Below are 57671 nucleotides of genomic sequence, written 5' to 3' on the forward strand. Positions count from 1 at the left end.
CACAAACGACTGTACGGCTGCCGCAATCTCCGGCACCGCGTGAAAATCCGCGACCTCGCGCTCAAGCCTCGCGAAGGCTGCGCTATACTCATCCAAGGCCGCCCTCAGCGTGCCGGGAATCTTGGCGTCCTTGACCCAAAGCCACGCAACGCCGAGCACTTCCTCAAACGTCGCGAGTGCATCTGAGTCGTAATGCTCCACTGGAACGCCGACATTTGCGGACCAGATGGGCGTCCGGTTTTTGAGCCTGTCCGACTCATTCAGGCCCATCCATCGTTGGCTGCACGCAATGACGGACGCAAGGAACCATGCGGCCAGCGCCTTCACCGTCGCGGGCCCGTTGAGCTTGATGCCGGCAAGCTCGGTCAGGTCATCTGTGATCGGCGTGCCTGCCAGCCTCATTTTGAGGTAGGTGACCTCAACCGAATTCGGCGGTCTTACAGAGCCGTCGCGCAAGGAAAGGCGCCCATCCTGAGAGATGACGACAACTGACGGCAGCAAAGCGCTTTTTAGACCTTGGCCGATAGCGATGACACCGGATTCTTCCGTTCCAAGGTCGCGATAGCACACCTTGGTGAAGCTCGTTCCGAAATCGATGCCAAGATTGAGCGTCACGACGCGGGGCGCGGCGCCGCGGGCGATTCCCGGCTCGACGCGATCTGCGGGCCGGACATTCGCTACGGGCGCAATCGGAGCACCGGGCGCATGCCGATTCCCAAAAAGGCGGTCCCTTAGTTCTTGTATTTTATCGCGCCAACTCATCAGCGTTCCGACACCCTAACAACGCCTGCGGCGAGCTGTATCATTGTGGGATCGACCTGCTGCCGTTTGACTATGCGCTCCAGCTTGGTCCTGAGCTGCTCCTCTTCTTTCCTTATGAGGCCCTCGGTCATCGCCACCGGCCGAAGATTGCCCTCCCTGCGGAACTTCTCGATACGGGCGCGGAAACCTTCCAAGCGGCGCCTAGCGAGTTTTTCGGCGCTTACTTTTTGCTGATCGCAGCGCACCTTGTTTTCAGCTTCAAAATCGGCAAGCCGCTCGCCGAACGCGTTGCCCAAGGATTCTTCGCAACGAAACGCGGCTTCGCAGATTTTGCCGATGCCTGGCAGCACATTGACCGCGTTGGGCAGCGCTTCGCCGAACGCTGAAGCGGCCGTCACCAACGCTTCGGAGTCGGCAGCGTTCAGCAATTCGCCTGTCGCAAGATTTGAGGCCCGGAAGGACAGCAGCTGGTCTGATTTGAGACCAACAAACGACCATCGGTGCGCGCTGAACACATAATCGCCAACCGGCACCTTGGCGTCTGCCTGGCTCATCGCAATCGCAGCGACAGGGTGCAACTGGTGATGTTCATCACGGTAGCGCGCGCGAATCCACTGTACGAGCGGATGGCTCGGTTCGATGAATTCCGCGTCGGGAGAGACATCCTCGGTCTTGCGCGGATCGAAGACGCAGAAGACCGGCCTGCTGCTCCGGTGCAGCGTCGTCGGCGTCGAGGGGCGCGTTTCGGCTATAAAGTATCCGAGCGATGTTCGGGCCTCGTCTGACAGAACGATTCGCGCGGCAAAATCAACCTCGCCCGTTTGCTCGATCTTGGTTCCGGGATAGTTTCGGGCGAAGAAATCGTCCACGAGTGCGCGTAGCTCGAAAGCGCTGAGCCAGCGGCCCTTTTGGCGGCTGTCCCTCACATGGTCGAGGATATAATCCGAGAACCCGACAAGGTTGACGGCTTCCTCCTCAAGTCTCTGACGTTCCTTTTGAGTATTCCGGATCGCAAGCTCGGCCTGGACCGATTTGCGCTCGCGCTCTTCTTCGGTCAGGTTCGGATTGAGCAGACCGACGAGCAGCTGCTCGGTGACTTCGCCCAGAATGTCTTCAAGGTCGCCGATGCTTTCCCTGAAGACATTGATGCGCTCATAAAGGCGCATCAAAATTCTGTCCTCGATCGTGTTCTCGACCGCAAGGTTGATGATCGAGATGCGCTCCGCCTTTTGGCCCAGGCGGTCAAGCCTGCCGATCCGCTGCTCGACCCGCATGGGGTTCCAGGGAAGATCGTAATTGACAAGGAAGCGGCAGAACTGAAGGTCGATACCCTCGCTGCCGACTTCCGACGACAAGAGAACAGAAGGTCCGTCGGCGCGCGCGAATGACGCGATGATATTGTCCTTCTCCGCTCCCATGTCGCCCATGATGAGCGCGGCATTGACGCCGTCCGCCTTGAGCCGGCGCGCAAGGTATTTGAGCGTGCCGCGATAGAACGCGAACACGACAAATTTTTCCCTCGGGTTCTTCCGCAGCTCGGCGGCCAAAAACTCCTTGAGCGCGCGGTACTTGTTGTCGCCCTCCTCAAGGCTCTTGAGGTCATATGTGCAATCAAGCGCGGCATTACCCGCACCCTCATCGGCCGCATCGCCGTCGCGTTCCTCCGTCTCAGAACCGGCTTCCGGCAGAAGCTCGCGGGAAACGCCGAAATCTTCCCAGAGCAGATCTTCGATCAAGCCCTTCTCGCGCCAGCTTTCGAGCGCGCCGACAATCGAGCTCGCCATTTGACGCTGGCGGGCGATCAGAGAGAAGAGAGAAACGCCGCTTCTGCCGACGGCTTCCTGCCAAATGCGATTGGTGACATGCTGATAGAGCGACGATTCCTCGGGGCTGAACCGGATGTGAAGCGTCTGAGGCCGGCGCTCGACGCGTTTTTCGAGGACCTCGCGCTTCCTGCTTCGCGTCATGTACTGAGACAGGAGCGAGCGGCTCTCAAGCAGACGCAGAACTTCGATTCGCTTTTCGGAATCAGGAAAGCCTTCCGAGAGATGCTCCTTGATTCGCGCGAGAATAGCGTCGCTTTTGAAGTAGTCGGACCTCTCCGCGTCCGCGAGAGCCGCGAGCGCGCCCTGAACATTGACGGGCTCCTGCCACAGCGCCCTTTGCGCCCGGACGATGCTGGAATTGGCCGCCAGCATGTCCTGGAAGAGCGACGAATCGTAGAACTGGTCGGGATCAACGAGCCGCAGAAGCTGGTAGAGGTTGTCGCTGTTGAGCTGAATTGGGGTTGCGGTCAGCATCACCAGATGATGCGCAGCCTCGCTGAGGAGCCTGCCCAACCGGTTGTTTCCGGTGGACGGATTGCGAAGGTAGTGGGCTTCATCGATGATGACATGATCGAAGAGAGCGAAATCTTCGGTTGCCGTATTCTCGTCCAGAAGACGCGCAAAGCGCGCCCTGACGCCGGTGGCGCTCTCGTTCTCGTAATTGGCCGGGGGCCGAAGACCTTCGAGGCTCGTTATATAGACGAAGGAATCGGTCGTCCGATGCGCGGCGACATCCTTCATGCGCTCATAGAGATCGCGCGCCGAGACAATATCGCCGGAGATGTTGAATCGTTTGCGGAGGTCGCCTCGCCATTTTTCCCGCAACATGGCTGGGCAAACGATCAAAAGCCGGCGCGCCGACTGACGCGCCTGGATTTCTTTCCAGATATAGGTTGCCTCGATTGTCTTGCCGAGACCAACTTCATCGGCGATCAGCATGCGGCCGACAGGCGATTCGATGAAGCGCATGACGGGCTTGAATTGGTGGGGATGAAAGTCCGTATTGCTGGCTTCCATCGAGTAGAAGATGTTGGTCAGCTCGCCCTTGATCTTCTCGAACGTCAGGACGCGGCGCAGATCGCTTGGGCCACCGAACACGGCATTCTCAAGCAGCTCGAAGATCTCTTTCTGCTCGCCGACGGGCTCCAGCAGGTCATATCGCTTGAACTGCTTCTCATTGGGACCGAAATCGATCTCCACCATGAGAAAGCTGCCGGCCCGCTTCGTGCGTCCGGTGGTGGCGCCCTGCCGTCCTGGATTGTCGCGCAGACGAACTTTGGTCCCGGCAATCTCAGGATTCCAGCCGGGATCGCTTGCTGCCGCGATGGCTTCCGTCATGCCCCCCGCCAAGAATTTCTCAGTATCAAATAATGGACATTTACGATGATAAGCGGGTGTTTTCAAGGAATTGCGGTTTAAGGCCGGCGCGGCAGCCGAATCCCATGGTTACGGAAATATGCATTCGCGACCGCAACATGAGGCGAGCTATCGCAATACGACGGATTGATACTAGCTTCTCCTTCACGCCTGCCCGACAATGCTCAAGGGAGTCTAAGGGGGCTGCGGAAGCGAATGAGCTCGGGCGCTATTCAACATCTCAATCTGCGGGTTGCCTGGCACGACAACCGGTGGAACGGTCGGGTCTGCCTGGCTCCGTCAAAGAATGCCTACTGTATTGATCTTGACCGCATCCGCGCGGCAAGGGACGACGCGGCGGAAGACGCGCTCGCGGGCAAGGAGTTTTCGGAGCTGGAGGAGGGCCAGTTTCCGCCCTGCCAGGCCGAGTCAGGCGGGTTCATGAACGACAAGCCATGGTGGCGGGCCTTCAATCATCCCTACCAGAACATCAAGGAGGCACAGAAAACGCACGGCAAGCTTGTCCGGACCGTCGTCAAGGTGCCGCCTTACTCGACCTTCGCCGTTCCGTTTTTCTGGATGCTTCAGAAACATCAGCAGGAGATCGAGGAGCGATTGCCTGCCTCATTGCCGCCGGGCGACCAGGCCCCGTTCCCGACCTCATGGGTTTTTTCGCGCGAGCGGCAGGAAGCCTTGTGCGAGCTGTTCTTCAACCGGATCGCGGCCAAGAAGTCGCTCGTGTTTTTTTACACGAAAAGCGGACATCCGCTCGAAGAGACCGTTAATCGCCTGGTTGTTGGCGTCGGCATGGTGGACCAGATTGGTGCACTGCAACACTACGACGCCGCCGAGGGGCCCCGCTATCCGCTTTGGGACCGTCTCCTCACACATTCGATCCGGCCGAACGGCGCGGACGGAATGCTTCTGCCGTATCACGATTACCTGGAGGACACAGGCGACTCCGACGAAAACCTGCGCCGGCGCGAACTTCTCGAAGAGATCGCGGTCGTACCCGACCGCGGGCAAGTCAAATCCTTCTCCTATGTCGGAGAGCACGCCGCCAACGACGTGGCGCTTTCCACCTTGGTGCGGAGCCTCGAAGCGGTCCGGAAGGTGCGAGTTCACGGTGTGGCGCCTGGCCCCTGGGAGCGGCGCGAGGAATGGCTCAACCAGCAAATCCATGCCGTCTGGCAGGACCGAGGCGCGTTTCCAGGCGCAGGCGCAGCGCTCGAAGCGCTCGGAATGCGGCTCGGCACGAGCTTGATGCTGGAGCTGAGCGCCAGCGGCGACATTAAGCCGAAGGACAACCCCTGGCCGGTCATCGATGCGATCCTGCGCGGAAAGCGTCCGCCTCCGAAAAAAGCTTATAAAGGCGATGTTGAAGCGGTTGCGGCGACATGGAATGCGCTCACCGGTGAACGGCGCGCGCTGCTCCAGCTGCTGTCGCGATTTGAGCTCAGTCCCGCGCAGGCGCTGCGCTGGTTTACTCCGGGCGAGCGCAGGAAGGCGACCCGCGGCCAGGTCGATGACGCAGCGATTCTCGCTAATCCCTACCGGATCGTGGAAGCCGATCTGGGCGATCTCAACGAGCATCCTGTCGCGCTCGGCGCGATTGACCGCGGAATGTTGCCGGACGCGACAATTGCGGCGGAACACCCTGTTCCAAAGCCTTCCTTAGTCGAGTCACCGCTCGACTGGCGGCGCGTGCGCGCCGCGTTCGTGACCGTTCTCCGCATCGCGGGCCAGCAGGGTGACGCGCTGCTCGCCGAAGACGAAGCGATCGAGGCGCTCGCTTCGCTCGACCTCAGCCATCCCCTGCAGGCATCGGCGGACTGGATCAAGGGCAATCTGAACAACATCGAGGGGGAGATCGCGCGTTTCGAACTCGCGCGTGATGCCCATTCTTCCCCGGTACAGTGTCTTCAGCTGACCGACGCCATGAAGAACGAGCAGCGCCTTTCCCGAATTTTGCAAAAGCGCGCGCAAGCCGCGATCGAAAGCCTGAAGGAGGACTGGTCCGCTCTTCTGCGCGAGAGCATCAGCGAGCAAGGGGTGAGCGTTAATTTCAAAGAGCCGCGCTATGCGGACGCGCTCGCTGAGCAAAGCCGCATGCTCGAAACCATCACCACAAGAAAACTGAGCGTGCTAGTGGGCGGCGCGGGGACAGGAAAGACAACGGTTCTCGGCGCTTTAAAGAAATCAAAGGCCCTTTCCAAGCAAGGGATCCTGTTTCTCGCGCCGACCGGCAAGGCGCGCGTGCGCCTCGGGCAAAAAACCGGTGACGCTTCGATGACGGTCGCGCAGTTCTTGTACCAGCGCGACAGATATGACGCGCTGAGGCAACGCCCGTTGTTCGAGGGCGACCCGCCCTACGCGAAGGAAAAGACCGTCGTCATCGACGAATGCTCGATGCTCACGATGGACGACCTGCTGGCCGTGCTGCTCGCGCTCGATCTCGCGCACGTGCAGCGCGTCATCCTTGTGGGCGATCCAAACCAGCTCCCGCCCATCGGCATGGGCCGCCCGTTCGCGGATTTGGTTGCATTCCTCGAGGAGGCTTCCGAAAAGCAACGCGAGGATGGCAAGGCGCTCGCGCGGCTGTCGGTCGAAGTGAGGACGAGTGCGGGCGCTCCCTCCGACAGCCTGCGGCTTGCATCCTGGTTCACGAGGGAGTCTCAACCGGTGGATGCCGACAGGGTGCTGAGCGACCTTGAGGCCGGGGAAACGTTCAACGATCTGGAAGTCCATTACTGGAAAACCCCAAAAGATCTGCATCAGCAGTTATCCGGTCTGTTCCAGAAGCATTTGAATCTCGCCAGCGACAGCGATGTCGAAGGGTTTAACGTTGCGCTCGGGCTCACGGAACAAGGCTGGGTCCCTTTCGACGATCACGACGGCGCGGAGAACTTCCAGCTCCTGTGCCCCGGCAAGAAGAATATTCACGGCGTGGCGGAGCTGAACCGATGGATTCAGCGCCGCTTTAGAGCTTCGCAACTGAAGACCGCGCGGCAGCCGTGGGGACTGAGTCTCGGCGATGAGGAGATCGTATGGGGCGACAAGGTCATTCTGACGCGCAACGGCAGGCGCAACGGATGGAACGGCAAAGATAAGCAGAAGGTCGAGGAATATCTCGCCAACGGCGAAATCGGCGTCGCGGCCAGTGGGAGTGGAGCCGCCAAGAATAAGGCTCTCAACGTCGCGTTCGTCGCGCGCCCGGATGTGCGGTTCGGATTTTATCCGAGCAATTTCGGTCCGGAGAGCGCGCCTCTCGAACTCGCCTATGCGCTGACAGTGCATAAGGCCCAGGGAAGCGATTTCAGGAAGGTATTCGTTATCCTGCCGCAGCGCTCGCGCCTTCTCACGCGCGAGCTGGTCTACACGGCGCTGACCCGCTCGAAAGACCGGCTGATCCTGCTCATGGAGGGCGATGATCCAAGTGGTCTGTATGACCTCATTCGAACCTCGGAGACGGCCAGGAGGAGCACGAACCTCTTCGCGGTCGGCATCCGAGCGGAAGATCCTCGCGCCGAGAAGAGCGGCAAGCCGTCGAAGGACCGCTATGCCGCGCATTTGATTTACCGCACGACGCGGGGCGAGCTTGTCCGCAGCAAATCCGAGCTCCTGATCGCCGAAAAGCTGCACGCCCTCGGCATCAATTATCAATACGAGCGCCCGCTAGACGGAACGGCAAGGCCGGGCCGTTTGCGTCCCGACTTTTCGTTCATCGATGATTCCGGCGAGATCATCCTTTGGGAGCATCTCGGCCGCCTCGATCAGGCGAAATACCGCGAAGGCTGGGAATGGAAGCAGCAATGGTATCTGCAGAACGGCTTCAAGGAAGGAAACAACCTTTTCACCAGCACTGAAGAGCAGATCCGCGACATCGACTTTATCGACAAAACAGCCAAAGGCATTCGCGCGCACCTTGAATGATCGGCTGCAAAGCTGCCTTCGATCATGGCGCTCAACAGCAGGCAAACTGGGCCGCAGGACTAGCGGCCCGATTTGCGTTGGTGCTACCACCAGGACGAGTAGAACACAGTCAGCCCGGCCGCGAGCGCTTCGCGCGCCTTGGCGACGAACTGCAGATCGTCGTCGATCTCGCTGCCGTCGGATGCGCCGAAGAAAAAGCCGTTTGTTGGCGGCAGACTGAGCGAGCGGATCGCATCTGCAAGAGCGTCGAGGTCGGCGCTCGTCAGCTGCACGTTCACGCAGTTGAAGTCGAGCTCGGCCCCGCCTTTTTCGCGGTAGCGGCGCTCCATCCAGCCGTGCAGGTTCGGATGCTTGCGCCAGTAGTGGATTTCCACGGCGTCGTCGGCCTTGAAGTCCACCGGCTTTTCCGGCGTGCGATTGAGCGCGTAGGCGTACATATCCAGTCCCATTTTTTTCTCCTTTCGTTCGTTGATCGTCCCGAAGGACGCGGACGAAAGGCCGGGCGGCATGAGCTGCGGCCGTCATGGTCAACACGGCCCGCCGTTACGGCGGGGTGGTGCGGGCAGACCATTGACGGCAAAGCGCCGTCCGGCAGACCGCGGCCCTGACTGAGGGCGGCAATGAACGTAAAGGTGGACTGGCTACGTGACGCGCTCTGTCGGCGAACGGCCGGAGAAACGGTAGCTTGGCCACGCGGCGCAACTGGCAGGGCGCCAAGCATCTTAGCCCGGCAACGCTCCGGCCTCGCTGCACGAAGCCAGAGGGAACGAGGCGAAGGTTAGCTCAGCTTGAACTCGCCCTGATCCCAGGCCGCATCTGTGTAAGCGTTCAGCATCAGGCCAAGCCGGCTGGGGTCGGTAACGAGCAGGTAGCGCCAGGTTCCGTATTGACCAAGCCGCGTAACGGCCGCCGCCCAACGCTCGGCGGCTTTGGCCTTCGCGTCAGCGCTATCGGACACCTGCCCCTTGATTTCGACAATGACATTCTGGCCTTTGTCGGTCACGACAATGAAATCCGGCACGTATTTCGCCGGCAGCCCGCGGCTCCGGTACGGGATGAAAAAGCCAAGCCGGTCGTTCTTCACCCACTTCTTTACACCGCGATGCGTATCGAGAAGGAACGCCGCACTCTGTTCCCATTTTTGGGTGTCCGCGACCATTGCGTTCAGGTGGCAATGGCTGACGGGATAGATCGGCTTCGTCGTGTGGAAATCGACATAAAGCGTGCTGCCGCGTCCCGACGCGCCTTGCGGGATGACCGCCACTTCTTCGTCCGAGGTTGACGAGCCCCTCTTAATGGCGTCGAACAACGCGCCGATGGAAGCCTGCATATATTCACCGACAAGCAACACGTCGCACGGCTGGCTGTCGCCCTTTCGCTCCAGCTTCTCGGCGAGGAAGCGCTTCGCTGCGAAGGCAATGCGCGGAAAGAGCTGCTGCACCGGAACGGCGGCAGCGCCGTTGTCGTTCTGCCAGCGCATGCAGATTTCGCGCGCGAGCCGGAAGGCGACCTGCTGATCGCGAAAGAGAGCACGCCAGTCTTTCAACGAAAGGACCGGTCTTTCGCCGGGACCGTAGGCGGCGAGGGTGCCGTCAGGCGTGGTCAGGGGCGTCAATTCGACAAGCTGCGGGATACGCATCGGATCGATCGTGACCTTCGCGACCTGATCCCAATCGACGGAAACATCAAAGCTCCCCGACTGATGATAACCCGTCACGATTGGGAAGGTGATCTCAAATTCCGCTTTCTCTGGCACTGAATAGATATGGTTCGGGTCCGGCTGCGGCGGCTGCGGTCCGGCTGGCGCAACCTTGAACGGGATCAATTCGAACGGAACGCCGAAAACCTTAGCGGTTTCCTCGGCGAACATCTGCGTGTTCTCGTTCAGCGCATAGCTCTTACGGCGCAAGGCGCGGCCGACGACCTGCTCGCACAGAAGCTGCGATCCGAACGGCCGCAGGCCCACGATGTGCGTGACCGTATTTGCATCCCATCCTTCGGCGAGCATGGCGACGGAAACGATGCAGCGCACGTCTCGCCCTGGCGGAATTCGCTCGTCGATCCATTTGAGGGAGCCGTCATTATCGTCGCTCGCGGCTTTATCGTTGTGCTTGCGAACAAGCTCCGACCATTCTTCCGGCACCTTGCCGCCGGGCCATTCGGGCTTGCCGACCGTGTCGAGGATGAAGCGCAAGCGACGCGTCTCGTCCTTGGTGCCGCCGGCTTCGATGTCCTCGATCACCTTGGAGTCGATGCGGACGGTGACTTCCTGGCCGGGCGAGTTGCGAAACCATGGCGGCGAAACGCCGTAGCTGTCATTGCCGTTGGCAAGCCACGAATGAACCTCGCGCGCGACGGCGGTATCGCGACACACCACGATGAACACCGGTGGGACCGGATGTCTTTGCTGCTGCTTCGAGAATCTCTCCCACTCTAGGAAGCGCTGGTGCCATTCTACCGCCAGGAGATTAATGGGCGCGCTGGCGTAATTCATGACGATTTCCGGAGTGACGTTGGTGCCGTACCCGTCCTCCTTCGCCTTCGCCTGCACCCAACGCCAGATATTGAAATAAGCGGCTTCCTCCGCACCAGTAACGTCGCGGGCGGGAAGCTGCGGAACCTTCACAAGGCCGGATTCGATGGCGTCGAGAAGGCCGAAGTCGGAGACGATCCACGGGAACGGCTTGCCGACCTCGTTGCCGGACCCCTGAATATAAAACGGCGTCGCCGACAGATCGATGCAGAGATGAATGCCGCGCCGCCTGCTGCCGCCGGCCAGCTTGTTGATGCGGTCGAGCCCTTCGATCCAGATCGTTGCCTCGCGGTCATTCTTGCTGGCGAGATCCTTATCCTCGTCGAGCGCGTCTTCGGTCGGGGCATCGCCGCGCCGATAAGCGTGGTGCGCTTCGTCGTTGAAGATCAGCCAATGCGGGCTGCGGCCCTTGCCGCTGCCAAGTTCGCGCCGGATGCGCTTGAACCATGCGGCATCTGACTCGAAGTATTTTGTCTCGACGGATTCGTTCGCCTTGCCCGCGTTCTTCACCACATCGACGGCCTCGCCGGTCTTTACGACCTTGGCCGAGTCACCGTTGACTGTGTTGGTTTCCTTTTTTGCGAGGCGGTGCCAATTGGCGATCATGACCTCACCGCGGCGCAAATCCTCCATGCGGTGAACCGGCACCAACTGCCGGGTTCTGTAAAGGGATAGGTCTCCGAGCGCAGGGTCCAGCTCTTGCAGGCGTTCGCGAATCGTGACGTTTGGGCAGACGATCAGGAGCGTATCCGAGAACCGATCATCGCGCGGGGAAGCCACGCTGTTGAGGATGGACCAGCTCGCGAGCATCCCCATCACAGTCGTCTTGCCTGAGCCTGTCGCCATCTTGCAGGCGTAGCGGAGAAAGGCGCGTACGCCCGCCGCCTTGGATTCAAGGCCGGGATCGTCCCTCGGGATTTCCGGGATACCCTTCTGATAGATGTCGGCAGCCTCGACCAAAAAGATGATGGTCTCCACCGCTTCAACCTGCGCGAAGAAGAGCCGCTGCATCCGGTCGCTGCTGCGCCAGAGCTCCAGCAGTTCCTTCGTGACCGGCGATGCGCCGTCATAAGCGCTGCCGCCGGACCGGCTGCCGGCCCGCCATTCCTTCACCCGCTCGCGAATGAGGTTGACGATTTCAAGCTCGACCTCCTCGCCCTTTGCGTCCGCGAAAAGCTCAGCCTGCTTCTTGTTCTTCTTACCGCGCCCGGCGTGTTCCGGCACGCGGTAGAAGTAGCTCGCGCGCCGCCGGCCTTCGGCCTTGACTGGCGGTTTCCCACGCTCGATCTGCCAATAATATTCGGGCTCCCGGAATGGCGAATTGATGATCGGTGACTCGACCTCGGCGACGGTCACCGGCGGCTCTTGCGGCTTCGCGGCGGCGGTCATCAGCGGCCTCCGTCGGCGCTCTTGACGACCATCAGCTCATTGCCGCGCTCGTCGATCGCTTTCACGGCAATGCGCTTCTTGTCACCCAGGACAAAAGGCTCGCTCGTTGTCCCGGCAAGGTGTTCCCACACGCTGTCGCTGAATTGCCCTTTCAGGGATTTTTGTAGGTTCTCCCAGGCGCCGGTTCTGGGGAAGAACACCTGCGTGGCCATGAACACCATGCCGTTGTAGTTGCTGTCGAGCATCCAGCACGGCAGGTTCTCGGCCTTGACCTCTTCCGTCTCCATCGTGTCGGGTCGGAAAATGTCGAGGCCCTTGATCACGACGCGCCAGAGCGGCGTTCCATCCTTCTCCTTCCCGGCCGGCTCAAGCGATACATCGGGCAAGCCGGTAATCGAGAAGATCTCGCTGGACTTGGTGGTCTTGAGCAGGTCAGACATGACTACGTCGGGAGTTACTGAAACGTAGATGGTCGGAAGCTTCAGCTTGTCCAGCATCTCGCGGGCTTTCGCTTGGATTGCAAAGCCAAACAGGAACAGCTGCTGGAATCCTTGCTGCAACGCCTCGGTGTGGGCGTTGAAGACATATTCGGAGCCGATCGCCCCGTCCTCGGGACCGAACGCAAATGCAATGCGCTTCTCGCTGCCGTTCTTCGCCACGCCTTCTGCGTGAAGATACTCGCGGTCCGCAAGTGGACTGATGACGTCCAGTTGCAGTGTCACGTTGCCTGGCAACTGTAGTGTCTTGCTCTGGCGTAACAGTTCGACCATGCGGTCAAGATAGGCGCGCGGATTTCCTGATAGGATCTGCGGTGCTGGTTGCGCGGCATCGTCTTCAAGACTCATTGCGGCTTGAATAGTCGCCTCAACAGTGAACGATCCGCAAACGCGCGTGATCTTGTCGTTCGTCTCGGCCCGATCAACAAGGACCTCCATCTTGGGGTCTTCGTCATTGGCAATGGATTTGAGGGTAATGCGAGGCACGAGGCCGCCGACTTCCTCACCCTTCTTGTTTCGTTTGCGCTCGTAGACGAAACCGCCGGCTGGTCCTTTCGCGGGTTCCTTCAAGCGATACCAAGGGAAGGTGCTTGTCAGCAGGCGCTGCCGAGCCAACGCAATGGGCACGCGAGATGTATCCACTGTGATCCAGCGCCGCCCCCACATCTCTGCGGCATAGGCGGTCGTGCCCGAACCGCAGGTTATGTCCAGCACCAGGTCGCCGGGATCTGTGGTCATGTGGATGCATCGCTCCACGACCTTCACGCCCGTCTGAACGACATAGACCTTATCATCGGTGAAATTGCCGGTGATCGTATCGGTCCAGATATTACCGGTCTGCTGGAAAGGAAAATCGTCCGCGAAACGACGATAGCGGATGCTGTTCTTGGCGACATGAATACGGCCAGCTGCGGCCAGGTTGTTCATGCCGTCAGGGTAATTGGCCTTCCAATGCGAATTGCCGCCGGGCAAGTAGGTCTTGCCCTCAAACGTGAACGGTTGCGGTTCAGATGCCGCGCCCTGCGATTGTAGGTCACCCGGATTGTAAAGGCGGGCACCTTTCGGAAGTTCCTCCTCTCCTCGGGCTTCGCTTGCTTTGACGCCGCGATAGGTGCCGTCTGATAAAATTACCCAGGTGGCGTTGCCTTTGCCGAGTTCGACGGGTTGAGGCTGGAAGACTTTGTTGTAGCGAACGTGATCCGGGTTTTTCGCGTACCAAAGCAGGAAGTCGCCGACCGTTGGCAAGGTCGCTGAGTCAAAACCAGACGTTGTCTGGAAGCTGATCTGCGAGACAAAGCCCTCGGGAAAAACCTCGTCCAGAACTTCACGAACGTGATGAATGTTGTCATCGGAAATCTGAACAAAGATCGAACCAGATTCCGTGAGCAGTTCCCTAGCGAGGGTGATACGGTCCCGAAGATACGTTAGGTAGGAGTGAAGGCCCAATTCCCATGTGTCGCGATACGCCTTCACCATCTCGGGTTCACGGATCATCTCGTCGTCTGACCCGTGAGTGACCCGGTTCTTACGCACAAAGGGCTGGAAGTTCGACCCGTACTTCACTCCATAAGGCGGATCGAAGTAGATCATTTGCACTTGACTGCCCATACCCTCGTATTCGAGCAGGGAGTTCATGACCTGCAATGAGTCGCCGAGAATGAGGCGGTTGGTCCATGGTCCCTTATGCTGATACGCGTCCAGCTTGTCGGCAATGTCGAGGTTTGTATCACCGAACAAGTCGAGGTTGGTGCCGAGCGCCTTGTGCGATTTCAATGTGTCCAGGATCGCCTGCGTCGAATGTCGCTCGTGAACGAACAGCGGCAGCGTCGGAACTGTCACCTGCTGCCGTTCTGCCTTGCCGGTCCAGTTGAGAAATGGCTTGGTCACGCTCCGTAGCCGGGCGATGCATTGCGAGAGCGACAAAAAGCTCTCTCCGTTGCCCTGCCAGACCTGCGGCGCGGCAAAGATCTTGCCCTCGCCCTGTTCTGCTGCGTCCGCGACGAGCGCCAACAGCCATTCGGCGAAAGCGCGGTCGGCGCTCTCATCCCATGTCAGCTCCGGCGCAAGGCTGGAATCGTAGCGATAGGTCTTCGGCTGCTTCTTGTTCGAAAATTGTGCTTCGACGCCAACGTCGGGGCGTTGCACGGATTCTTGACCGTGCTTGTAGACCGAAGTGCTTTCCGCGCGGTCGTTTTGCGCCATTATGTCCCCCTGCCGAGTCCAACTTTCTTATAGCGATCGCCCGTGCCCGCAGCTCGTCGCGGATAAGGAGCTTGCAGGCCCGACGGTCAACCCCCGGAAATTCCCGGACGAACGTGCCAGGGCAAAATCGCTCAGAATCATAGTTTGAGGATGCAGTTGTAGACGCCTGCGTCAATCGCAAACTTAGTCTGGCGATCAGAAAACTATTATGAAAATCAATATGATGCGCCTCACTGGCCCCAGCCACACTGGCCGGAAAACTGTCGAGGCTCGCCAAACGGATCTTTTTGCGGGACCCCGGCTTCGCTCGACGGCCTTGTATTTGCCCATACAGCTGCATTCCTGGCGGCCAAGATCTTTGAACGTGCAGAGACGCGCCTCCACGGTGGCGCCAGCGCTCTGTTCGCACTTCTTACAGATACTTTTTCTTGAGAAACTGCAAATCGCCAAGGGCTTGAACAAGCGTGCCCATCGAAGGGATCGCATCGTCGTGTTTTGCCGGATTGAGCGCAGACCCGAGCGCGCGCAGCTTGCCCGGATGAGACGGGTCTTGCGTGAGTAGCGGCTCTACCTGCGGTCCAAGATGCCCAAGGGTCTTTTTGTCGTAGTCGAGCAACGACGCGGCCCCATCGCCCTTCGCGCGACGATCCTTGACCAGCATCTCCTTGCAGAAGCGCTCGGCAGCATCCCGCATGACCTCGCCCCCCTGCTTCCGAAGTGTCGGATGACCGCCACGGGCAAGCTTTTCCGCGCGGGTAAGCTGAGTTGCGAGGTCATCCGCCGTGTTTGTGACGCTCGATCCGTCCGCCGGACTCAGCAGCGCGATCTGGAACATGGAGATGTTCTGATGCAGATACCGCTCGCCAAGGTCCTTCCATGTGCGCTGATCCTGCGTAAGCACGATCACCTGCGTGCCAAGCCTCAGCAACTCTTCAAGCACCATCGCGTTGAAGAATGCCCGGTAGTCCTCATCGCTTGAGATAATGGGATCGTCCAGAACGATGAACCCGGCCTTCTCCTTCGCAGCCCGCGCGAGGAATAGCGCAAGGCCAAGGCAATGAAGCTGCGACTGGCTGAAAACCGCGATCACATCGCGAAGCTTCGGGTCGCTCCGGTCAGCCTTGGCCGAAAGGCCCGCCTTGAAATCGATGGTGCGGCGCGCGCCGGGGCGCGGCGCGACGCCGCTGAAGAAGCTGAGCTCGTCCGGCCGCAGAAGGTCCCACCATTTCTGAACGCCACCGCTTAGTTCGGTGAACTTTTCATCAAGAACCGCCTCGTTGCCCTTGTCGATCTGGCGCAGCGCCTGCGTCAGGTCCTTGCCGGCCTGCTCGCGGGCGGCATGGTCGATCAGCGCCGTGCGGAGACCTTCCTTGTCCGCTGCGAGATCGATAAGCTCCTGCCAGCCGACCGTTTCGCTCTGGGAATCGACAACTGCTGTGAGTGAATCGACGATCGCTGCTGCCAGCGCGTCGTATGCCGACAACGCGGCGGCGAACGCGTCGTACGCCGCGCGGAGCGTCGAAAATTCCGCTTTCAGGGCGCTCGAGTCAGCGAGCGAGTCCGGGTTTTCAGCGTGGGCTGCTGAGAGCTTTGATAACCGCCCGGCGCCGGCAAGCGCTCTCGCGCCCGCCCGGGCAAGGACGCGCAATGACGAAAGCCATGCCGCGACTTCAGCGTCAGCTTCTTCGCCCAGGAGGAAACGAATGCGCTCGACGCGAAACCCTCTTGCCCTGCGAAAGCGGGATGGATTGGCAATAAACAACGGGAGCGCCTGCATAATGCCGTCACGCGCGGATTTGGCAAGAGCCTGCATCCGGCCAAGCGTGCCGCCCGCTTCCTTGAGCGCGTTCTGAAACGCTTCGGTGTCGGCGACACGGCTCCGAATGAACGCCATGCGCGCAGGCGTCAGCGCGGCTTCGGAGCCGCATAGCGGACAATCGGCATCGCCTTCGGCTGCCGCGATTTCCGGCAAAGCGAGGGCTTCACGAAACAGGCTCGTGAGCCGGCGCGCCTCCGCATCCACCTTTTTCCGCTCGGCGATATACGTGTCCAGCTTTTCAAGCTCCGCCTCTCCCGGTCCCGGCCAATCGGGGAGCGGTTTGCGGTCGAACCCCTTGAGCGCGAACGTCTTCGAGCGCTTCTCGGCGAGCAGCGCCTCAAGCCGGGTAAAGCGCTCCTTGTGGTCCTCGGGCGCGGTATCGCCGTGCGCCTCGATCAGCTCTTTGCAGCACGCGGCAAGCGCGTCTGCGAGCTCCGCGGGCGTCGGCACTCTCGCAAGCAGGCGGGCGAGATGCTTTCCGGCTCCGGCAATCGTGCCCGCGGTCTCAAGCTTTCCAATCAGCGGATCGGCCGGCGCGGCAATCTCCTTCTCAAGGCCGGCAACCTGGGTGCGGAATTCTTCAAGGTCCGTAACCTCAAGCAACGCCTTGAAGTAACTCGCCCTGTCCTGCGGCCTTGCGGAGAACACATAGCCAAGCGTGTGCTGCGCGAGCACGGGCGCCCGGAGCGGCGGCTGGGAGAGCACAATGCCGAGAGCGGCAAGGTCGGCTTCTATCGCCGCCTTGCCGTCGATCTGAAGAATTGTCTCGCAATCCTGCTTCTTGCTGTAATCGGCTTTGAGAATCCGCGTGACGGTACGCACGGAGCGGTCCGCGCAGGCAATCGTGGCCCGCACGAATGCCTGAGCGTCCGCCGGCAGGTGGGCATTGCGCAGCGCGTCGGCGAACTCGTCCTGGCTGCTCGCCATGAGCGCGCGCCGGACGATCTGGCCTGTGAGCAGGAATTCGACCGCCTCCGCCAGGCTGGTCTTTCCTTGGCTGTTCGGTCCCCAGACGGCGGCGAGCAGCGATGGAAGCTCCAGGGTCTGCCCGGCGTTGCCGAATGCCCGGAAACCCTGGATTTCAAGCTTTACGATCCGGCAGCTCATATCCGCGCCTCAGCTCCTCGATACGATTCATGACGACTTCACGCAGCGCAGGGCGTGGGTCGGAGCCTTCTGCTCCGATCCGCGCGGACACGAGCTTCTCTGCGAGGCTGTCTTTCTTGAGGTGGCTCTTGAGTCGTTCGAGATTGTTCTGCGGCGTTTCTTTATCGCGTTCCTCAGGCTGCACTCTTCATCTTCCCCCTGGCCGGCTTTCCGGTCCCCTAGCCGATTTCGAGACAGTATACCAGCGGTAGCTGGTTCCGCGAGCCGCAACTGATATTCAATCTTGCGAAACTAACGAGAGCATAACAGTCCTCACGGAGGTCAGGCGTTTCGCTGCGATCGTTTTTTCGGCTCATACAGTCGGTCTACACGAGTCCGAGATGAGTTGCGGCGTTTGCTCTCGGTCCGCGATTACAATCGAGCCATCGCCCCCTGCCCGAACTCGGCGCGCGTAATCGAAATTGAGTAGCGATCCTCAAATAGAAGCGGTGGGATGCGCTCACAAGCGTGCCGAACATGGTGATCGATCCACCCAAAAACAAAAAGCTAACGGAGAGGCTCTCGGTAGAGATTCATCATTCCGAATACGCGCCAACGTTGCCGTTTCAACTACTACCTTCAAATTTCCTTTTATCTGATTATTCGGCTCGGCATTCTCGGCCTGTCATAGCGCACGATAGCTGCAGAAGCTGCCGAAAGCCCTCTTATGCATTTCGATATCTCCCAATCAAGTCGCAAGCTTGCCGCGGCAGCGGGTGCCGTCGATAGGGATCGATCTTGCCCTGATGCGGCTTGCCAGGCGACGTCGAATACATCGCGCACTTCTAGTGCTGACGCGAAATGAGCAGCCGTCGAAATCTCTTGCAGGCCCCTCCGGACCCGGCCATCATCGCTTTTGCCGAGGAGCTCGGCCGCGTGCTGGCGCGGCGGGAGTTCGTGAAGATGGAACAGGCGGCAACGCGCCGCGAGAATACCGAAGAGAGCGACGATGGCGAGAGCTGCGATATACGCCCGCTACTCATCCGACCTGCAGAACCCTCGCTCGATTGAAGATCAGGAGGCGCTGTGCCGCCGCTGGTGCGAGCGTGAAGGCCATGGTGTCGTCGAAACCTTTTCTGATGCTGCGCTTTCTGGTGCCTCGGTCCATGGCCGGGCCGGTCTTAAGAATCTGATCGCCGGCGCTGTTGACCGTCGCTTCGACGTCGTGGTCGTGGAGAGCTTCGATCGCGTTGCACGCTCGCAATCGGAGCTGCCCCAAGTCTGGGAAATGTTGCGCTTCTGCGGCTGTGAGCTTGTAGCCGTCGACGACGGGCGCGCGAGCGAGATCTCGATCGGCGTCCGTGGCTTGGTCGGCGCGCTCTACCTCACGGACCTCGCATCCAAGACACGCCGCGGGCTTGCCGGAAAGCTCGCGCAGGGGCAACGAGCCGGCGGCTTGCCGTACGGCTATCGTCCGATCGCGGGGCGGCCCGGCGAGCACGAGATCGACCACGACCAGGCGGCGGTCGTGCTGCGTATCTTCCGCGACTATGCCGGAGGTAGTACTTGCCGCGACATCGCTGCCGCTCTTAATCGCGAAGGTATTAAACCGTTTCGCGGCCGTGCCTGGAATGCGTCGACCATTCACGGATCTGCAAAGCGAGCCTCCGGCATGATCTGCAACGAGATCTATCGGGGCGTCATTGTTTGGAACCGCGTCGGCAAGATTCGCAATCCGCAGACGGGGCGCAAGGTGCCCCGAGTCAACCCGCGCAGTGAGTGGCGGCGGATCGAGGCACCGCATCTGCGCATCATCCCGGAAGATCTTTGGCAGGAGACGGCAGCTCGGCTTGCCAAGGCGCGAACCACGAATTGCGGCTGGAAGGGCGTGCCGCCTCGTCGCATCCTGTCGGGCCTCCTGCGGTGTGGCGAATGCGGCTCAAGCCTCGTCTCGGCTGGCTCGCAGCGCGGCCGGCCCGTGGCACGGTGCTCCCGGTCGATCGAGTCGGGAGATTGCACCAACAGGCGCCAATGCCGGCTTGACCTGATCGAAGAGGCTGTGCTCGGGGGCCTACGCGAGGAGCTCAAAAATCCTGCCGTAATCGAGGGTGCCCGCCGGGGCTTTGCCGAGGAGTGGGCGCGACTTTCGAAGGAGCGGTCGCGCGAGAGCGCCGCGGCTGAGCGCAAGCTACAGGATGCGCGCCGCGAGGCAGCTAGGCTGGTCGACGCAGTTGCAAAGGGAGAATTGACCGGACGTATGGTCGGCGCCAGGGTCGCCGAACTCGAGGCCGAGATTGATCGCCAGGAGGCGCGCCTCGCTCGGGCGACCGAGGGGAACGTCGTCACCCTGCATCCGGCTACTCTCGCCGTCTATCTCGATGCGGTGGAGCAGCTCGCGAAAGCGCTTTCGGCCGCCGATGCCAAGGCTGCGTGCCTCAAGCTGCGCGAGCTCATTGACTGCATTGTCGTAGCACCGCGGCTCAGGCCCGGCGATCCGATCCATTTCGAGGTTCGCGGGCGCCTAGCCGCCCTGATGCAGCCCGACCCCGGCAAAATGTCGGTGAGAGCGTTGGTGCCCAGGGGCGGGATCGAACCACCGACACTGCGATTTTCAGTCGCATGCTCTACCAACTGAGCTACCTGGGCATACCCGCGGGGCCGAAAAGGCCGGAGCGAGCGGGCGGTTTATAGAGAGGTCGGGGCGCCGTGTCCACCCGCCTTCGCCAAAGGCTTCGGCGCGGCGAGCCCGGCCCGAGCTCTTTCCCCAACTTGTTGGGAAATCTTGGCTATTCCGGGTCCTCCGCGTCGTCCTCGCGGCCGGGAACGACATAGCGGCCGGTCAGCCAGCGGTTGAGGTCGACGTCGCGGCAGCGCGGCGAGCAGAACGGGCGGAAGGCGTGCTCGACGGGCTTGCCGCAGATCGGGCAGGCGCGCGGGGTGGCAGAGGGTGTGGCCTTGGGCGTTCGGGCTTGGTCGGTCATGGCTGGGCCGGAGCTTACATCATCTGCCGCAAGTTCCGCTGCGCTCCCTCTCCCGCTTGCTGGTAGGGCAATCGCATATGCGTGTTCGAACGCCGGCAGTTGACGGCTACTGTGCATGGGGTTGTTTTCGATATTTTGGCAGCGCGCCCCTGGGACGGGCTATCGCATCCGGCTATCGGCTCGCTGCGCGAAAGTGGATACCTCACACCGCGACGGCGTTGAGCCAGCCGTGGCGGATCGGAAAGCCCTCACCGCCGAGCAAGGTCACGGTCTCGTAGAGCGGCAGGCCGACCACATTGGTGTAGGAGCCGACCATCTTGACCACGAAGGATCCGGCGATGCCCTGCACCGCGTAGCCGCCTGCCTTGCCGCGCCATTCGCCGGAGCCGATATAGGCCTGGATGTCGTCCTCGCTGAGCCGCTTGAAGCGCACGCGGGTCTCGACCAGGCGCTGGCGGAACGCCTCGCGCGGCGTCACCACGCAGATCGCGGTGTAGACGCGATGATTGCGGCCCGACAGCAGCCGCAGGCATTGCGCGGCCTCGTCGACCAGATTGGCCTTGGGCAGGATGCGGCGGCCGACCGCGACCACGGTGTCGGCGGAAATGATGAAGGAGCCGCGCAGATCGTCGTCGAGCTGCACCGACTTCAGCGCCGCATCCGCCTTCGCGCGCGCCAGGCGATTGGCGCAGGCGCGCGGCAACTCGCCCCGCCGCGGGGTCTCGTCGACATCGGCCGGGCGCAGCGCGTCGGGCTCGATGCCGGCCTGGTTGAGCAGGGCCAGCCGCCGCGGCGAACCGGAAGCAAGAACGAATTTGGGACGGCCTAGCATGCGGGCTTTTGGGCTGAATCGGGGGGACGAACGCGGGCGGAACCTATCGGATGGGGCATGGATGCACAACCTTGGAACTGCCTGCGAATCGCGCGCCCCCTTGGAGACAAGGCCCCATAAGCACAGCTGTTTGTCAGTCTGGCGACAGGGGACGGACCTTGCAATTCGGAACACGCCGGCCGCGGCCCGAGCCTCACAAATTCGCCGCACCGGCTTTGGTGAAGCGGCGGCGGATGCGCAGCAACAGGCCGTCGCAGACCTCGCGATAGGCGGCAAGCTTCTGCTCGCGATTACCGCTGGTGCCGGTCGGATCTTGGGTCGGCCAGTATTCGACATCGGTGGCGAGCGTCCGGGTCAGATCCAGCGCCTTGTGGTGCGCCTCGGGCGACAGCGTGATGATGAGGTCGAAGTTCAGCCCCTCCCAATCCTCGAGTTCCTCGAAGGTCTGCGGCTTGTGGCCGGAAATGTCCTGGCCGAACTCGGCCATCACGGCGACCGCGAACGGATCGAGCTCGCCCTTCTTCACGCCGGCGGAACGGACATAAACGCCCTGCGGGAACATCTGCTGCAGCAGGCTTTCGGCCATCGGCGAGCGCACGGCGTTGTGGCCGCATGCGAACAGCACGGCCTGAGGAGTGCGCGCGCGCGGCGCTTCCATGCGATCAGGCTTTTTTCGACCGGGGTACGCCCCCGTGGTCTGCCGAGGCGGCGATCATCATGCGCCTCTTATTCTGGCGCATGATCTCATCCGAAAACCGGTGCCCACTTTTCGGGATCATGCGCCCTCACCCTTCCAGTGCAGCACCGTGATCAGCGTGAACAGCCGCCGCGCGGTCTCGAAATCGACGCGCACCTTGCCCTTGAGCCGCTCTTGCAGCGTGCGCGAGCCCTCGTCATGGATGCCGCGGCGGCCCATGTCGATGGCCTCGATCTTGTCCGGTGTCGCGGTCCGGATCGCCTGATAGTAACTGTCGCAGATCATGAAGTAGTCCTTCACGACACGGCGGAACGGCGTCAGCGACAACAGATGCGCCACGACAGGCGCGCCGTCCTCCTTCCGGATATCGAACATCAGCCGGTTGCCGGTGATCGCGATATGCAGGGTGTAGGGTCCCGGCCCGGCGGCGCCTTCGGGCGCGAACAGGTTCTGCTCGACCAGATCGTAGATGGCGATCGCCCGCTCATGCTCGATGTCGGGCCCGGAACGGCCGATCGATTCCTCGTCGAGCGTCACCGCGACGATGCGATTGTTGGAATCCTCGTCGTCCGGTGGCTTGTTCATGAGAGGTTGAGGCGCAATCCGACGGAACGTGAATGGGCATCGAGACCTTCGGCCTGGCCGAGCGTCATCGCGGCGGGCCCGAGCGCACGAAGCTGATCCGGCCCGCACCGCAGGATCGAGGTTCGCTTCATGAAGTCAAGCACCCCGAGACCGGACGAGAACCGCGCCGAGCGCGCGGTCGGCAGCACGTGGTTGGAGCCGCCGACATAGTCGCCGATCGCCTCCGGGGTATGGGGCCCGAGGAAGATCGCCCCGGCGTTGCGGACCTTCTTCGACAGGCCCTCGGCGTCGGCGGTCATGATCTCCAGATGCTCGGCCGCGATCGCATTGGCGAGCTCGACCGCGTCGTCGAGCTTTGCCACCATGATCACCGCACCGAAATCATCCCACGAGGCGCGCGCAATCGCCGCACGCGGCAGCGTCGCGAGCTGCGCCCCGACCGCGCGCTCGACATCGGCGGCGAGCCGCGGGCTGTCGGTGATCAGGATCGACTGCGCGCTGACGTCATGCTCGGCCTGCGCCAGCAGATCGGCCGCGATCCAGTCGGCATTGCCGGTGTCGTCGGCGATGACCAGCACCTCGGAGGGGCCGGCGATCATGTCGATGCCGACCTTGCCGAACACCAGCCGCTTGGCCGCCGCGACATAGGCGTTGCCGGGGCCGACGATCTTTGCCACTGGCGCGATCGTTGCCGTGCCGTAAGCCAAAGCGGCCACGGCCTGGGCGCCGCCGACGCGGTAGATTTCCGAGACGCCGCCGAGATGGGCTGCCGCGAGCACCAGCGGATTGAGCTTGCCATCCGGCGCCGGCACCACCATGACGACCCGCGGCACGCCGGCGACCCTGGCCGGCACCGCGTTCATCAGCACCGAGGACGGATAGGCCGCGGTTCCGCCGGGCACATAAAGCCCGACCGCATCGACCGCGCTCCAGCGCCAGCCGAGCTCGACGCCGGCGGCATCGGTGAAGCGCTCGTCCTTCGGCAGCTGGCGGCGATGAAAGGTCTCGATCCGGTCGCGCGCGAATTTCAGCGCCTCGACCGTCTTGGGGTCGCAGGCCGCAACCGCGGCGTCGATCTCGGCGGCGGTGACGCGCAGGCCGGCGGCGTCGAGATCGAGCCGGTCGAACTTCTTGGTGGCCTCGAGCAGCGCAGCATCGCCGCGGGCTGCCACGTCATCGACGATGGCGCGGGTGGCGCGCTCGACGTCGGCCGAGACCTCGCGCTTGGCCGCCAGGAATTCGCGGAAACGCTGCTCGAAATCGGCGTTCTGTCGGTCCAGGCGAACGGGCATGGCGGCTTTCTGAAGAGGACTATCGGTCCCTGCTCAATGGCGCGGCGGATAATGGCCGTCAACCCTTGGGGAGCGCTGAAAATTGCCTTCGCCGGGAAGACGGTATGTTTACCCCGGAGCCACCCCGAGGTCGTCTTCTCCGAGATCGGTCAATTCGCACTCCAGGCACTCGACATCCAGCCGCAGCGCCGCCCCCTCGCCGAACATCAGGAGCGCGCTGCCGCTCGGCGGGTCGGAGGCGTGGAATTCGATCCCGAGCAGTTCCAGGGTGGCTTCCGGGGCCTCCAGGTCGATATTGCGCGACTTGCATGCCAGCACCCGGTCGAACCGGAGCGCGGCGATCAGCCGGCGTGAGCAGGTGCCGCCCGACAGGGTCTGCTCCCAGTCCAGCCGGTTCAGGCCGACCACGAGGCGCTTCTCGTCCTGCCGCCAGACGATGTCGGCGGGCTGGACGCGGGCGTCCTGGACATGGGCGGAGATCACCGCGAGGTCATCGGCATCGAGGGCGATCAGTTTCAGCGGTGCGGGTGGGGACATGACGGTGGTTATAACGCCTTCGACCGCCGGAGGTACCAAGCTCCGTCAGGAAATCCGGCTCCAGGGAACCGGCCTTGCCGCCACCCGTCAGAGGCTGTTGATGTCCTCGCTCTCCAGCACCGGCCTCGGGTAACCGTCGCGGGCCACCTTGAGCATGGCGCGGCCGAGCTGTTCCGATGTCGTCATGTAGCTCGGGGCAACGCGAACCAGGAACGACAGCAGCGGCGCGGTCGCGACATAGATCGCCTGCACCCAACCGGTCTTGGAGCGGACCCCGTGCAGCGGCTGGATCCCGGCCGGCCGGAACATATAGGCGGCCTTGAACGGCAACTTGAGCAGGTCGTTCTCGGTCTTGCCCTTCACCCGTGCCCACATCAGCGGGCCCTGCTCGGTGGAATCGGTGCTGCGTCCGCTGACATAGCTGAACACCATGCCCGGATTGAGCCGCGCCAGCACCGTCGCCGCAGCCAGCGTGATGTCGTAGGTGAGACGCCGGTAGCGCGCCTCGTCCATGCCGATCGAGGACACGCCGAGGCAGAAGAAGCAGGCGTCGTAGCCAGTGAGCTGCGGCTCGATCGCGCTGTAATCGGTGAAATTGTCGCAGGTCAGCTCGACCAGCCTGGCGTCGCGCTGCCCAGTCGGGCTGCGCCCAACCGCGAGCACACGCTCGACGCCGGGATCGAGCAGGCATTCGCGCAGCACGCCCTGCCCGACCATGCCGGTCGCGCCAAACAGAATGACCTTCATGCGCTGTGCTCCTTTGCCGCGCTGTGCGTTTCACTAGTGGTGCACAAAAATATCTTTGTGCGCGAATCTCGTGAGGAGGGCACGTCAGTCAGGCTCCCTCCCCCCTTGCGGGGGAGGGCTGGGGAGAGGGGTAAGCCCCGGGCGAGATGGGCGACGAAGCAGTTGGTATCGCAATCTTGTTAGCGGCAAGAATTCGAGGGAGCGCGTCGTGTGGCTACCCCTCTCCCTAACCCTCCCCCGCAAGGGGGGAGGGAACCCTTTCGTCGGTGGCTCCCTTACGTACGTGCGCCTAGGCTGCGTTGGTCGAGGCGGCACTGACGCAGAGCGCAGGCTCTCTCACCTCACCCCTTGATGAACGCCAACAGATCCCTGTTGATGGTCTCGGCCTCCGTCGTCGGCATGCCGTGCGGAAAGCCCTTGTAGGTCTTCAGCGTGCCGTTCTTCAGAAGCTTGGCCGACAGCGGAGCGGAATCGGCATAGGGCACGATCTGGTCGTCGTCGCCATGCATCACCAGCACCGGCACGTTGATCTTCTTCAGGTCCTCGGTGAAGTCGGTCTGCGAGAACGCGACGATGCCGTCGTAATGCGCTTTCGCGCCGCCCATCATGCCCTGCCGCCACCAGTTCTGGATCACGGCTTCCGACGGCTTTGCGCCGGGCCGGTTGTAGCCATAGAACGGCCCGGCCGGCAGATCGCGGTAGAATTGCGAGCGGTTGGCTGCGAGCTGCGCCTGCAGCCCGTCGAACACCGACTTCGGCAGGCCGCCGGGATTGGCCGCCGTCTGCACCATCAGGGGCGGCACCGCGCTGAGGATCGCGGCCTTCGCGACCCGGCTCTCGCCGTGACGGGCGATGTAATGCACGACTTCGCCGCCGCCGGTGGAATGGCCGACATGGACGGCGTTCTTCAGATCGAGATGCGCGGTGACGGCAGCGAGGTCGTCGGCGTAGTGGTCCATGTCGTGGCCGTCGGCGACCTGGGCGGAGCGGCCGTGGCCGCGGCGGTCATGGGCGACGACGCGGAAGCCGTGACCCACGAAGAACAGCATCTGCGCGTCCCAGTCGTCCGACGACAGCGGCCAGCCATGGCTGAACACGATCGGCTGACCCGAACCCCAATCCTTGTAGAAGATGTCGACGCCGTCTTTGGTGGTGATGGTGGGCATTTGATTGCTCCTTTTGTTGCCAATGCGTCATTCCGGGGCACGCGAAGCGTGAACCCGGAATCCAGAGATTAGATTGCGAGATTCCGGGTTCGACGCTGCGCGTCGTCCCGGAATGACGAGGTGTTGTCAGATCAGGCGAACGTGACCGGCCTGAACCGGCGCCAGGCGCCGATGATCATCACGGCGAAGAACACCAGCACGATGCCCTGCACCGCCGCGAACACCGGCCCGGACGGCGGGTTCGGCGGCACCGCCGGCGCCAGCGCCTGCAGCGCCGGCACCTTGAGGAAGCTCTGGATGACGAGCACGAAGACGTTGAGATAGAGCGAGACCATCGCGGTCACGATATAGATCGGGCGCCAGGCGCCCTTGAGCTGCATCGCATACAGCGCGATGCAGGCGATCGCGAGCAGCACCAGCGAGAGTGCGCCGATGATATGTGACGGTAGCAGCTTCTCGGTCACCAAGGGCGGGATCACGAAGCCGGTGGCGCTGGTCAGGATCGTGAACAGGAGGAAGATCGAAGTCAGCCCGGGCATCGCGCGCGAGCCGAGCAGGCCGAACATCACGATGACGCCAGCGACAATTCCGATCAGGCTGATAATGACGTGCACAAGCACCAGCGTCGTCATGTGGAGCACTCCCCGTTGAGAACCCGCACCACGTTACGATGCGTCCTTGAAAATTGCTACATGGTTCGATGGCAGGATGGCCGACAGCTCATGAGAAATTTTGCCAAGGCCAGATTTTGATTGACCGTCATCCTGAGGAGCGCGTCTTCGCGTGTCTCGAAGGATGCACGGCCCGGCTGGTGGCCGATTCATCCTTCGAGACGCCGCTACGCGGCTCCTCAGGATGACGGGGATAGTCCGTGCATACGTCAGATGGCGCGGCATGTGCGCCTCGTGAGACATTGAATCAATAATAGCGCGGGATCGGCCCGTTATGCGGCGTCTTGCGCTTCGACAGGTCGAACAGCACCTCGTCGACATAGCACCAGCCCCAGCCTTCCGGCGGATCGTAGCCCTCGATCACGGGATGGCCGGTGGCGTGGAAATGCGCCGTCGCATGCCGGTTCGGCGAGTCGTCGCAGCAGCCGACATGGCCGCAGGTCCGGCAGATCCGCAGATGCAGCCAGCGGCTGCCGCTCTTCAGGCATTCCTCGCAGCCGAGCGCACTCGGCGTGACATCCTGGATGCCCGCGATATGGGTGCAGCCCTTTGTCATTTGCGACCTCGTATCTGAAGTGAGCTCTTTTGAACCGTCATCCTGAGGCGCGAGCGGAGCGAGCCTCGAAGGATGCACGGCCCGCATTGTGGCCGATTCATCCTTCGAGACGCCGCTTCGCGGCTCCTCAGGATGACGGAGGAAAAGCTACACCGACGGACTCCCGGCATCGGCGAGATAGCCGTGCAGGGCAGCAACCACCTGCGCGCCCTCGCCGATCGCGCCGCCGACGCGCTTGACCGATCCGGAGCGGACGTCGCCGACCGCGAACACGCCGGGCACCGTGGTCTCGAGCAGCGGCACGGCGCGCGCGCCCTCGCCGTTCTGCACGCCGGTCATCACGAAGCCGCCGCGGTCGACCTGCACGCCGCAGCCCTCGAGCCAGCCGGTCGCCGGATCGGCGCCGACGAACAAAAAGAGATTGCGGATATCCATGGTGAACTCGTCGGGTGCGAGCCGGCTGCGCCAGCGCACCCGCTCCAGCGTCTCGGCGCCGTCGAGCCCGACCACCTCGGTGTTGAACATCAATTCGATGTTCGGCGTCGCCTCGATGCGCTCGATCAGATAGCGCGACATGCTGGCCCCGAGCCCGCCGCCGCGGATCATCATGTTGACCCGGCGGGCATGCGCCGACAGGTACACCGCCGCTTGCCCGGCGGAATTGCCGCCGCCGACCAGCACGACATCCTGCTGGGCGCACAGCCGTGCCTCGATCGGCGAGGCCCAGTACCAGACGCCGCGGCCCTCATAGCTCTCGAGCTTGTCGATCGCCGGCCGCCGATAGCGCGCGCCGCTTGCGACCACCACCGACCTGGCGCGCAGCGTATGCCCGCATCCGGTGGCGAGCGCGAACGCACCCGAAGCCTTCGAGCAGTCGAGCGACTTGATCGAGACCGGGATCAGCATCTCGGCGCCGAATTTCTGCGCCTGGTTGAAGGCGCGCCCCGCCAGCGCCTGGCCGGTGATGCCGGTCGGGAAGCCCAGATAGTTCTCGATCCGCATGCTGGCGCCGGCCTGGCCGCCGAACGCGCGGGAATCGAACACCGCGACCGACAGGCCCTCGGAGGCCGCATAGACCGCGGTGGAGAGCCCGGCCGGGCCGCTACCGACCACGGCGACGTCGTAGAGCTTCTCATGCGCGCTGTTGCCGATCATGCCGAGCGCCATCGCAAGCGCGGTCTCGGACGGATTGCGCAGCACCGTGCCGTTCGGGGTGACCACCAGCGGCAACTCGGCGCGGGTCGGCGAATAGCGCGCGACGAGGTCGGCGGCATCCTTGTCGGTCTCGGGATCGAGCACGTGATGCGGCTGGCCGTTGCGCGCCAGGAAATTCTGCAGCGGCGCCATGTTGCCGACCGACGCCGAGCCGATCAGCACCGGCCCGCCGGCGCCGCCCTGGATCAGGCTGACGCGGCGCAGGATCAGCGCGCGCATGATGCGCTCGCCGAGGTCAGCCTCGGCGACCAAAAGCGCACGCAGCCGCTCGGGCGGCAGCAGCAGCGTCTCGACGGGACCCTCGGCATGGCCGTCGACCAGCGCGGCGCGGCCGGAGAGCTGACCGATCTCGGCAAGGAATTGTCCAGGGCCCTGGTCGATGACCGGCGTGACCCGGCCGAGGCCATCGCGCTGGGAGATCGCCACGCAGCCCGACAGCACCACGAACATGCCAGGACCCGGCTTGCCGGTCTCGAACAGCGCCTCACCGTCCTGGTACGTGCGCGGCTCGCCGAAGCGGCGCATCCGCTCGATCTCATGCACCGTCAGCGTCGGAAAGGTCTGCTCATGGCGCGGAAAGGCGTAGGCGGTGGCGTTCAGCCGGTCGATCGTCGTCTCATCTACAGCCATCTCAGCGACCCACTTCTCGTTGCAACACACGCCACCCGGCTGGAGTTTCGATTCTCATTAGAGCCAGAACCCAGGCCCGGCTTGTCGTTTTGCCAGATTTTCTGCACGAACTGATGTCCACCACGCGGGAAAAGGCTCTAGCGGCCCGGCCCGTTTCCGCCGGCGTCATCTCGCGAGCCGTCCTCTAGTGAACCGTCCTCTAGTGAACCTTGCGCCGGTTCGGAAGCCACATCCTCGCGACCGCGCGCCTGCGATTTCCGCCGCTTCAGGTTTTCGCGCAGCGCCAGCTTGAGACGATCCTGTCGTGAATCCTTCATGCGGGCTCCGGCCTGCCCGCCGCCTCTGTCCTGCTCGCCTGTCATTGCAAAACTCTCGAACCGCCGACGCCCTGCGCAACGCGACCATAGCCAATGGCGCATGCCGGCGCACCCTGCCCGGTCGGCCAGTTGCGCACTCGGTGGCATGATTCGGCGACTTGGCGGATCAGAAGGTTTCCGGAGGAATCGGGAACCCAATCAAGCCGAAATCGGCCGGATTGGACAGAATCACTGCGCGGAACGTCAATTTCTGCCGATTTCGTCAGCAAGCGGGGTGCTGTTTCGCTTGCGCGAAGGGGAGGCCTGTGGCAAGAACCGCCCGCTTGGACGGGCCCTTAGGGCCGATTCAATTTTTCCCGGGCATGCTGCCGTAGCTCAGTGGTAGAGCACTCCATTGGTAATGGAGAGGTCGACAGTTCAATCCTGTCTGGCAGCACCAGGATCTTCCTCAGCGAATCGCAGTTGTCGGCGCGGACGGCGCAGTGCCCGAACGCATCAACGCGCGAGCAGCAGCCCTGCCCCGCCGATCGTCAACACCATATAGAACGCGAGCACACTGCCGACCCATATCCAATCGATCTGTCCGTGTTCGGGGCTGAGGCTTTCGATGATGCCGTGCATGATGGTTTCCTCTAGAAGTCGCATGCGCGGCGTATAGACCCTGCCTCGACCACCTCATGTGACTCACTTCACACTTTGCGGACCCAAGAGTGACCGGCCCAGAACTGAAGAAATTGCGCGAACATCTCGGCGAGGCGCTCGGCCGCAAGCTCACGGTCGCCGACATGGCGAAGCTGTGCGGGCTGCCGGCCGCCGACGGCGCGGAGAAATTCCGCAGGTGGGAGGTGACCGGCCCGACGGCGAAGGTCGCCGCCCTGCTGCGGGTGCTAGCGATGGCGAGCGAGCAGTATCCGATCCTGGAGAAGTTCGACGTGTTCGATCGTCACGACGTTCCGGTCGGGGATCGCGCCGCGCGCCGCGAAGCGTTCCGCGAGCAGATCCGCGACGACGTGCGCAAGCGTCTCGACTAGGGCGGTTTGGTTAACGGAAGAGATGCGTTGCGCACGGCGCGTTAAGCCTTCCGTCATTCCCGCTTAAGCGTTCGTTAGGCACAACAAAACGTTTCGCGGCAGAGGGTGCGACTTAGCGCGCCAGGTCGCCTTTCGGTCACAGCATTTTATTCAAATGCGGTCTAACGCATCGCCATGGATGGCGCCATTCACGCTGCGCCTCATGACTTGTCCGGAGACTGCCCCCATGAAGAAGTTCCTGCTCGCAACCGCAGCCACAGCTGTTGCCGTCGCTGCCCTTGGCGCGACCGCCCAGGCTGCCGACCTCGGCTCCCGCGGCTATTACCAGAAGGCGCCTGCGCCTGTTTACGCCGCGCCGCTCTACAACTGGACCGGCTTCTATCTCGGCGGCCATCTCGGCGGCGTGTTCTCCCAGAACAACAACTTCAACGGCCTCGCGCTGACCGACTCCGACGCGCGCTTCATGGGCGGCGTCCAGGCCGGCTACGACTGGCAGCTGTCGCCGATGTGGGTGATCGGCGTCGAAGGCCAGTATTCCTGGGTCGGCGGCCACCAGCTCAACGCGATCTTCCCCGGCGGTTACGTCTACAACAACAACCAGCGCGGCATCGGCTCGATCACCGGCCGCGTCGGCTACACCTGGGGCCCGGGCCTGATCTATGTGAAGGGCGGCTACGCCTATTCCGACAACAACGAAACGGTGACGCTGGGCGGCGCGCAGGTACCCTTCGCGCTCAGCGACAACCACAGCAACGGCTGGACCATCGGCGGCGGCGCCGAATACATGTTCGCGCCGAACTGGTCGGCCAAGGTCGAGTACCAGTACTACGACTTCGGCGACAGCCGCTTCACCGCGCCGGGCGCGCTGGTGCCGGTCGGCAGCTTCCACAATGACGAGCACACGGTGAAGGCCGGCCTCAACTACCGCTTCAACCTCGGCAACCTCGGCGGCCCCGCTTACGGCCGCTACTGAGGTTACGGACCATCACAACCAAGAGTGGAAAGGCCGGCTCACGCCGGCCTTTTTGCATCCGATCGCGTGCATCAATTTCGCAGAGCGAACCGAAACCGCGCACCGCGCCACCGCCCCGAAAAATCCGGCAGATCGCCGCAATTTTCCCGATTTTGTTAACCCGCCGCACCGATACTCCCGCGCCGGGGAAACATCCAAGAGTAGTGGCCAAGGATAGTGGCCAAGCGTAGTGGGCCAGGGGGCACAGGGGCAATGGCGTTTCGGTTCAAGCTCGGCAAATTCAATCTCAAGCGTATCCACCTGCCGCAGATGGGCGTCAGGGGCAGCCTGTTCGCAGCATTCGCCGTGATCGCGGGCATGGCGCTGGTGATCAGCGCCGGCGCCGGCATCGTGCTGCATCGGCTCGGCGGCACCATGGGCGATCTCTCCGGCCGCGACATTCCGCGGCTCGCCGCGAGCCTGCAACTCGCCGCGCAGAGCGCCTCGCTCGCCGCCCAGGGTCCAGGCCTGCTCGCCGTGCAGAGCGAGGACGCGCTGAACGATCGCACCAAGAAGGTGCAAGAGGTCGCGCAGCAGACCAATGCCAAGCTTGGCGAGATCATCGAGCTCGGCGCCGATAAATCCGTCGTCAGCGCGCTGCAGGAGAACGTCAAGAACACCGACGAGGCGACCAAGAGCCTGATCTCGGCGGCGCACGAGCGGCTCGACGTCGGCGCGCTGCGCGACAAGCAGTACAACGCGCTGCGCAAGGCGCAGGGCGCCTTCGTCTCCGCCACCGGCCCCGCGATGCTCGACGCCCAGACCCGGCTCAACGCCATCCTCGCCGCGGCCGAAGTCTCCGCCGACGATGCCACCGAGGCCGCCCGCACCGTCGGCCAGATCAGCAACGTGCTCGCCGCCGGCAATTTGATGGCCGCCGACATGACCGCGGCGCTGTCGGCCAATTCCAGCGAGACGCTCGATGCGATCGAGGCGGAGTTCAAGAAGGGCCGCGAGCGCGTCAAGTCCAACCTCGAGGACCTGCCGAACAATCCGGCGATCGTTGCCGTGCGCGACACCGCGCAAAAGCTGCTGGTGCTCGGCGAAGGCAAGACCGGCGTGTTCAAGGTCCGCCAGAAGGAGCTCGACTCGATCGATTACGGCCAGACCATCCTGGAAGAGACCCGCAAGCTCAATGTCGGGCTCGGCATCAGCGTCCAGCAGCTGGTCGACGCCGTGCAAAAGGAGACCGACTCCGCAACCTTCCAGGCGCGGCAGCAGATCTCGCTCGCGACCACTGTCATGATCGGCCTCGGCGCGCTGACGCTGGTCGGCTCGTTCCTGTTCGTCTGGCTCTATGTCGGGCGCAATATCCTGCGCCGCATCCGCGGCCTGCAGCGCTCGATGCAGCTGCTGTCCGACGGCGATCTCGACACCGAGATCCCGCAGAGCCGCCAGCGCGACGAGATCGCAGTCATGGCCGACGCGCTGCAGGTGTTCCGCGAAAGCATGATCGAGGGCCGCGAGCTCACCGAGAACCAGAACAAGGACCGCACCGCCAAGGCGGAACGCGCCTCGCGCATGGAGACGCAGATCGTCGCGTTCGAGTCCAATGTCCGCAGCGCGCTCGGCAGCCTGCAGACCGCGGCGAACTCGATGCAGTCGACCGCGCAGAGCATGTCGGCGACCGCCGACCAGTCGAGCGCATTGGTCAACGCGGTGGCCTCGGCGGCCGAGGAAACCTCGGTCAACGTGCAGACGGTGTCGGCCGGCACCGAGGAGCTGTCGTCGTCGATCTCCGAGATCGGCCGCCAGGTCGTCACCTCGGCGGAGATCGCCCGCAAGGCGGTCGAGGAAGCCAGCGCCACCGACACCACCATGCAGGGGCTTGCCGACAACGCCGCGCGGATCAGCGTGGTGGTCGACCTGATCCAGACCATCGCCTCGCAGACCAATCTGCTGGCGCTCAACGCCACCATCGAGGCGGCGCGCGCCGGCGAGGCCGGCCGCGGCTTTGCAGTGGTCGCCTCCGAGGTGAAGAACCTCGCGAGCCAGACCGCGAAAGCGACCGAGGAGATCCGCCAGCAGATCGTCAGCATGCAGGAGGTGACGACGACGGCCGTCACCGCGATCCGCAACATCTCGAACACGATCGGCGAGATCAACGACGTCACCACCGCGATCGCCGCCGCGGTCGAGGAGCAGGGCGCGGCAACCCGCGAGATCGCCCGCAACATCCAGCATGCGGCGGGCGGCACCAGCGAGGTGTCGAGCAATATCGTCGGCGTCTCGACCGCCTCGGCCGAGGCCGGGGCTGCGGCCGGCGAGGTGCTGAGCGCCTCCGACGCGCTGCGCCGCGAGGCCGACGTGCTGCGGTCCGAGATCGACGGCTTCCTGTCGAACATAAGGGCGGCGTAGGGCAGCTATTCCGTAGCCCGGATGGAGCGCAGCGAAATCCGGGAGCACGATTTGTCTTCCCCTTCCCCCTGAAGGGGGGAAGGTCGGGATGGGGGTCAGCCGCAAGCGACGCTCTATGTGGAAAGAGCAGATCCCCACCCGCTTTGCTCTGCGAGCAAAGCGACCTCCCCTTTTCAAGGGGAGGTTTGACAAAGCGACCGTACCCGATTGCGCTGCGCTTCATCCGGGCTACGGAATTCTAGGACCTCCGCCCATTCTCCGGACGGCCATCTGATTTTTCGGCTGGCGCGGCGGCCCGTGTCCCGCTAAGCCGGTAGCATGCATACGAAGACCGACAGCCTTCCCTCCTCGGCGGAGGCACTGCGATACCCTTGGGAGAACCATCCCGGCCACGACCAGGTCGTGGAGGTGGCCCCCGGCGTGCTGTGGGCGCGGCTGAAGCTGCCGTTCCGCCTCAACCATGTGAACATCTACCTGCTCGCCGACGGCGACGGCTGGACCATGGTGGACGCCGGCTTCGGCAACGAGGAATCGATCGCGGCTTGGACCACGCTGTTCGAGGGACCGCTGAAGCACGTCAAGGTCAAGCGGCTGATCGTGACGCATTCGCACCCCGATCACGTCGGTCTCGCCGGCTGGATCACCGAGCGTTTCGACTGCCCGCTGTACATGTCGCAGGTGGAATATCTGCAATCGGTTTATCACCAGAACCGCGGCACCGAGGAACGGCGCAACGCGCAGCGGCTGTTCTTCCGCCGCCACGGCATGGACGAGGACCTGACCGAGAAGCTGCTCGGCCGCGGCCAGGATTACCTGAAGCGGGTATCAGTACTGCCGCCGTCCTATCACCGCCTCACCCATGGCGACGAGGTCGTGATCGGCGCGCGGCGCTTCAAAGTGATCACCGGCGGCGGGCACGCGCTCGACCAGGTGATGCTGTATTGCGCGGCCGACAAGCTGTTCCTGTCCGCCGACCAGGTGCTGAGCAAGATCTCGCCCAATGTCAGCGTCTGGGCGGTCGAGCCCGAGCAGAACTCGCTCGGCGAATATCTGGCCTCGCTGGCCAGCCTGACCACCACCCTGCCCTATGACGTGATGGTGCTGCCGGGCCATGGAGTGCCGTTCTACGGGCTGAAGACCCGGATCAAGCAGCTCGCCGATCATCATGAGGAGCGCTGCCGGCTGATCGCCGAGGCCTGCCGCGAGGTGCCGCAGACCTCCAAGGAACTGGTGCCAGTGGTGTTCCACAAGCACGTGCTGGACGAGCACCAGATGGGATTTGCCGCCGGCGAGCTGGTCGCCCACGTCAACTACATGCTGGTCGAGGGCCGCCTGACGGCCGAGATGCACGACGACGGCATGCTGCGCTTCAAGACCACCTGAACCCGGCCGGGCGGCGAGGCATCGCCCGGCGATTTGACCGAAATCAAGCCGAACAGTCCCCGGCTAGGGCAATTTGCCCAACCGCAACGCATGCCCAGATGTGGGTCAATGCATGGACATTGGAGCTGGAAAAGCTCTAAGAAGAGGCAGCTTTTCCGGTCAGGTTCCGCTTTCTGGGTTCGCCGATGAATTACAGCCAGTTTTTCCAAACCGCCCTCAACCGCCTGCATGACGAGCGGCGCTACCGGGTGTTCGCCGACCTCGAACGGATCGCGGGACGCTTCCCGCACGCGACCTGGCATTCGCCGAAGGGCAGCCGCAACGTCGTGATCTGGTGCTCCAACGACTATCTCGGCATGGGCCAGCACCCCAAGGTGGTCGGCGCCATGGTCGAGACCGCGACCCGCGTCGGCACCGGGGCCGGCGGCACCCGCAACATCGCGGGCACCCATCACCCGCTGGTGCAGCTCGAGGCCGAGCTCGCCGATCTGCACGGCAAGGAAGCCTCGCTGCTGTTCACCTCGGGCTACGTCTCGAACCAGACCGGCATCTCGACGCTCGCCAAGCTGATCCCGAACTGCCTGATCCTCTCGGACGCCCTGAACCACAATTCGATGATCGAGGGCGTGCGCCAGGCCGGCTGCGAACGCCAGATCTTCCGCCACAATGACGTCGCCCATCTCGAAGAACTCTTGATCGCCGCCGGCCCCGAACGGCCGAAGCTGATCGTCTGCGAGAGCCTTTATTCGATGGACGGCGACGTCGCGCCGCTCGGCAAGATCTGCGATCTCGCCGAGAAATATGGCGCCATGACCTATGTCGACGAGGTGCATGCGGTCGGCATGTACGGCCCGCGCGGCGGCGGCATCGCCGAGCGCGATGGCGTGATGCACCGGATCGACGTGCTCGAAGGCACGCTGGCGAAAGCGTTCGGCTGCCTCGGCGGCTATATCGCCGGTCGCGCCGAGATCATCGACGCGGTGCGCTCCTACGCGCCGGGCTTCATTTTCACGACCGCGCTGCCGCCGGCGATCTGCTCGGCCGCAACCGCGGCGATCCGCCATCTGAAGACCTCGAACTGGGAGCGCGAGCGCCACCAGGACCGCGCCGCCCGCACCAAGGCGATCCTGACCGCCGCCGGCCTGCCGGTGATGTCGAGCGACACCCATATCGTGCCACTGTTCGTCGGCGATCCCGAGAAGTGCAAGCGCGCCTCCGACCTGCTGCTCGAGGACCACGGCATCTACATCCAGCCGATCAACTATCCGACGGTCGCCAAGGGCTCCGAGCGGCTGCGCATCACGCCCTCGCCCTACCATGACGACGGCCTGATCGACGCGCTGGCCGATGCCCTGCTCCAGGTCTGGGACCGGCTCGGCCTGCCGCTGCACCAGAAGCCGCTGGCCGCCGAGTAACCCTATCCGTTTCCGACGGCGAATTTGGGCCGGCCGTGCATCGCATGGCCGGCCCTTTGCGTTATAATCCTGACACCCGGCCTTCCCAGCGGCCGGGACAGGAGATGAGCAGCGATGCTGCACGACTGGGGCGTTATCGCCACGGCGTTCGCCTACATCGGATTGTTGTTCTTCATTGCCAGCCGCGGCGACCGGATGTCGGCGGGCGCGCGCGGCCGTGCCAGCCACTGGATCTATCCGCTGTCACTGGCGATCTACTGCACCTCCTGGACCTTCTTCGGCTCGGTCGGCTTCGCCACCCGCACCAGCGTCGACTTCCTGGCGATCTATGTCGGCCCGATCGTGATGATCGGGCTGTGCACCCCGCTGCTCCGCCGCGTCATTGCGCTCGCCAAGTCGCAGAACATCACCTCGATCGCCGACTTCATCGCCGCGCGCTACGGCAAGAGCCAGGCGGTCGCGGCCACCGTGGCGCTGATCGCGATCATCGGCTCGGTGCCCTACATCGCGCTGCAGCTCAAGGCGATGGCCTCGTCGCTGGAAACCATCCTGAGCGAGGATCAGGCGTTCTCGAAGATCCCGATCATCGGCGACATCGCGCTGATGGTGACGCTGGCGATGGCGGTGTTCGCCGTGCTGTTCGGCACCCGCCACACCGACGCGACCGAGCACCAGCACGGGCTGATCCTGGCGATCGCCGCCGAGTCGATCGTCAAGCTGGTCGCCTTCATCGCCGCCGGCGCCTTCGTCACCTTCTGGATGTTCTCCCCGGTCGAACTCTACGAGCGCGCCCTGAAGACGCCGGAGGCGGTGCGCGCGATCGAGTATGTGCCGTCGATCGGCAATTTCCTGATCATGACGCTGCTGTCGTTCTGCGCGGTCATGCTGCTGCCGCGTCAGTTCCATGTCAGCGTGGTCGAGAATTCGACGCCCGCCGAGGTCACCCGGGCGCGCTGGCTGTTCCCGCTCTACCTCGTCGTCATCAATATCTTCGTGATTCCGATCGCGATCGCCGGCCTCGTCATCTTCCCGTTCGGCGCCGTCGATGCCGACATGTTCGTGCTGGCGCTGCCGATCGAGGGCAATTCGCAACTGCTCAGCCTTGCGGTCTTCGTCGGCGGGCTGTCGGCGGCGACCGCGATGGTGATCGTCGAATGCGTCGCGCTGTCGATCATGGTCTCCAACGACATCGTGCTGCCGCTGGTGCTGCCGCGCAGCGACGACGCCCGCGCCGGTCAGAAGGACTTCGGCGACTTCCTGCTGAAGGCGCGCCGCTTCTCGATCTTCGCCATCATGGTGATGGCGTATTTCTACTATCGCGCGCTCGGCAACACCCAGCTGGTCGCGATCGGCCTCTTGTCCTTTGCCGCGATCACCCAGCTCGCGCCGGCGTTCTTCGGCGGCCTGTTCTGGCGTAGAGCCACCGCACGCGGCGCCATGGCAGGCATGCTGGTCGGCTTCGCGATGTGGCTCTACACGCTGTTCATCCCGAGCTTCCTGGAAACCTCGACCACCGGCCTGATGCTGCTGCAGCACGGGCCGTTCGGGATCGAGGCGCTGCGGCCGCAGGCGCTGTTCGGCGCCGACCTGCCGCCGCTGCTGCACGGCGTGCTGTGGAGCCTTGCGCTCAACATCCTCACTTACGTCGTATTCTCATTGGCGCGCGCGCCGTCCTCGATCGAGCTGTTGCAGGCCGACGTGTTCGTGCCCAACGCGCTGGCGCCGATCGCGCCGAGCTTCCGGCGCTGGCGCACCACGGTGACGGTGCAGGACATCGAGAGCACGGTGAAGCAATATCTCGGCCCCGAGCGTACCCGCGAGGCGTTCGCCTCGTTCGCCGTCGACCGCAACGTCGTGCTGCTGGCATCCGCGCCGGCCGATTTCGAGCTGTTGCAGCACGCCGAGCGGCTGATCGCGTCCTCGATCGGAGCAGCGTCCTCGCGCCTCGTGATGTCACTGCTGCTGCAACGGCGGACGGTGTCGGCCAAGGCCGCGCTGAAGCTGCTCGACGATTCGCACGCCGCGCTGCATTTCAACCGCGAGATCCTGCAGACCGCGCTCAATCACGTGCGCCAGGGCATCGCGGTGTTCGACGCCGACCTGCAGCTGATCTGCTCCAACCGCCAGTTCTCCGAATTGCTCGCGCTGCCGCCGCATCTGGTGCAGCTCGGCATCCCCCTGCCCGAGATCCTCGAATTCATGGGCGCGATCAGTCCGCCGCCGGCCGGCGACAGCGACAACCTCCTGCAACTGCGGCTGCGCGCCTACACCACCGAGGGCGAGCCCTATCTGGAGCGCTTTACCGACCGCCATCTGGTGATCGAGGTGCGCGCCAACCGCATGCCGGGTGGCGGGCTCGTCATCACCTTCTCCGACGTCACGCCGAGCTTCGAGGCCGCGGAGGCGCTGGAGCGCGCCAATGCGACGCTGGAAAAGCGGGTGCGGGACCGCACCGAGGAGCTGACGCGGCTGAACTCGGAACTCGCGCTCGCCAAGGGCATCGCAGAGGACGCCAACGCCTCCAAGACGCGCTTCCTGGCCGCCGCCAGCCACGACATCCTCCAACCGCTCAATGCCGCACGGCTCTATGTCACGAGCCTCGTCGAACGCCAGAACGGCGGCGAGGATTCGCGCCTGGTCGAGAACATCGACGACTCGCTCGAAGCGATCGAAGACATCCTGGGCGCATTGCTCGATATCTCCCGGCTCGATGCCGGCGCCATGACGCCGGCGATCACGAGCTTCCGGATGGCCGATCTGATGCGCTCGCTGGAGATCGAGTTCATGCCGATCGCCCGCGACAAGGGCCTCGATCTGCGCTTCGTGGCCTGCTCGCTGCCGGTCGAATCCGACCGCTCGCTGCTGCGCCGGCTGCTGCAGAACTTCATCTCCAACGCGATCAAATACACCCCGCGCGGCCGCGTGCTGATCGGCTGCCGCCGCCGCGGCGACGCGCTCCAGATCAGCATCTATGACACCGGCGTCGGCATCCCCGTGCAGAAGCGCGGCGAGATCTTCAAGGAATTCCATCGGCTCGAGCAGGGCGCCCGGATAGCCCGCGGCCTCGGCCTCGGCCTGTCGATCGTCGAGCGGCTGGCGCGCGTGCTCAACCACCGCATCGCGATCTCGGCCAATGTGAGCGGCGGCTCGGCGTTCTCGGTCACCGTGCCGGTCGCAACCGTCGTCAACCATACCGCGGCCGTCACCACGGCGACGCCGCTGTCGAAGACGCCGATGAGCGGCTCGCTGATCGTCTGCATCGAGAACGATCCCGCCATTCTCGACGGTATGAAGACGCTGCTGACGGCGTGGGACGCCGAGGTCATTGCGGTGCTCGACGCCGACGGCGCGATCAGCGCGATCGAGGCCGCCGGCGGCCGCGTCACCGGCGTACTGGTCGACTACCATCTCGACCGCGGCACCGGCGTCGCCGCGATCCGCGAGATCCGCCGCCGCTTCGGCGACGGCATCCCGGCGATCCTGATCACCGCCGACCGCAGCCCCGCGGTGCGCGCCGCCGCGCGCGAGGAGAACATCGCGGTGCTGAACAAGCCGGTCAAGCCGGCCTCGCTGCGCGCGCTGCTCGGGCAATGGCGGACGCAGCAGATGGTGGCGGCGGAGTAGCGGCCAAAGCTCGTGATCAAACCGCGCATTCCACGCTCTCCCGTCATCCTGAGGTGCGAGCGGAGCGAGCCTCGAAGGATGAATCGGCCCACCTGGTGGCCGTCGACCCTTCGAGACGCGCGCAAGAGCGCGCTCCTCAGGGTGACGGAACGAACGGCGCGGCGGTGAGGGCTAGCTCGGCGGCGTGCCCTGGCGCCACTGGCCACCGGCGATCTTGGCGGCGGCGATCACGGCCTGGGTGCGGCTTTCGACGCCAAGCTTCTGCAGGATGGCGGAGACGTGGGCCTTGATGGTCGCTTCGGAGACGCCGAGCTCGTAGGCGATCTGCTTGTTGAGCAGCCCCTCGGACAGCATCATCAGCACCCGAACCTGCTGCGGGGTCAGTGTCACCAGACGGTCGCGCAGCCGCGTCATGTCGGGATCGCCGGCCGCCGACAGATCAGTGTCCGGCGGAACCCAGACGTCGCCGTCCATCACCTTCATGATGGCGTCCCGCAGCGTTTCGACGCCGAAGCGCTTGGGGATGAAACCGGAGGCGCCGAAATCGAGCGACCGGCGGATGGTTCCGGCATCGTCGCTGGCGGAAACGATGACCACCGGAATCGCCGGATATTGCGCCCGCAGATAGATCAGGCCGGAAAAGCCGCTGATCCCCGGCATGCTGAGATCGAGCAGGATCAGGTCAACCTCGGAGTCGCGCTCCAGCAGCGCGGTCAGGTCCTCGAACGATCCGGCCTCGCTGATCGCGGCCGAACTCACGACGCTGGACACCGCCTGGCGCAACGCATCCCGGAACAGCGGATGGTCGTCGGCGATGACAAGATGAGTATTGGCAGCAGCAGTCATCTCAGTCCCACAAGCGGGGCTTTGGGAAGCCCGCGCCGTTCGGTTGTCGCCCGCGCGGCAGTATCACGCAAGCCCTTGATAATGCCAGATGCCAACGCAGTTAACCCGCCGGGCTTGTGCGCCGCAATAGACGCATGCGGGGGCGTTCCATCCTGCTCTCACCTCTCAAGATAAGTTCACGCGTGCAAAAGCCAAAAGTCTTATTGGGGCGGGTTTCACTGCGATGTTACCCTCGACTTAAGCCTTAGGTCCATTCGGGCCTAACCCGCCAGCCGGGGGCGAGCATGGCAGCAATAATTCGGGGGGAGCAATCCAGATGTCCACAATGACTGCAACTTCGGCGCGGCCCGCCGGCATGACGAAGGATGAGCGTTTCGTCATCCTGGCGTCGTCGCTCGGCACCGTGTTCGAGTGGTACGACTTCTATCTCTACGGGTCACTGGCCAGCATCATCGGCGCGCAGTTCTTCTCCGACTACCCCCCGGCGACCCGCGACATCTTCGCCTTGCTGGCCTTTGCCGCCGGCTTCCTGGTGCGCCCGTTCGGCGCCATCGTGTTCGGCCGGGTCGGCGACATCGTCGGCCGCAAATACACCTTCCTTGTCACCATCCTGATCATGGGCCTGTCGACCTTCATCGTCGGCCTGTTGCCCAACGCCAAGACCATCGGCATCGCAGCGCCGATCATCCTGATCTCGTTGCGCCTGTTGCAGGGCCTCGCGCTCGGCGGCGAGTATGGCGGTGCGGCGACCTACGTCGCCGAGCACGCGCCAAACGGCAGGCGCGGCTATTACACCTCCTTCATCCAGACCACCGCAACGCTCGGCCTGTTCCTGTCGCTGCTGGTGATCCTGTTCACCCGTTCGATCACCGGCGAGAAGGACTTCGCGGACTGGGGCTGGCGCATACCGTTCCTGGTGTCGGTGCTGCTGCTCGGCATCTCGGTCTGGATCCGGCTGCGACTGAATGAATCGCCGGTGTTCCAGCGCATGAAGGACGAGGGCAAGAGCTCGAAGGCGCCGCTGACGGAGGCCTTCGCCAACTGGGGGAACGCCAAGATCGTGCTGCTGGCGCTGCTCGGCGGCACCATGGGTCAGGGCGTGGTGTGGTACACCGGCCAGTTCTATGCGCTGTTCTTCCTGCAATCGATCCTCAAGGTCGACGGCTACACCGCGAACCTTCTGATCGCCTGGTCGTTGCTGTTCGGCACCGGCTTCTTCATCGTGTTCGGTGCGCTGTCCGATCGGATCGGACGCAAGCCGATCATCCTGGCCGGCTGCGCGATTGCGGCGCTGACCTTCATTCCGATCTTCAAGATGATCTCCTCCAACGCCAACCCGGCGCTGGAGAAGGCGATCGAATCGACCAAGGTCGAGGTGGTTGCCGATCCCGCCGGCTGCGGCGACCTGTTCAACCCGGTCGGCACCCGCGTGTTCACCGCGCCCTGCGACACGGCCCGCGCCTTCCTCGCCCAATCGTCGGTCAAGTACTCGACGACTTATGGCGCGGCCGGCTCCGGCGTGAAGGTCGTCGTCAACGGCAAGGACGTCCCCTACGCCAACGCCAAGGACGGCAACGCGGCGATCACCGCCGCCGTGGCCGCCGCCGGCTATCCGAAGGCGGGCGACGCCGCCATCGTGAAGATGGCGCATCCGTTCGACATCTTCCGCCCGCAGGTCGCTGCCGTGATCGGCTTGCTGTTCATCCTGGTGATCTTCGTCACCATGGTGTACGGCCCGATTGCCGCGATGCTGGTCGAGCTGTTCCCGACCAAGATCCGCTACACCTCGATGTCGCTGCCCTATCACATCGGCAACGGCTGGTTCGGCGGGTTGCTACCGGCGACCGCGTTCGCGATCGTGGCCTCGACCGGCGATATCTACGCCGGCCTCTGGTATCCGATCATCTTCGCAGCAATCACCGCGGTGGTCGGTGCGATCTTCCTGCCGGAAACCAAGGACGTCGACATCAGCAAGACCTGATGAGTTGACACAGCCCTTTCGACGAACCGGCCGCGGAGCGATCCGCGGCCGGTTTCATTTTTACGCGTGATTTGCGATCAGCTTTTGGTCGCGCCGATGAATTGCAGCACGATCTCGCGCCGGTGAGCCCGGGCGCGATGCTCGATCAGATAGATGCCCTGCCAGGTGCCGAGCGCCATCTCGCCGTCGAGCACGGGGATCTGCAGCGAGGTCGCCGTCAGCATGGTCTTGATATGCGCTGGCATGTCATCGGGACCTTCGGTGTCGTGACGCCAGCCGCCGTCTTCCGGCGCGGCGCGATCGAGCGCCGTCATCAGGTCGAGCAGCACCGCCGGATCGGCATTCTCCTGGATCATCAGTGAGGCCGAGGTATGACGGATGAACAGCGTCACCACGCCCTCGCCGGCGCCCACCTCGCGCAGGAATTTTGCGACCTCGCGCGTGATGTCGGTGAAGCCGGCGCCCGGCGTTTCGACCGCAAGATGCGACGAGACGATGCTGGTCGCCGCGACGAAGGATGGCGCCGAGCGCGTGATGGTCCTGGATGCGTTCATCTATAATTCTCACTATGTCGTCCCGGCGAAGGCCGGGACGACATTGGGCAAGCAACATCAAATCTTGCCGCCATTGACGTCGCGCTGCACGCGGTTGGCCATCTCGATCAGCCGCCGCCAGGCCCGCTCCACGAACGACATCATGCGATCCATGTCGCGGTCGCTCGGCAGCGGGATCTCGATCTTGCGCTCCCCCTCCGCGATCTTCGGCTCGGTCTTGGGCTCTGGCTTCTTCAGCTGATCCGATTTCGGCAAAGCCTCGTCGGTCTTGGCTGCCGGTGCGCGCGCGGCCAGCTCGCTTTTCAGCTTGTCATTGTCGGCCTGCAGCCGCCCGATCTCGGCATCCAGCGCCGCGCGCTCGTCGGGCACCATGTAACAGGCCCAGCCGGCATTGGAATTGGTACAGGTCGACACCGCGCCGGTGCGGGTGTCGAGCCTCAGGAAGCCATCGCCGGCCGGCGACAGCGCGTAGCGGCCGTTCTCGGTGTCGGGCGCGGTTTGCGCGCTTCCCACGCCGCTTGAGATCAGGATGGCGACAATTGCGATGGACAGTTTCGAGGACGACATCGCGATGGGCATGGCTTGCTCCGCCTCAACCTGATTCCTGCCCCTAGACCACAGAGCTATAGGGCTTGCGGCCTGACTTCAACGCGTCCTCGAGCAATTCGATCCGGTCCTGCCCCCAGAACACCTCGCCATCGAGCACATAGCCAGGCGAGCCGAACACGCCGGCGTCCAATGCAGTCTGGCGATTCTGCTCGTAGGCCGCGCCGATCGCATCGGAGGCGGAGCGCTCCACGAGTTCCCGGCCGGGCAGGCCGGCATCGTCGGCGAGCTTCACCAGCGTCGCAGCGTCGGCAAGATTGAGCTCATTCTCCCACACCGAAGGATAGGCCCGCTGCAAGAATGGCTCGGGATCGAGGCCGGCCTCGAGCGCCGCGATCACGACGCCATCGGCAAGCCGCCCATTGAACGGCCAATTGGCCGGCTGGAGGTGAAAATCCAGCCCGCGCTTGTCGCGCCAGCGCTGCAACTCGATCATCCGGTAGCGCTGCCGCACCGGATGGCGCTGGGCGAGCGGCAGCCCGCCGGTCTCGGAGAACAGATCGACCAGCAGGACGGGCCGGTAATTTACCTTGAGATCGTAAGCCTTTACGAGCCGCACAAAGGGCTTGTGGCCGATATAGGCCCAGGGTGATTGCAGCGAGAAGTAGTAATCGATCTGGCGTGACATTTGGAACCTGGACTGCGCGAGGAATGAGGACTTTGGCTGATCCCAGCAGAGCGGGAAAAGCCACGCAACATCGCTTCAAAGCATACAAGCTGTTGCACTGCGATCACTGCGTCACTCTGACCTTGAATATCTTCAAATAAATCGAGCAGAATCAAAGCAATAAGCGGTTACGACGCAATCTTGACTTGATTAGACGCGGTAAGTATGGTCCGCGCGGCTTTTGACGGGGACGGGCGCAATTTCCATCATCCGCGGCATCGGTTAGTGTTCGCAGCATGGCTGAGAACACCAACGACGGCGCAGATGGAAGTCGCGATCAATCGCCTCCTGACGAAGCTGCGCTTTCCGCAAGGCTCGGAAGTCTCGATCATCGGTTGTCAGAAATTCGCGACAGCCGCAGGAGCAAGACTGATCAATCCGGTACTGAAAGCGGGGACAGTGCCGCCAGAGCTTCGGCGATGGCGCTCGGTTTTCGTCTTTCCTCGGAGCTGATCGCGGGCGTTGCCGTCGGAGCGGCGATTGGCTGGGGGTTCGACCGTTTGCTGTCGACGTCGCCATTCGGCTTCATCGTGTTAACGCTGCTCGGCTTCGTCGCCGGCGTGGTCAACGTGGTGAGGTCCGCGGGCGTGGCCTCGGGCAAGCGCTGAGCGCTGGCGGGAAGTCACGACATTTGAAATTCGATTACCGGCACGATGGCCGGTGGACCAAGAGCCGCGCGGATGAAAATCGACCCGATCCACCAGTTCAATATCGAGCCCCTCTTCACGCTCGGCCACATCGGCAATCACACGATCGCCTTCACCAATTCGTCGCTCTTCATGCTCATCGCGGTGCTCTTGATTGCGCTGCTGATGCTGGCGAGCGGCCGGGACCTGGTTCCGGGACGTCTGCAGTCGGTCGCCGAAATCTCCTACGAATTCGTCGCGTCGACGATTCGCAGCACGGCCGGCGCGGAAGGCATGAAGTTCTTCCCGCTGATCTTCTCGCTCTTCATGTTCCTGTGCGTCTCGAACCTCGTGGGCGTCATTCCCTACACCTTCACGATCGCGAGCCACCTGATCGTCACCGCAGCGCTTGCGCTGCTGGTGTTCTTCACCGTCCTGATCTACGGCGTCTACAAGAACGGCCTGAAATTCTTCAGCATCTTCGTCCCCCACGGCGTTCCGGTCTACATCCTGCCGCTGGTCATGTTCATCGAGATCCTGTCGTTCTTCCTGCGGCCGGTCTCGCACAGCGTTCGTCTGTTCGCCAACATGCTGGCCGGCCACATCGCGCTGAAGGTGTTCGCGGGCTTCGTCGCGATGCTCGGCTTCTCGCTCGGCGCGCTCGGCTGGGTCGGCGGCGTGCTGCCGCTTGCGCTCACGATTGCGCTGTACGCTCTCGAACTGCTGGTCGCATTCCTGCAGGCCTACGTGTTCGCGATCCTGACCTGCATCTACCTCAACGACGCCATTCATCCGGGACACTAAGCGGTCCGGGGAATCTCCACCCACCAATCTGTCTATCTTTCTCAAGGAGCTACATATGGAACCGGCAGCAGCAAAACTTATCGGCGCGGGCATCGCGTGCATCGGCATGGGCGGTGCGGGCGTCGGCGTGGGCATCATCTTCGGCAACTACCTCGCCGCTGCGGTGCGTAACCCCTCGGCCGCTCAGGGCCAGTTCGGCAACCTGATCTTCGGCTTCGCCGTGACCGAAGCGCTCGGCATCTTCTCGCTGCTGATCGCGCTGCTCCTGCTGTTCGTTCCGCTCTGAGCGGCACCCCGGTTCCGCTTTCGCGGCAACCCGGTTCCGCTCTCGCGGTAATCACTTCGCGCCGCCCAAGGTTCATCTCACGGGCGGCGCGCATGACAGCAACAGGAGAACACCATGGCTGAGAGTCATGGCGAGGCAAAAGGCCAGAAAACCGGCGCCCACACCGAGACCGATGGCGGACATCACGGCGGAGCCTTTCCGCCGTTCGATTCCTCCAATTTCGCCTCGCAGCTGGTGTCGCTGGCGATTGCATTTGTCGCGCTCTATCTGATCGTGTCGCGTATCGCACTGCCGCGCGTCGGCGGGACGATCGATGCACGCCAGAACAAGATCGAGGGCGATCTGGCCGAGGCGCAGAAGCTGAAGGACGAGTCCGACGCGGCGCTGAAGGCCTATGAAACCGAGCTGGCGAATGCGCGTGCCAACGCGCAGGCGATCGGCAACGAGACCCGCGAGAAGCTGAACGCGGCCTCGGAAACTGAACGCAAGGCGCTGGAAGAAAAGCTGGCGGCCAAGCTCGCCGACGCCGAGAAGCAGATCGCAACGACGCGGACCAACGCCATGAGCAACGTCCGCGGCATCGCGGCGGATGCGGCCGGCGCCATCGTCCAGCAACTTGCCGGCGTCACGCCGGACGCGAATGCGGTCAACAGCGCCGTCGACGCGTCGCTGAAGGGATAGACGATGTTTTACGAACCGGAAACCTGGGTTGCGATCGCCTTCGTCATTCTGCTGGTCGTGTTCGGCTACCTCGGCGTCCATCGTACGCTGCTGACGGCGCTCGACCATCGTGCCGAGCGCATCAAGGCCGAGCTGGAGGACGCTCGCCGTCTGAAGGACGAGGCCAACAAGCTGCTCGGCGAGTACAAGGCGCGCCGCGCCAGCGCGGAGCGCGAGGCCGCCGACATCATCTCCGGCGCCAAGGCCGAAGCCGAACGGATCGCGGCTGAGGCCAAGATCAAGATGGAAGATTTTGTCACCCGGCGGACCAAGACCGCCGAGAGCAAGATCGCCCAGGCCGAGGCGCAGGCCGTGGCCGATGTGCGCGCCGCCGCGGCCAACGCCGCCGTGACCGCCGCCTCGACCATCCTGTCGCAGTCGGTCAAGGGCTCGGTCGCCGACGACCTCGTCGGCAAGGGCATCGCCGAAGTCCGCTCCAAGCTGAACTGACGCGATCACAATCCCTTCCGAAAAAGGCCGGCGCGAGCTGATCGCGCCGGCCTTTTTCTTTGTTCCTGCACTTTCTTGTTCCACCGGCCTCGTCAGGCCGCCGCTACTACTTCTTCTTGTGCGGCGCGCGGGTCTTGGGCTCCGGCTTCAGCGCCTGCGGATCGAAGCCGATATAGAAGATGTAATCGTCGTTCTCCGCGGGCGACGGCGCCGGATAGACGACATCCTCGGCGACCAGGCTGAACGGCACGCTGCCGCTGTCGTCCATCTGCACCGTGGTGGTGTAGGCCTTGGTGGCGATGGTCTTCTCGCCGACGCCGCCCTTCACCACGGCGACGCGCAGCGGCACCTGGATGCTCGGCGGCGCGCCCTGGGGGCCGACGATGATCCGCCCCTGGATACCGATCTTGGCCGTGATCTGGCCGCTGTTCAGATTGCATTGCCGCGCCGTGCGCGTGATCGAAGCCAGGAACTTGACGTCGTTGCCGACCGCCTCCTTGCCGTCCGCGGCCACCGAATAGGTCGAGGCCCCGGAGCGGATCTGCACCGGCGGGCAGGTCAGCTCGGCGTCGGCGTCGTTGAGCTGCTGCGGCGCCGCCGGCGTCGCCGGCTTCGAATCGGACGAACCGCCGCCGAACAGGCTCTTGAAGCGGTCGCTCAGCGACTGCGCCGAGCTGGCCGTCGGCAGCAGGGTGGCACCGAGACCGACCGATACCGCCGCTGCGAGCGCGAACCTGATCACCCTGTCACCCATCAATACCCTCAAATCTCCAAACCCGGTTCCCCGTTTCGCGGGCGTTATAGCAAGGCAATGGCGGCGAACCCAAGGCATCCAACGAAGCGGCTCACAAGGCATCTAAAAGGCGCCGGGCGGCGCCCGCCATCAGCCAATAGGCTTAAAGATTCAGCCGCGGAAATCCTCGTGCAGCAGGCCGAACAGCAGGTGGTCCTGCCAGATCCCGTTGATGCAGAGGTAGCGCCGCGCCAGCCCCTCGCGGGTGAAGCCGCATTTCTCCAGCACCCGGATCGACGACGCATTGGAGGGAATGCAGGCCGCCTCGATGCGATGCAGGTTGAGCTCGCCGAACAGCGAGGGCAACAGCACCCGCAGCGCCGTCGTCATGTAGCCGCGATGGGCGTGCGGCAGGCCGACCCAATAGCCGATCGTGCCGGCCTGCACGATGCCGCGGCGGACATTGGCGAGCGTGATACCGCCAATCATCACCCCGTCCGATTCGCGGAAGATGATGAACGGATAGGAGCGGTCGGAGGCGATATCCTCGCTGTAACGGCGCAGGCGGCGGCGGAAGCCGGCGCGGGTCAGGTCGTCGGACGGCCAGATCGGCTCCCACGGCGTGAGATAGGCGCGGCTGAACTCGCGCAATTGCGCCCATTGCGGGAAATCCGACATCTGCGGCGCACGCAGCAACAGCCCGTGTCCCCGCGGCATCAGTGCGGCCGGTCCACCAGACGGCAAACGAAACAGGGCCATGGCCCAACACTCCCCCGCGACTTCTCCCTCGCCCCGCCCTTGCGGGGAGAGGGTCGGGGTGAGGGGGCGATCCGCAGATCGGATCTGCGGAGAAGCCCCTCACCCGGCGCTTCGCGCCGACCTCTCCCCGCAAGAGCGGGGCGAGGTGAATCTCAGTGCAGCAGCGTCTTTGCCTTCGACTTCGTCAATCCTTCCGCAAAAGACACCGCCGTGTCCAGACCTCTTCCGCTGCCGAGTGCAACGACGGCGGGCCGGCTGCGCGACAGCAGCGCGCGGGCGGCGTTGCGGCTGGATTCGACGCTCACCGCGTCGATCCGCGCCACCAGCTCTTCCACCGTCTGCGGCCTGCCATAGGCTAGCACATGGCGTGCCAGTTGCTCGGCCCGGGATGAACAGCTTTCCAGCGCCATCAACAGGCCAGCCTTCATCTGCGCCTTGGCGCGGGCGACCTCGGCCTCGGTCAGGGTTTCCACCGCGTCATTGATGACGTCGACGATGACCTCCATCATTTCCGGCGCGTCGGCTGGATCGGTCCCGGTGTAGAGGCCGAAGAAGCCGGTGTCGGTGTAGGGGGCGTGGAAGGTGTAGATCGAGTAGCACAGCCCGCGCTTCTCGCGCACCTCCTGGAACAGCCGCGACGACATCCCGCCGCCCAGCGTGTTGGTGAAGACCTGCAGCGAGAACAGCGACAGGTCGGTCTGCGGCACACCCTCGAGCGCCAAGGTCAGATGCGCCTGCTCGAGATCGCGATGCACCACCCGCGAGCCGCCCTTGCCGAACATCGCAGGCACCGGCTTCGGCGCCGGCGTGGCATCGAAGCTGGCGAATTTCTCGGCGACGTCCTCGACAACGCGCTTGTGATCGACGGCGCCTGCGGCGGCGACCACCATGTCCGGGGCGCGGTAATGCGTCGACAGGTAGCCGCGCAGCGTGTCGCGGTTGAAGGCCTTCAGCGTCTTGGCGGTGCCGAGCAGCGAGCGTCCCATCGGCTGGTCCGGATAGCAGAGCTCGTTGAGATGCTCGAACACGACGTCGTCGGGCGTATCCTGCGCCGCGCCGATCTCCTGCACGATGACGCTCTTCTCGCGCTCCAGCTCGTCCGGCACGAAGGACGGATTGGCGAGGATGTCGGACAGCACATCGAGCGCCAGCGGCACGTCCGCCTTCATCACCCGCGCGTAATAGGCCGTGGTCTCGGTCGAGGTCCCGGCATTGAGGTCGCCGCCGACCGCCTCGATCTCCTCGACGATCTCGCGCGAGGAACGCCGCGCGGTACCCTTGAACGCCATGTGCTCCAGGAGATGCGAGATGCCGTGCTCGTTCGGCTTCTCGTCGCGCCCGCCGACGCCGGCCCAGACCCCAAGCGCCGCGGTCTCCAGATGCGGCATGGTGTCGGTGACGACGGTCAGGCCGCTCGACAGCTTGGTGAGTTCGACGCTCATCAGGCAACTCCCTGCTTGGCGGCACGGCTGACCGACAGCACGAAGCGCTCGACCTCGGCGGCATCATTCTTCATGACCGTCATGTGTTCGGATTTCGTCATCAAGCCTCCGAGCCAGGCCGGCAGCTGCGGACGCACCCCGCAGGCGGCCTCGACCGCATCGGGGAATTTCGCCGCATGCGCGGTCGACAGCACGATGTTCGGTATCCTGGAGTCCGAAGTGTCGCGGTCGGCGACCGCAAGCGCCACCGCGGTGTGCGGATCGACCAGATCGCCGGCCTCGCGCCAGGCGGCGCGGATCGCGGCCGCCGTTTCGGTTTCGTCGGCGCGGCCGGCGTCGAAATCACGGCGCACCGCAGCCAGCGTCGCATCCGGCAGTACGAAGCGGCCGGACTGCTTCAGCGAGGCCATCAGGCGGCGGACCTGATCGGCATCGCGGCCGCTCGCCTCGAACAGCAGCCGCTCGAAATTCGAGGACACCTGGATGTCCATCGATGGCGAGGCCGTGGCGTGCACCTCGCGCAGCTCGTAATTGCCGGTCTTCAGCGTTCGCGGCAGGATGTCGTTGACGTTGGCGGCAATCCGCAACCAGCGGATCGGCAGCCCCATGCGCTTGGCCACATAGCCGGCGAAGATGTCGCCGAAATTGCCGGTCGGCACCGTGAAGTCGACGGTGCGCTGGGGCGCGCCGAGCGCGACCGCCGAGGTGAAATAATAGACCACCTGCGCCACGATGCGCGCCCAGTTGATCGAGTTGACGCCCGACAGCGCCACCTGGTCGCGGAAGCGATGGTTGTTGAACATCTCCTTCACCAGCGCCTGGCAATCGTCGAACGTGCCTTCGATCGCGAGCGCATGGACGTTGGATGCGCCGGTCGTCGTCATCATGCGGCGCTGCACTTCGGAGATGCGCCCGTTCGGGAACAGCACCACGAGATCGACATTGTCGAGATTGGCAAACGCCTCGACCGCGGCGCCACCGGTATCGCCCGAGGTTGCGACCACGATGGTGGTGCGCTGCGCGCGCTTGGCCAGCACGTGATCCATCAGCCGCGAGATCAGCTGCATCGCGACGTCCTTGAACGCCAAGGTCGGCCCGTGGAACAGCTCGAGCAGGAACTGGTTCGGCCCGGCCTGGTCGAGCGGCACCACGGCGGGATGGCGGAAGGTGGCATAGGCCTCGTTCGCCATGCGGCCGAGCTCGGCGTCGGAAATCTCGCCGGCGGCAAAGGGGCGGATGATCTCGACCGCGACTTCCCAATAGGGACGGCCGAAGAAGCCGGCGATGGTCTCGGGCGACAACTGCGGCCAGGTCTCGGGCACGTAGAGCCCGCCGTCGCGGGCAAGCCCGGTCAGCATCACATCGCAGAAGCCAAGCACCGGGGCCTCGCCCCTGGTCGAAATATACCGCGTCAAACCGCCCTCCAAAGGCTTCGATCCGAGCCTTAAGCCTTTGATATCATGGAATTATCGAGTTCACCGCATGCGACCCGAATGGTTCACCATAGAAGATCGGGCCAATAATGGGTAGCCCGAAGCACACGCCCCGGGGTCACGCGGAGTGGCGCGGGACGATGGTCGCGATCGACCACCACCGCCAGCGCCGCATTCACAACCGTCGTCCTGGCGAAAGCCAGGACCCATAACCACCGCATGCGGTGATGGACAGGATCGCAGCCCCAGCGTCGCGCAACAATCGAGATTCGGGGTAATGGGTCCTGGCTTTCGCCAGGACGACGATGGGGATGGGTCGCGATTCAAGATGTCAAATGGTGCGGTGTCATCGCCCGGCTCGACCGGGCGATCCAGTATTCCAGAGACGCCTATGTTTGACCCGAGAGGCCGCGGCGTACTGGATCGCCCGGTCGAGCTGGGCGATGACAGTTGTGGTGGGGATATCGCTTCGCATTCTCGCGACATGAATCGTCCGAGTTTTGCTGTTCGTTTCACCCCCGCTTGAACGGAGGGCGCAGGGAACGCTGGGTGCCGATCGCACCCATGGGCCCCGTGCATAGGATAGAAAGCACGGGGTCGGACCACAGGTGGTAACGGGAAACAACCCGGCTTTCCGGGCTCTCGCTTCGCGAGCCCCCGAATGACGACGGAGGGAGCTGCGCGATACGCCCTAACCGCTCGGCGGCGCCAGCGGTTGCACGATTTCCTGGAACGGCGGCAGAGCCTCGCAGCGCGCGGCGTGGGCCTTGAGCGCCGGATAGCGCGCGTCGAACAGATGCGGATGCGCCTCGCCAGTGAAGCGCAGTGCGCAGGCCACCGCGATGTCGGCATGGCCGATGCGATCGCCCAGCCAATAAGGCGACGGCACCGCCGCGCGCTCCTGCTCCAGCACCGCGAGCACGCCCGCAATCTGCGCCTCGCAGCGCTCGACCCAGAGCTTCAACTGCTCCTTGCGCAGCACGCGCTCATAGACCAGGCTCACCGCCTTGTCGGCGAGCCCGGTCGCCAGCGCCGTGATGCGCAGATGCTTGCGCCGCTCGGGCCCCGAGCGCGCGATCATCGCCCGCTCCGGCCCGACCAGCTCGTCGAGGTAATCCAGGATCGCACTGCTCTCGATCAGTGCCTCGCCGTCATCGAGCACCAGCGTCGGCACCCGCCGCACCGGATTGTAGGCCGCAACCTTCTCCGCATCGCCAAAGGTCGACCACGGCTTGTGCTCGAACGGCAATCCATAGAGCCGCAACGCGATCGCAGTGCGGCGGACAAAGGGCGAGTCGTACTGGCCGATCAGAAACATCCGTCATCTCGAAGGTCATGCCGCGGCAGGCCGCTGCTCCCGGAAGCAGAGCTTTCGAGGTGTATGGGCACGCCGGAGTCAGAGGTTGCGCTTTGCACCATCCTAGATAGCTCGCGCTGGGTTGCAACCGGATCATGATCCGGTCTGAGTAATAAGCTAGACAATCACCGGCACATGCCTTGCCGTATCGCACGGCAGTTTGCCGTCGAGCCTCGGATCATCCGCCACCTCGATCTGCCGCAGGAACGGACGGAAGCCGGAGCGCTGGTAGAATGCGACGGCCGAGGGATGATCGTACGTGCAGGTGTGCACCCAGAAGCGGCCGATGTCGCGCGACCAGGCGATCTCCTGCGCGCGGTTCATCAGGAAGCGCGCGGCGCCGGTGCCGATGAATTTTGCGGTGACGCCGAAATACAGCAGCTGGCATTCGCCTGATACGCTGAAATCGAGCTCGAGCAGGCCTTCATCCCGGCCATCGACGAGGAGCCCGTAGAGTTCGACGCCGGGCGCGTGGATCCGCGAGGCGAGATCGGCGTCATCGAGCCCGGTGCGGGTGAACCACAGCCATTGCTCGCCGACCCGGCGATAGAGATCGCGATACCAGTCGAGCGCCGGCGGCCCGACCTTGCGCAGGCGCCATGCACCTGGCGGATCGTCGCCGAGCTGTGGGCGCGCGATCATTTCCAGATGTGTGACGACGGCGGCGATCTTGCCATGGGGGATGTCGGAATAACCGTCGGGCAGCAGCATCGCACAACCTTCTTTCCACGTTGTCGGCGGGAGATATCCGCATGTCGCGGCAGATGCAATGCAACGCCGCGCAACAATGCTACCGATTTGTCAGTGGGTGTTCTGAAGTAGCTGGAGGTGCGCGCCACACAATCGGTGTCGTCCCTGCGGAAGCAGGGACCCATAACCACCGCTGTTCGTTGTTGCGATCGCTGTGGCCCCAGCATCGCAAAACAATCGGCATTCGTGGTTGTGGGTCCCGGGTCGCGCTTCGCTTGCCCGGGACGACAGTGGAGTTTGTGGCGCGCCTCCCCTCACCTTGGCGTCAGCGTGATCGCCTCCGCGGTTGCGGCTTCCACCGCCGGGCGACTGTAGAGCAACGGCACGTACTGCCCCGTCGCCCAGAGCGGCGCGAGGTCGCGATAGTGGCCGCTGAAGGGATCGCCGGATTGGCCGGGCGTGTTGATGGTGCGGCTCGCATCCCAATTGCCGACGTCGAGCACCATGCGGAAAGAGGCGCCGGAGAGCAGGTGATAGTCGGAGCGCCGATAGGTGGCGGCGCGCGGCACGTTGGCTGCGCCGCCGAAGGCGAGTGGACCAACCTGCATCTGCGCTGACGTGGCCTTGTCGGCAAGCGGCATCAGCGCGTGATCGAACTTGGCGACATGCAGGCGGCCCCAGCGCCACATGGATGCATCGGGCCCGAGCTTGTCGGCGACGTCGGCGACGGCCTCGCCGAGGCTGTCGCGCAGCACGCGGTCACGTTCGCCGGCAAGATCGCTGCCGAGCGCGGCGTCAGGCTTTTCAAGATAACCAACTATGGCGGAGATGCTGGAGGCTTCCGGCGCGATCAGCTCCGCCGCCTTCGGCGCCGTGGTCTTGAGCAGCACCGGACCGAGATGATTCGCGATCCAGACCTCGTAGACCGCGGCCGCCGCGCTGTCTTCCGTGTCGCGCGCGTCCCACGCCTTCAACAGATCGAGACCCTTCTTGACGTTGGCATCGTCTGACGTGAGCGGCTTCAGCAGCGCGACGAGACGGCGCGCCAGCATGCCGGTGTCGTCGTTCTGCAACGCCATCGCGTCCGCCAGCGTCACCTTGCCGTTGGCTTGCAGCACCTCGACGATGCGTTGCCAGCGCGCGCTGTCGGACCATTCGAAGCCGACCCGGCGCTCATTGACCGGATAATCCGCCGGCAGGTTCATCTGGTTGGCGGTGGCGATGAAGCCCTGCTTCGGCTGGTACTGTTTCGGCAGCTCATCGAGCGACAGAAAGCCCTGCCACTCGTAGCGGCCGTCGCCCGGCACCGGCATCAGGCCGTCGAAACTGGCGCGGCGCGGCGTCTTGCCGGCGGCGACCCAGCCGATATTGCCTGAGGTGTCGGCGTAGACCTGGTTCTCCGACGGCGCGCCCCAGCGCCGCATCGCACCGAGGAAGCCGTTCCACGACTTCGCGGTCATGTAGTCGGACGAGCCGAAATAGGCCGAGGTGCCCGGCTCGAACCAGATCGAGCGCACCGCGAACGCATGCTTCTTGTCGGCGTCGACAAAGATCACCGGGCCGTGCCGGGTGAACTTCAGCTCGAGGTCGCGATCAGCCTCGCCCTTCACGGCTTCCTTCTCGTGCACGATGCGCATGTCCTCCCAGCCCGTACCGTAGCGGTACTGGTTCGGATTATCAGGGTTGAGCTCGTAGACGTAGAGGTCTTCCTGGTCGACGTTGAAGATGGTGAGGCCGAACGCGATGGTGTCGTTGTGGCCGATCGAGATACCTGGCAGCGCCGGCTCGCCGGCGCCGATCACGGAGATGCCGGGCGCGTTGAGGCCGACGATGTAGCGCAGCGACGGCACCGAGTGCTCGCGATGCGGATCGTTGGCGAGGATCGGACGTCCGGTCGCGGTGCGCGATGCCGCGATCACCCAATTGTTGGAGCCGATGGTGTCACGCTGCTGATCGGCCTCGGCGAGGAATGTGTCGGGATCATGCGCCAGCGCGGCCTTCTGGTCCTTCGGCGCAGCAAACTTCACCGGGCGCGTCGCAAGGTCGTAGGCCGCAAGCACGCCCTTCGGCACGCTGCACGGATCGAGCCCGTCGGGAATCTTCGTGGTCCAGGTCGGCTCGAGCTTGACGCGGAAGCGATCGGCATCGAGGCCTGCAGCGCAGGCGACCAGCGAACGCTTCACCTCGGAGGCAACGTTGCGCGTCAAGCCATGGCTGCGGACGCGCACGACATCTTCCGCCGACCACAGGTCCGGCATGTTGCCCGCGATCCTGAACTCGATCGGCAGCGGGCGCTTGCCGGCCCTGACGTCGGCGACATAGGCGTTGACGCCGGCGACGAAGGCCTCCGCATAGGTTTTCGCCTTCGGGCCATAAGCGGCCCATTCCGCGTTCATGTCACCGCGATAGAGGAACAGACGCAGCGCCTTGTCCTGCTCGGCATAGGCGGGGCCGAAATCCTTCGCCAGCAGGCCGAGCCCGCGCTTGCGCCAGAGATCGATCTGCCAGAGCCGGTCGCGCGCGGCGTTGAAGCCCTGCAGGAAGAACAGGTCGTGCTCGTTGCCGGCATAGATGTGCGGGATGCCCCAGACATCGACCAGGATCTGGCCGGGCGCATTCAGCCCGGCGACGTCGGTCTTGACCTCGCGCGCCGCCACGAGCGGGCTCGGCTTCTCGCGGGCGGCGGCAGGCGCGGCCAGCCACGCGGCGCAGAGTGCCGCGGTGAGTAGTTTCGCGACGCGGTTGAGATCCGTGTTCATGTTGTTCTCCGATGGTTGTTATTGATTGGAAGTTAGCGGCCGCGGCGGTGGTGTGCTCCCTCTCCCGCTTGCGGGGGAGGGCTGGGGTGGGGGTATCGCAGCGATGGGGTCAGTCATTGCGTGGAGAGAGCCCCCACCCGGATCGCATCTGACGATGCGATCCGACCTCCCCCGCAAGCGGGAGAGGTGCAGCGAGTCTGCCGCCAAAGCGATTCAAGCTTCCCTACTCCCCCTCGTCGCTCGCCAGCACGCCCTTCACCGCGCGGGCCCAGCCCGCGAGCTTGCGATCGCGGGTCGCCTCGCTCATCGCCGGCCGGAAGCGGTGCTCGAGCCGCCAATTGTCGGCGAACTTCGCAGGCTCCGGATAGACGCCGGCCTCTAAGCCGGCGAGATAGGCCGCCCCTAACGCCGTAGTCTCCTGGATCATCGGGCGATCGACCGGCGCGTTGAGCAGATCGGCGAGCCGCTGCATGGTCCAGTCGGACGCGGTCATGCCGCCGTCGACG

Annotated in this window: 47 protein-coding genes, 2 tRNA genes and 1 pseudogene (2 of these 50 cut by a window edge); 16 read left to right on the forward strand and 34 right to left on the reverse strand. The window is 63.8% G+C overall.

Annotated elements, in window-relative coordinates:
• Together XH92_RS42875 and XH92_RS39795 are read right to left on the reverse strand one after the other, a co-directional pair.
• On the reverse strand, nucleotides 1-762 hold the 5' portion of the coding sequence (locus tag XH92_RS42875; RefSeq protein ID WP_210345523.1) for a hypothetical protein. The gene continues 711 nt to the left of window position 1, outside the view; only the first 762 of its 1473 coding nucleotides appear in the window; it begins with the start codon at nucleotides 760-762; its stop codon lies off the left edge, out of view.
• A complete protein-coding gene (locus tag XH92_RS39795; protein WP_194456904.1) occupies nucleotides 762-3926 on the reverse strand; it encodes an SNF2-related protein in 3165 nt (1054 codons plus the stop codon). Before XH92_RS39795 ends, XH92_RS42875 begins: the two co-directional genes overlap by 1 nt.
• 234 nt (nucleotides 3927-4160) lie before the next feature.
• On the opposite strand from XH92_RS39795, the gene XH92_RS39800 reads away from it, so the two are divergent.
• A complete protein-coding gene (locus tag XH92_RS39800; RefSeq protein WP_194456905.1) occupies nucleotides 4161-7877 on the forward strand; it encodes an ATP-dependent RecD-like DNA helicase in 3717 nt (1238 codons plus the stop codon).
• An 83-nt stretch (nucleotides 7878-7960) separates the two neighbouring features.
• On the opposite strand, the gene XH92_RS39805 is transcribed toward XH92_RS39800, so the two are convergent.
• The 5 genes from XH92_RS39805 to XH92_RS39825 form a co-directional block, all read right to left on the reverse strand.
• Nucleotides 7961-8386, reverse strand: a complete 426-nt coding sequence (locus XH92_RS39805) for a phosphoglycerate kinase (RefSeq protein ID WP_246788067.1) — start codon at nucleotides 8384-8386, stop codon at nucleotides 7961-7963.
• A 269-nt stretch (nucleotides 8387-8655) separates the two neighbouring features.
• Nucleotides 8656-11799: a BPTD_3080 family restriction endonuclease gene (locus XH92_RS39810; protein WP_194456906.1), complete on the reverse strand. Its 3144-nt coding sequence runs from the start codon at nucleotides 11797-11799 to the stop codon at nucleotides 8656-8658.
• Nucleotides 11799-14498, reverse strand: coding sequence for a site-specific DNA-methyltransferase (locus XH92_RS39815; protein ID WP_194456907.1), 2700 nt, complete (start codon nucleotides 14496-14498; stop codon nucleotides 11799-11801). Before XH92_RS39815 ends, XH92_RS39810 begins: the two co-directional genes overlap by 1 nt.
• Before the next feature lie 412 nt (nucleotides 14499-14910).
• Nucleotides 14911-17424 (reverse strand): ATP-binding protein, encoded by a 2514-nt coding sequence (locus XH92_RS39820; protein WP_194456908.1) that lies wholly within the window; start codon nucleotides 17422-17424, stop codon nucleotides 14911-14913.
• Nucleotides 17399-17608 carry a hypothetical protein gene (locus tag XH92_RS39825; protein ID WP_194456909.1) on the reverse strand — a complete coding sequence of 70 codons (210 nt, stop codon included), beginning with the start codon at nucleotides 17606-17608 and terminating at the stop codon, nucleotides 17399-17401. The genes XH92_RS39820 and XH92_RS39825 overlap by 26 nt, the downstream gene beginning before the upstream one ends.
• A 656-nt stretch (nucleotides 17609-18264) precedes the next feature.
• Here XH92_RS39825 and XH92_RS39830 point away from each other — a divergent pair.
• Both XH92_RS39830 and XH92_RS44185 read left to right on the forward strand, forming a co-directional pair.
• Nucleotides 18265-18474, forward strand: coding sequence for a hypothetical protein (locus XH92_RS39830; protein ID WP_194456910.1), 210 nt, complete (start codon nucleotides 18265-18267; stop codon nucleotides 18472-18474).
• Nucleotides 18413-19417: pseudogene (locus XH92_RS44185) on the forward strand (recombinase family protein); the annotation flags it as partial. The gene XH92_RS39830 and the pseudogene XH92_RS44185, both read left to right, overlap by 62 nt.
• Before the next feature lie 174 nt (nucleotides 19418-19591).
• On the opposite strand, the gene XH92_RS39845 reads toward XH92_RS44185, so the two are convergent.
• The 14 genes from XH92_RS39845 to XH92_RS43525 form a co-directional block, all read right to left on the reverse strand.
• Nucleotides 19592-19906 (reverse strand): hypothetical protein, encoded by a 315-nt coding sequence (locus tag XH92_RS39845; RefSeq protein ID WP_194456911.1) that lies wholly within the window; start codon nucleotides 19904-19906, stop codon nucleotides 19592-19594.
• Nucleotides 19907-19973: 67 nt separating this feature from the next.
• A tRNA-Phe gene (locus XH92_RS39850) sits at nucleotides 19974-20049 on the reverse strand.
• Nucleotides 20050-20189: 140 nt separating this feature from the next.
• Complete coding sequence (gene yacG, locus XH92_RS39855) at nucleotides 20190-20384, reverse strand: DNA gyrase inhibitor YacG (RefSeq protein ID WP_194456912.1); 195 nt, start codon at nucleotides 20382-20384, stop codon at nucleotides 20190-20192.
• 202 nt (nucleotides 20385-20586) lie between these two features.
• Nucleotides 20587-21216 (reverse strand): Maf-like protein, encoded by a 630-nt coding sequence (locus XH92_RS39860; RefSeq protein WP_050423304.1) that lies wholly within the window; start codon nucleotides 21214-21216, stop codon nucleotides 20587-20589.
• 193 nt (nucleotides 21217-21409) lie between these two features.
• Complete coding sequence (locus tag XH92_RS39865) at nucleotides 21410-21874, reverse strand: low molecular weight phosphatase family protein (RefSeq protein ID WP_194456913.1); 465 nt, start codon at nucleotides 21872-21874, stop codon at nucleotides 21410-21412.
• A 117-nt stretch (nucleotides 21875-21991) separates the two neighbouring features.
• A complete protein-coding gene (locus XH92_RS39870; RefSeq protein ID WP_092123128.1) occupies nucleotides 21992-22498 on the reverse strand; it encodes a UPF0262 family protein in 507 nt (168 codons plus the stop codon).
• A complete protein-coding gene (hisD, locus tag XH92_RS39875; RefSeq protein WP_194456914.1) occupies nucleotides 22495-23790 on the reverse strand; it encodes a histidinol dehydrogenase in 1296 nt (431 codons plus the stop codon). Before hisD ends, XH92_RS39870 begins: the two co-directional genes overlap by 4 nt.
• Nucleotides 23791-23898: 108 nt before the next feature.
• Nucleotides 23899-24327 carry a DUF2948 family protein gene (locus tag XH92_RS39880; RefSeq protein ID WP_194456915.1) on the reverse strand — a complete coding sequence of 143 codons (429 nt, stop codon included), beginning with the start codon at nucleotides 24325-24327 and terminating at the stop codon, nucleotides 23899-23901.
• Nucleotides 24328-24414: 87 nt separating this feature from the next.
• A complete protein-coding gene (locus XH92_RS39885) occupies nucleotides 24415-25074 on the reverse strand; it encodes an epimerase (RefSeq protein WP_194456916.1) in 660 nt (219 codons plus the stop codon).
• A gap of 341 nt (nucleotides 25075-25415) precedes the next feature.
• A complete protein-coding gene (locus tag XH92_RS39890; RefSeq protein ID WP_194456917.1) occupies nucleotides 25416-26240 on the reverse strand; it encodes an alpha/beta fold hydrolase in 825 nt (274 codons plus the stop codon).
• 131 nt (nucleotides 26241-26371) lie between these two features.
• Complete coding sequence (locus XH92_RS39895; RefSeq protein ID WP_194456918.1) at nucleotides 26372-26872, reverse strand: hypothetical protein; 501 nt, start codon at nucleotides 26870-26872, stop codon at nucleotides 26372-26374.
• Between the two features lie 286 nt (nucleotides 26873-27158).
• Nucleotides 27159-27467, reverse strand: coding sequence for a UBP-type zinc finger domain-containing protein (locus XH92_RS39900; RefSeq protein ID WP_057018148.1), 309 nt, complete (start codon nucleotides 27465-27467; stop codon nucleotides 27159-27161).
• A 147-nt stretch (nucleotides 27468-27614) separates the two neighbouring features.
• On the reverse strand, nucleotides 27615-29312 hold the full coding sequence (locus tag XH92_RS39905; RefSeq protein ID WP_194456919.1) for a cyclic nucleotide-binding domain-containing thioredoxin-disulfide reductase: 1698 nt from the start codon (nucleotides 29310-29312) through the stop codon (nucleotides 27615-27617).
• A 137-nt stretch (nucleotides 29313-29449) separates the two neighbouring features.
• On the reverse strand, nucleotides 29450-29629 hold the full coding sequence (locus XH92_RS43525; RefSeq protein ID WP_371817897.1) for a hypothetical protein: 180 nt from the start codon (nucleotides 29627-29629) through the stop codon (nucleotides 29450-29452).
• A gap of 364 nt (nucleotides 29630-29993) precedes the next feature.
• Between XH92_RS43525 and XH92_RS39915 the strand changes: the two genes are divergently transcribed.
• Nucleotides 29994-30068, forward strand: a tRNA-Thr gene (locus tag XH92_RS39915).
• 56 nt (nucleotides 30069-30124) lie between these two features.
• On the opposite strand, the gene XH92_RS43740 is transcribed toward XH92_RS39915, so the two are convergent.
• Nucleotides 30125-30250 (reverse strand): hypothetical protein, encoded by a 126-nt coding sequence (locus XH92_RS43740; protein WP_256437516.1) that lies wholly within the window; start codon nucleotides 30248-30250, stop codon nucleotides 30125-30127.
• A gap of 89 nt (nucleotides 30251-30339) precedes the next feature.
• On the opposite strand from XH92_RS43740, the gene XH92_RS39920 reads away from it, so the two are divergent.
• From XH92_RS39920 to XH92_RS39945, 6 genes are all read left to right on the forward strand, one after another.
• On the forward strand, nucleotides 30340-30660 hold the full coding sequence (locus tag XH92_RS39920) for a hypothetical protein (protein ID WP_194456920.1): 321 nt from the start codon (nucleotides 30340-30342) through the stop codon (nucleotides 30658-30660).
• A gap of 226 nt (nucleotides 30661-30886) precedes the next feature.
• Entirely contained in the window at nucleotides 30887-31633 is a 747-nt protein-coding gene (locus tag XH92_RS39925) for an outer membrane protein (RefSeq protein ID WP_194456921.1), read from the forward strand.
• Between the two features lie 252 nt (nucleotides 31634-31885).
• Nucleotides 31886-34030, forward strand: coding sequence for a methyl-accepting chemotaxis protein (locus XH92_RS39930; RefSeq protein ID WP_194456922.1), 2145 nt, complete (start codon nucleotides 31886-31888; stop codon nucleotides 34028-34030).
• 318 nt (nucleotides 34031-34348) lie between these two features.
• On the forward strand, nucleotides 34349-35413 hold the full coding sequence (locus XH92_RS39935) for an MBL fold metallo-hydrolase (RefSeq protein WP_194456923.1): 1065 nt from the start codon (nucleotides 34349-34351) through the stop codon (nucleotides 35411-35413).
• 185 nt (nucleotides 35414-35598) lie between these two features.
• The gene (hemA, locus tag XH92_RS39940) at nucleotides 35599-36828 is read left to right on the forward strand and encodes a 5-aminolevulinate synthase (protein ID WP_194456924.1); all 1230 of its coding nucleotides are present in this window, start codon (nucleotides 35599-35601) and stop codon (nucleotides 36826-36828) included.
• Between the two features lie 114 nt (nucleotides 36829-36942).
• The gene (locus tag XH92_RS39945; RefSeq protein ID WP_194456925.1) at nucleotides 36943-40452 is read left to right on the forward strand and encodes a PAS domain-containing hybrid sensor histidine kinase/response regulator; all 3510 of its coding nucleotides are present in this window, start codon (nucleotides 36943-36945) and stop codon (nucleotides 40450-40452) included.
• 171 nt (nucleotides 40453-40623) lie between these two features.
• Here the strand turns inward: XH92_RS39945 and XH92_RS39950 are convergent, their stop codons facing one another.
• Nucleotides 40624-41298, reverse strand: a complete 675-nt coding sequence (locus tag XH92_RS39950; protein ID WP_194456926.1) for a response regulator transcription factor — start codon at nucleotides 41296-41298, stop codon at nucleotides 40624-40626.
• A gap of 355 nt (nucleotides 41299-41653) precedes the next feature.
• On the opposite strand from XH92_RS39950, the gene XH92_RS39955 reads away from it, so the two are divergent.
• Entirely contained in the window at nucleotides 41654-43279 is a 1626-nt protein-coding gene (locus tag XH92_RS39955; RefSeq protein WP_194461660.1) for an MFS transporter, read from the forward strand.
• Nucleotides 43280-43356: 77 nt separating this feature from the next.
• On the opposite strand, the gene XH92_RS39960 is transcribed toward XH92_RS39955, so the two are convergent.
• The 3 genes from XH92_RS39960 to XH92_RS39970 are packed head-to-tail and all read right to left on the reverse strand — an operon-like array spanning nucleotide 43357 to nucleotide 45067.
• Entirely contained in the window at nucleotides 43357-43833 is a 477-nt protein-coding gene (locus tag XH92_RS39960; protein WP_194456927.1) for a secondary thiamine-phosphate synthase enzyme YjbQ, read from the reverse strand.
• A gap of 57 nt (nucleotides 43834-43890) precedes the next feature.
• Nucleotides 43891-44412: a hypothetical protein gene (locus XH92_RS39965; RefSeq protein ID WP_194456928.1), complete on the reverse strand. Its 522-nt coding sequence runs from the start codon at nucleotides 44410-44412 to the stop codon at nucleotides 43891-43893.
• A 31-nt stretch (nucleotides 44413-44443) separates the two neighbouring features.
• Complete coding sequence (locus XH92_RS39970) at nucleotides 44444-45067, reverse strand: 2-hydroxychromene-2-carboxylate isomerase (protein ID WP_194456929.1); 624 nt, start codon at nucleotides 45065-45067, stop codon at nucleotides 44444-44446.
• A gap of 275 nt (nucleotides 45068-45342) precedes the next feature.
• Here XH92_RS39970 and XH92_RS39975 point away from each other — a divergent pair, with 275 nt between their 5' ends.
• The 5 genes from XH92_RS39975 (at nucleotide 45343) to XH92_RS39995 (ending at nucleotide 47992) form a co-directional block, all read left to right on the forward strand.
• Nucleotides 45343-45714, forward strand: coding sequence for an AtpZ/AtpI family protein (locus tag XH92_RS39975; protein ID WP_050403125.1), 372 nt, complete (start codon nucleotides 45343-45345; stop codon nucleotides 45712-45714).
• 72 nt (nucleotides 45715-45786) lie between these two features.
• Nucleotides 45787-46536: a F0F1 ATP synthase subunit A gene (locus XH92_RS39980; RefSeq protein ID WP_194456930.1), complete on the forward strand. Its 750-nt coding sequence runs from the start codon at nucleotides 45787-45789 to the stop codon at nucleotides 46534-46536.
• Between the two features lie 55 nt (nucleotides 46537-46591).
• Nucleotides 46592-46822 (forward strand): F0F1 ATP synthase subunit C, encoded by a 231-nt coding sequence (locus XH92_RS39985; protein ID WP_016847054.1) that lies wholly within the window; start codon nucleotides 46592-46594, stop codon nucleotides 46820-46822.
• A 114-nt stretch (nucleotides 46823-46936) separates the two neighbouring features.
• Nucleotides 46937-47503 (forward strand): F0F1 ATP synthase subunit B, encoded by a 567-nt coding sequence (locus XH92_RS39990; RefSeq protein ID WP_194456931.1) that lies wholly within the window; start codon nucleotides 46937-46939, stop codon nucleotides 47501-47503.
• A 3-nt stretch (nucleotides 47504-47506) separates the two neighbouring features.
• Nucleotides 47507-47992, forward strand: a complete 486-nt coding sequence (locus XH92_RS39995; protein WP_194456932.1) for an ATP F0F1 synthase subunit B — start codon at nucleotides 47507-47509, stop codon at nucleotides 47990-47992.
• A gap of 106 nt (nucleotides 47993-48098) precedes the next feature.
• Here XH92_RS39995 and XH92_RS40000 read toward each other — a convergent pair whose 3' ends face one another.
• From XH92_RS40000 to glpK, 8 genes are all read right to left on the reverse strand, one after another.
• On the reverse strand, nucleotides 48099-48746 hold the full coding sequence (locus tag XH92_RS40000) for a hypothetical protein (protein WP_194456933.1): 648 nt from the start codon (nucleotides 48744-48746) through the stop codon (nucleotides 48099-48101).
• 150 nt (nucleotides 48747-48896) lie between these two features.
• Nucleotides 48897-49484, reverse strand: a complete 588-nt coding sequence (locus XH92_RS40005) for a GNAT family N-acetyltransferase (protein ID WP_194456934.1) — start codon at nucleotides 49482-49484, stop codon at nucleotides 48897-48899.
• Between the two features lie 152 nt (nucleotides 49485-49636).
• Nucleotides 49637-50926, reverse strand: a complete 1290-nt coding sequence (locus XH92_RS40010) for a pitrilysin family protein (RefSeq protein ID WP_194456935.1) — start codon at nucleotides 50924-50926, stop codon at nucleotides 49637-49639.
• Nucleotides 50926-52341, reverse strand: coding sequence for a threonine synthase (thrC, locus tag XH92_RS40015; protein WP_194456936.1), 1416 nt, complete (start codon nucleotides 52339-52341; stop codon nucleotides 50926-50928). Before thrC ends, XH92_RS40010 begins: the two co-directional genes overlap by 1 nt.
• 709 nt (nucleotides 52342-53050) lie before the next feature.
• Nucleotides 53051-53677, reverse strand: coding sequence for a glutathione S-transferase family protein (locus XH92_RS40020; protein WP_194456937.1), 627 nt, complete (start codon nucleotides 53675-53677; stop codon nucleotides 53051-53053).
• 156 nt (nucleotides 53678-53833) lie between these two features.
• A complete protein-coding gene (locus XH92_RS40025) occupies nucleotides 53834-54427 on the reverse strand; it encodes an N-acetyltransferase (RefSeq protein ID WP_194456938.1) in 594 nt (197 codons plus the stop codon).
• 293 nt (nucleotides 54428-54720) lie between these two features.
• Nucleotides 54721-57165 (reverse strand): penicillin acylase family protein, encoded by a 2445-nt coding sequence (locus tag XH92_RS40030; protein ID WP_194456939.1) that lies wholly within the window; start codon nucleotides 57163-57165, stop codon nucleotides 54721-54723.
• Between the two features lie 223 nt (nucleotides 57166-57388).
• Nucleotides 57389-57671, reverse strand: partial view of a glycerol kinase GlpK gene (gene glpK / locus XH92_RS40035; protein ID WP_194456940.1) — the 3' portion only. The gene runs 1220 nt beyond the window's last position; the window shows 283 of its 1503 coding nt (coding positions 1221-1503); the start codon falls outside the window, past its right edge — the gene reads right to left on this strand; the stop codon is at nucleotides 57389-57391.

This window comes from Bradyrhizobium sp. CCBAU 53421 (assembly GCF_015291625.1).
GTDB lineage: Bacteria > Pseudomonadota > Alphaproteobacteria > Rhizobiales > Xanthobacteraceae > Bradyrhizobium.

Excerpts from the sequence above, each read along its gene's own strand:
- XH92_RS39795 (WP_194456904.1), bottom strand. The coding sequence starts at position 3,926 with ATGACGGAAGCCATCGCGGCAGCAAGCGATCCCGGCTGGAATCCTGAG.
- XH92_RS39800 (WP_194456905.1), top strand. The coding sequence starts at position 4,161 with ATGAGCTCGGGCGCTATTCAACATCTCAATCTGCGGGTTGCCTGGCAC.
- XH92_RS39805 (WP_246788067.1), bottom strand. The coding sequence starts at position 8,386 with ATGCCGCCCGGCCTTTCGTCCGCGTCCTTCGGGACGATCAACGAACGA.
- XH92_RS39810 (WP_194456906.1), bottom strand. The coding sequence starts at position 11,799 with ATGACCGCCGCCGCGAAGCCGCAAGAGCCGCCGGTGACCGTCGCCGAG.
- XH92_RS39815 (WP_194456907.1), bottom strand. The coding sequence starts at position 14,498 with ATGGCGCAAAACGACCGCGCGGAAAGCACTTCGGTCTACAAGCACGGT.
- XH92_RS39820 (WP_194456908.1), bottom strand. The coding sequence starts at position 17,424 with ATGAGCTGCCGGATCGTAAAGCTTGAAATCCAGGGTTTCCGGGCATTC.
- XH92_RS39830 (WP_194456910.1), top strand. The coding sequence starts at position 18,265 with ATGAGCAGCCGTCGAAATCTCTTGCAGGCCCCTCCGGACCCGGCCATC.
- XH92_RS39845 (WP_194456911.1), bottom strand. The coding sequence starts at position 19,906 with ATGGATCGGATCGCCGGGCCTGAGCCGCGGTGCTACGACAATGCAGTC.
- yacG (WP_194456912.1), bottom strand. The coding sequence starts at position 20,384 with ATGACCGACCAAGCCCGAACGCCCAAGGCCACACCCTCTGCCACCCCG.
- XH92_RS39860 (WP_050423304.1), bottom strand. The coding sequence starts at position 21,216 with ATGCTAGGCCGTCCCAAATTCGTTCTTGCTTCCGGTTCGCCGCGGCGG.
- XH92_RS39865 (WP_194456913.1), bottom strand. The coding sequence starts at position 21,874 with ATGGAAGCGCCGCGCGCGCGCACTCCTCAGGCCGTGCTGTTCGCATGC.
- XH92_RS39870 (WP_092123128.1), bottom strand. The coding sequence starts at position 22,498 with ATGAACAAGCCACCGGACGACGAGGATTCCAACAATCGCATCGTCGCG.
- hisD (WP_194456914.1), bottom strand. The coding sequence starts at position 23,790 with ATGCCCGTTCGCCTGGACCGACAGAACGCCGATTTCGAGCAGCGTTTC.
- XH92_RS39880 (WP_194456915.1), bottom strand. The coding sequence starts at position 24,327 with ATGTCCCCACCCGCACCGCTGAAACTGATCGCCCTCGATGCCGATGAC.
- XH92_RS39885 (WP_194456916.1), bottom strand. The coding sequence starts at position 25,074 with ATGAAGGTCATTCTGTTTGGCGCGACCGGCATGGTCGGGCAGGGCGTG.
- XH92_RS39890 (WP_194456917.1), bottom strand. The coding sequence starts at position 26,240 with ATGCCCACCATCACCACCAAAGACGGCGTCGACATCTTCTACAAGGAT.
- XH92_RS39895 (WP_194456918.1), bottom strand. The coding sequence starts at position 26,872 with ATGACGACGCTGGTGCTTGTGCACGTCATTATCAGCCTGATCGGAATT.
- XH92_RS39900 (WP_057018148.1), bottom strand. The coding sequence starts at position 27,467 with ATGACAAAGGGCTGCACCCATATCGCGGGCATCCAGGATGTCACGCCG.
- XH92_RS39905 (WP_194456919.1), bottom strand. The coding sequence starts at position 29,312 with ATGGCTGTAGATGAGACGACGATCGACCGGCTGAACGCCACCGCCTAC.
- XH92_RS43525 (WP_371817897.1), bottom strand. The coding sequence starts at position 29,629 with ATGAAGGATTCACGACAGGATCGTCTCAAGCTGGCGCTGCGCGAAAAC.
- XH92_RS43740 (WP_256437516.1), bottom strand. The coding sequence starts at position 30,250 with ATGCACGGCATCATCGAAAGCCTCAGCCCCGAACACGGACAGATCGAT.
- XH92_RS39925 (WP_194456921.1), top strand. The coding sequence starts at position 30,887 with ATGAAGAAGTTCCTGCTCGCAACCGCAGCCACAGCTGTTGCCGTCGCT.
- XH92_RS39930 (WP_194456922.1), top strand. The coding sequence starts at position 31,886 with ATGGCGTTTCGGTTCAAGCTCGGCAAATTCAATCTCAAGCGTATCCAC.
- XH92_RS39935 (WP_194456923.1), top strand. The coding sequence starts at position 34,349 with ATGCATACGAAGACCGACAGCCTTCCCTCCTCGGCGGAGGCACTGCGA.
- hemA (WP_194456924.1), top strand. The coding sequence starts at position 35,599 with ATGAATTACAGCCAGTTTTTCCAAACCGCCCTCAACCGCCTGCATGAC.
- XH92_RS39945 (WP_194456925.1), top strand. The coding sequence starts at position 36,943 with ATGCTGCACGACTGGGGCGTTATCGCCACGGCGTTCGCCTACATCGGA.
- XH92_RS39950 (WP_194456926.1), bottom strand. The coding sequence starts at position 41,298 with ATGACTGCTGCTGCCAATACTCATCTTGTCATCGCCGACGACCATCCG.
- XH92_RS39955 (WP_194461660.1), top strand. The coding sequence starts at position 41,654 with ATGACGAAGGATGAGCGTTTCGTCATCCTGGCGTCGTCGCTCGGCACC.
- XH92_RS39960 (WP_194456927.1), bottom strand. The coding sequence starts at position 43,833 with ATGAACGCATCCAGGACCATCACGCGCTCGGCGCCATCCTTCGTCGCG.
- XH92_RS39965 (WP_194456928.1), bottom strand. The coding sequence starts at position 44,412 with ATGCCCATCGCGATGTCGTCCTCGAAACTGTCCATCGCAATTGTCGCC.
- XH92_RS39970 (WP_194456929.1), bottom strand. The coding sequence starts at position 45,067 with ATGTCACGCCAGATCGATTACTACTTCTCGCTGCAATCACCCTGGGCC.
- XH92_RS39975 (WP_050403125.1), top strand. The coding sequence starts at position 45,343 with ATGGCTGAGAACACCAACGACGGCGCAGATGGAAGTCGCGATCAATCG.
- XH92_RS39980 (WP_194456930.1), top strand. The coding sequence starts at position 45,787 with ATGAAAATCGACCCGATCCACCAGTTCAATATCGAGCCCCTCTTCACG.
- XH92_RS39985 (WP_016847054.1), top strand. The coding sequence starts at position 46,592 with ATGGAACCGGCAGCAGCAAAACTTATCGGCGCGGGCATCGCGTGCATC.
- XH92_RS39990 (WP_194456931.1), top strand. The coding sequence starts at position 46,937 with ATGGCTGAGAGTCATGGCGAGGCAAAAGGCCAGAAAACCGGCGCCCAC.
- XH92_RS39995 (WP_194456932.1), top strand. The coding sequence starts at position 47,507 with ATGTTTTACGAACCGGAAACCTGGGTTGCGATCGCCTTCGTCATTCTG.
- XH92_RS40000 (WP_194456933.1), bottom strand. The coding sequence starts at position 48,746 with ATGGGTGACAGGGTGATCAGGTTCGCGCTCGCAGCGGCGGTATCGGTC.
- XH92_RS40005 (WP_194456934.1), bottom strand. The coding sequence starts at position 49,484 with ATGGCCCTGTTTCGTTTGCCGTCTGGTGGACCGGCCGCACTGATGCCG.
- XH92_RS40010 (WP_194456935.1), bottom strand. The coding sequence starts at position 50,926 with ATGAGCGTCGAACTCACCAAGCTGTCGAGCGGCCTGACCGTCGTCACC.
- XH92_RS40020 (WP_194456937.1), bottom strand. The coding sequence starts at position 53,677 with ATGTTTCTGATCGGCCAGTACGACTCGCCCTTTGTCCGCCGCACTGCG.
- XH92_RS40025 (WP_194456938.1), bottom strand. The coding sequence starts at position 54,427 with ATGCTGCTGCCCGACGGTTATTCCGACATCCCCCATGGCAAGATCGCC.
- XH92_RS40030 (WP_194456939.1), bottom strand. The coding sequence starts at position 57,165 with ATGAACACGGATCTCAACCGCGTCGCGAAACTACTCACCGCGGCACTC.